Source organism: Microcella sp. (assembly GCF_046296455.1).
Classification (GTDB): domain Bacteria; phylum Actinomycetota; class Actinomycetes; order Actinomycetales; family Microbacteriaceae; genus Microcella.
The window spans coordinates 54,778-109,437 of sequence record NZ_JBKBLF010000005.1 but is presented as its reverse complement, the minus strand read 5'-3'; the positions used below and the strand labels follow the sequence as shown (position 1 = coordinate 109,437).

The window sequence follows — 54,660 nt, the reverse complement described above, 5'->3', positions numbered from 1 at the left end:
GTCGTCTTCGTGACGCACGACATCAACCCCGTGCTGGGCATGGTCGACCGGGTGCTGTATCTCGCGCAGGGCCGGTTCACGGTGGGCACGCCCGACGAGGTGCTGCGCAGCGACGTGCTCACCCGGTTGTACGGCACCCCGGTCGAGGTGTTCCGGTCGCACGGGCGCGTCGTCGTCGTGGGCGTTCCCGAGCTCGAGCACCACCACGAGGTGACGGCATGATCACCGTCGACCCCGGTACCTACGTGCAGCTGCTCGCCCTCGTGCAGAACTCGATCATCGCCGCGGCCGTGCTCGGCGTCGTCGGCGGGCTCATCGGCGTCTTCGTCATGCAGCGCGACATGGCCTTCGCCGTGCACGGCATCAGCGAGCTCTCGTTCGCGGGCGCCGCCGCGGCGCTGCTGCTCGGCCTCAACGTCGTGGCCGGCTCGATCGTCGGCTCGCTCATCGCCGCGGGGCTCATCGGCGTGCTCGGCGCGAAGGCGCGCGACCGCAACTCGATCATCGGCGTGCTCATGCCCTTCGGCCTCGGCCTGGGCATCCTCTTTCTCGCCCTCTACCCCGGCCGCAGCGGCAACAAGTTCGGCCTGCTCACGGGCCAGATCATCAGCGTCGACCTGCCGCAGCTCGGGCTGCTCATCGGCATCAGCGTCGTCGTGCTCGTCGCGCTGCTCATCGTCTGGCGCCCCCTGACCTTCGACAGCCTCGACGCCGAGGTGGCGAGCGCTCGGGGCGTGCCGAGCCGGGCCTTGAGCATCCTGTTCATGACGCTCTTGGGTCTGACCGTCGCGGTATCGGTGCAGGTGATCGGCGCGCTGCTCGTCATGGCGCTGCTCGTGACCCCGGCGGCCGCGGCGCTGCGCGTCTCGAGCTCGCCCGTCATGGTGCCCGTGCTCAGCATGGTCTTCGGGCTCGTCTCGGCCGTCGGCGGCATTCTGCTGGCCATCGGCGGCTCGCTGCCCATCAGCCCCTACATCACGACCATCTCGTTCGCGATCTACGTGGTGTGCCGCATCATCGGCGCGCGCGCGGGCGCGCGGGCCGGAGCGCTGCGATGAAGCGCAACACGTGGCAGCGCGAGGCCGTTCGCACGGCTCTCGCCGAGCGCGAGGGCTTCGTGAGCGCGCAGGCCCTGCACGGGGCATTGAAGGATGCGGGCTCGAGCATTGCGCTCGCCACGGTCTACCGGGCCCTCGCCGACCTGGCCGACGAGGGTGAGGCCGACTCGCTGCAGCAGGAGGGCGAGGCGCTCTACCGCGCCTGCACGCCCGGCAGCCACCACCACCACCTCATCTGCCGCAACTGCGGGCTCACGGTCGAGATCGAGGCCCGCGCGGTCGAGGAGTGGGCCCGTCAGATCGCGGGCGAGCACGGGTTCACGCGGGCCGAGCACGTCGTCGACGTCTTCGGGCTGTGCGAGGCCTGCTCGAGATTGCAGGCCGACCCCCTTTCGTCGTAGGCTAGGGGTTTGTGTCGGGCGGCCATCCGCCCGTCTTGTACGCGCTCTCGTCTCGCCAGCGTCATTCGGCGGGAAGCACGGGTGTCTGCGTGCCGACAAGTGACCTTGGGTACGGCGCTCGCCGTACGGTAGCCACATATTGGAGGAACCATGGCAGCCGTCTGCCAGGTGACCGGAGCCGTTCCCGGCTTTGGCCACAACATCTCGCACTCGCACCGGCGCACCAAGCGCCGTTTCGACCCGAACATCCAGAAGAAGACGTACTTCGTGCCGTCGCTTCGCCGTAACGTCACGCTGACGCTCTCGGCCAAGGGCATCAAGACGATCGATGCCCGTGGCATCGAAGCCGTCGTGAAAGACCTGCTCGCTCGTGGGGAGAAGATCTAGTGGCCAAGCAGCAGGACGTCCGTCCGATCATCAAGCTCAAGTCGACCGCCGGTACCGGGTACACCTACGTGACCCGCAAGAACCGTCGCAACGACCCCGACCGCCTCGTGCTGAAGAAGTACGACCCGGTCGTCCGCAAGCACGTCGAATTCCGCGAGGAGCGCTAAGTCATGGCCAAGAAGAGCAAGATCGCGCGCAACGAGCAGCGCAAGGTCGTCGTCGAGCGGTACGCCGCGAAGCGACTCGAGCTGAAGAAGGCGCTCGTCGACCCGAACGGCACCGACGAGTCGCGCGAGGCCGCGCGCAAGGGCCTGCAGAAGCTGCCCCGCAACGCCTCGCCCGTGCGCGTTCGTTCGCGCGACGCCGTCGACGGCCGCCCGCGCGGTGTGCTGACGAAGTTCGGCATCTCGCGTGTGCGGTTCCGCGACATGGCGCACCGCGGCGAGCTGCCCGGCATCACCAAGTCGAGCTGGTAGCACCCGCTCGCACCACGCACTGCCTCGAGGAGGGGGCGCCCGGATCGGGCGCCCCCTCCTCCTGTGTGCGCCGACCATCACGGGTTGCCGCGCCTCGCGCGCAAATGCCCGGAAACTCGCGGGAGTGCTGGTACCGTCGAGGCGGTTCGCGGTCAGATCACGACCGAGAGCCATCTCCACCAAACTGTTGAGGTCCGAGGAGGACACCATGAACCGTTCCGAGCTTGTCGCGGCCATCGCCGCTGAGTCGGGCCTGAGCCAGGCTGATGTGAACCGCGCGATCGACGGCCTCTTCTCGGTCGTCTCCGGCGCCGTCAAGGGCGGCACCAAGGTCGCCATCCCCGGCTGGATCGCCTTCGAGCGCACCCACCGCGACGCCCGCACGGGTCGCAACCCCCAGACCGGCGAGGCCATCCAGATCGCCGCGTCGTACGGCGTGAAGGTCAGCGCCGGCAGCAAGCTGAAGGCCGCCGCCAAGTAGGCAGCAGCTCCACGAACGCCCGCGCTCGCGCGCGGTGAGGGCGGTTCCCCGATGACGGGGGCCGCCCTCCGTGCGTTCGCGGGGGTGCTCGTTCAGCGTCGCCACTCAGCACGGTCGCCTAGCCTGGAGGGGTGACGATCACCGCCCCCGCGCCTCCCCGCGCCGCCCTCCTCCCGTGGGGGCTCGTGGGCGGTGTCGCGCTCGGCGCCGGTGCGCTCATCGCGCTGCTCGTGGGCCTCGTCGTGGGTGGCGGGGCCGAGGCGCCTCTGCTCGCGGATCCGGGAGCCGTCGTGCGCTACGGCCTGCCCGTCGCCAAGCTCGCGGCCACCCTCGGCGCCGCCGGCGCGATCGGCGGGCTGCTGCTGGCCGTGCTGGCCCTCGCCCCCGAGCGCGCCGAGCACGGGCGCGCGCTCGACGTGGCCGCCGCTTCCGCTGCCCTCTGGACGGTCGCGTCGGCGGCCTCCGGGTTCTTGACCTTCCTCGCCATCTACGCCCAGCCGGTGACGCTTGATCCGCAGTTCGGCGCGTTGCTTTCGAACTTCTTGAGTACGCGCGAACTGGGGCAGGCCTGGCTCGCCACGACGCTCATGGCCGCCGTCGTCACCGTGCTGTGCTTCGCCGTGCGCAGCCCCGCCGTACTCGTCGCCGTGCTCGTCGTCGCGGTCGCGGCGCTCTGGCCCGTGGCCCAGACCGGGCACGCGGGCGGCACGGCCGACCACGACGCCGCCGTCACGGCCGTCTACCTGCACAGCGTGTTCGCCGCGATGTGGGTCGGCGGGCTGCTCACGATCGTGCTCGCCCGTCGCGCCCTCGCCGACCGCCTGCCCGTCGTGCTCGCGCGCTACTCGACGATCGCGCTCGTCGCGTTCATCGTCGTCGCGAGCTCGGGACTCGTGAGCGCCCAGCTGCGCATGGGGGGGCTCGATGCCCTTGCGACGCCCTACGGCGCCCTCGTCGCGGCGAAGGTCGCGGCGCTCATCGGGCTCGGGGCCTTCGGTGCGGCCTATCGGCGGCGCCTCATCGGGCGCCTCGAGCGCGAGCAGCGGCCGCGCTCGACCTTTTGGGTCATCGTGAGCGCCGAGCTCGCCCTCATGGGTGCGGCGTCGGGCCTTGCGACCGCGCTCGCCCGCACGGCGACGCCCGTGCCCCAGGTGCCCGTCGACGAGCTCGCCGACCCGAGCCCCGCCGAGATCCTCACGGGCTCGCCGTTGCCGCCCGCCTTCGAGGCGTGGCGCCTCGCGACCGAGTGGGATCTCAACCTGCTGTGGGCGCTGCTCGCCGGCTTCGGCGCCTTCTTCTACCTCGCCGGGGTCGTTCGCCTGCACCGCCGCGGCGACGCGTGGCCGGTGCACCGCACGATCCTGTGGACGCTCGGCATGATCACGCTCGTCGTCGTGACGAGCAGCGGGCTCGCGGTGTACGAAAAGTTCCTGTTCAGCGTCCACATGCTCGGCCACATGGTGCTCAGCATGGGCATTCCCGTGATGCTCGTGCTCGGGGCGCCCGTGACGCTCGCGGCACGGGCCATCCACGCCCGCAAAGACGGATCGAGCGGCCCGCGCGAATGGATTCTCGCGATCGTGCACTCGCGCTTCGCCGGCATCGTGGGGCACCCGCTCGTCGCCTCGGTCGTGTTCGCGGTCTCGCTGCTCGTGTTCTACTACTCGCCGCTGTTCTCGTGGGCCGTGAGCGACCACCTCGGCCACCAGTGGATGGTGCTGCACTTCCTGCTCAGCGGCTACCTCTTCGTGAACGCCCTCATCGGCGTCGACCCCGCGCCGTATCGGCCGCCCTACCCGATCCGACTCATCATCTTGCTCGCCACGATGGCGTTCCACGCCTTCTTCGGGCTCTCGCTCATCACCGGCACCGGCCTGCTGCTGCCCGAGTGGTTCGGGGCGATGGGGCGCGAGTGGGGCCAGCCGCCGCTCGCCGACCAGCAGACCGGCGGTGGCATCGCCTGGAGCGTCGGCGAGATTCCCACCCTCGTGCTCGCGATGCTCGTGGTGTGGAGCTGGAGCCGCGCCGACAAGCGCGAGAGCACGCGCCTCGACCGCAAGGCCGACCGCGACGGCGATGCCGAGCTCGAGGCCTGGAACGCGATGCTCGCCGACCGCGCGCGGGCGACGCAGCGGCACGCCCAACGGGCGACGACCGGCGCCTCGCGCGGCGATCAGTCGGGCGGGTAGACCGTCAGCACCGGGCCGTCGGGGCCGAGCACGACCTCGCCGCTCACGATGAACTCGACCTCGTCGTCGCGCTCGCTCGTGCGACCGTCGAAGAGCCGTTGCACCGTGACCGTGATCGCGGCGGTGCCGGTTCCGCGCCACCGCCAGACACCGGGCCGCTCGCTCGTGCCGAGGGTGAGCGCCGGCGAATCGATGACGCGCCAGCTCGGCCGGCCGATCACGCGATCGTCGATCTCGATGCCGAACGGGCAGCCCGACGGCTGCAGCACCTGCTGCTCGGCGCACGTGCTCATGAGCGCCTCGACCTGCTCGGTGACCGCGCGCTCGAACCGCTCGGTCGCCTCGACCACGAGCACGGCGGGCGGGGCGTCGACAACCGCGCGCAGGCTCGACGGCGCGGCCCGCAGCAGCGGCTCGTCGAGGCGCACCGTCACGCGCGCGGGCACGAAGGCACTCACGAGCACGGGTTCTGCTGACGACTCGGCCTGCACGCGGCGATCGCCGACGACGAGCACGTCGTGCTGATCGGCTGCGACCGAGAGCGCGACCACGGGGGGCTGCGCGAACACCCAGGCCGGAACGAGCCCGAGGGTCGGCGGCGCGGCCACGAGCATGAAGGGCACGCGCACGGCATCCGTGTCATCGCCGTACTCGGCGACGACGGTGACGGTGCCGTCGGGCCCGGGGGTGCTGCTGACGATGCGGTGGATGCTCGGCGCACCCTCATCGCCGAGCGGCATGGCGGTCGGCGGCTCGAGGCCGGCGAGCCGCGCGGCCCCGACGAGGTCGTCGGTCGCGAGCGCGTCGAGGTAGCGCTGCACGTGCGCGGCGGGGGTGGCGGTCGCCACGACGGCACCGAACGCGAGGGCACCGAGACCGAGGATGGCGGCCGCGGCTCCTCCCCAGACGAGCACTGCCCGAGACATGCGACCAGCCTAGGCGCGCGCCCCGTGCGTGCGGCGGCGGCGCGTGCGACCCTTGCCGCGCGCCGCGGTTACAGTGGAACGCCGCCCTTCGGTGGCGGCCAGCGGTCGGCGGCACGGAGGGCGGGGCAGATGGCGCAGACCACGGGCACCGCGCTCAGCCCCGAGCAGTTGGCGGTGCTCGAGCTCATCGCGTCGACGCGCGAGCACGTCTTCGTCACGGGGCGCGCGGGCACCGGCAAGTCGACCCTGCTCGACGCCTTCGTGGCCTCGACCGATCGCACGGTCGTCGTGTGCGCGCCCACGGGTGTCGCCGCCCTCAACGTGGGTGGGCAGACCATCCACTCGCTCTTCCGCCTGCCGATCGGGCTCATCGCCGACCACGACTTCGACGACCCGCCCGAGCTGCGCCGGCTGCTGGCCTCGGTCGACACCGTCGTCATCGACGAGGTGTCGATGGTCAGCGCCGACCTCATGGACGCGATCGACCGCCGCCTGCGCCAGGCGCGGGCTCGCCGGCACGAGCCCTTCGGCGGGGTGCAGGTCGTGCTGTTCGGCGACCCGTACCAGCTCGCCCCCGTGCCGGGCCGCGACGAGGGTGAGCGCGCCTACTACGCAGACCACTACCGCTCGATGTGGTTCTTCGACGCGCGCGTGTGGGCTGAGGCCGAACTGCGCATCGTCGAGCTGCAGACGATCCACCGCCAGCAGGACGCCGACTTCCGGGCCATGCTCACGGCGGTGCGCCACGGCACCGTGACCCCCGAGATCGGGCGCGCCCTCAATGAGGCCGGCGCGCGCCCGGCGCCCGACGACGGCGTGCTGACCCTCGCGACGACGAACGCGACGGTGACGCGCATCAACATGGATGCCCTGCGCCGCCTGCCCGGAGACCCCAAGACCGCCCGCGCCGACGTCGTCGGCGAGTTCGGACCGAAGGGCGGCTACCCCGCCGACGAAGAGCTGCAGCTCAAGGTCGGAGCGCAGGTGATGTTCTTACGCAACGACACGGGAGGAGACGGCCACCCCCGCTGGGTCAACGGCACCCTCGGCACCGTCGAGCGCATCGGCCGCACCGTGTTCATCGAGGTCGACGGCGAGAGCCACGAAGTCGTGCCGGCCACGTGGGAGAAGTACCGGTACACCTACTCGGCGGCCACGAAGCGCGTCTCGAAAGACGTCGTGGCCGAGTTCACCCAGTTCCCCCTGCGGTTGGCCTGGGCGGTCACGATCCACAAGTCGCAGGGCTCCACCTACGACCACGCGATCGTCGATCTGGGCCCGCGCGCCTTCGCGCCGGGGCAGACCTACGTGGCCCTCAGCCGCATCCGCTCGCTCGACGGCCTGCATCTTGCGCGCCCGCTGCGCCCGAGCGACATCATCGTCGACGACGACGTGCGCCGGTTCATGGCCGATGCCGAGCCGGGCATCGGGCGCGCGATCGCGCCGAGCGCGTAGCGCCCGAGGCCGCTACTCGTCGTAGCCGACGTGCCCCGAGTGGTCGCCGAACACGATCGTCGGAGCCGCGTCTTGCGGCGCGTCGAACGGGCTCGGCAGGGTCGCGGCGACCGAGGGCGTCACGACGAGCGCGGTCAGCAGACCGGCGGTCGCCAGAACGATGCCGGCCCGGAGCGGGCGCACGCGGGCCCCCACCCGCGTGCGCCGAGCATCCGCCCCCGCGAATGCAGCACCGGTCAGTCCCAGCAGCGACGCTCCCGCCAGCGGCGCGGTCGCGAGCGAGCTCGCGAGGGCCGGCGAATCGGCGGTGACGGCGACCAGCAGCAACGTCGCCCAGAGCAGCACGGGCGTCGCAAGAATCAGTGCGACCGTGCGGGCGGCGGGGAGCCACCGAGCTGAGATCGCGGCCCCCACCGCGATCACGAGCTCGGCGGCTCCCGCCAGCGCGAGTGCAGTGCCGACGCCCCCGTCGGCAGCCGTGAGAGCCGCGGCACCATGGATGACCGCGGCCCCCGCCGCCGTCACCGCCACGAACCCTCGAGCCATTGCTGTTCCTCGCTTCTTCCCCTTGCCTGTACCTGGTGTTCGGCACCCTCGCGAAACCGGTTTGGTCGTCATCGCCACTGCCCTGGCCCGCGCCGTGGCCCGCGTCGTCGAGCGGGTCGTAGGCTGACGGCATGACGGCCCGGCGCTCGTGGCACCTCGATCCCGGCGGCGTGCTCGTGGGTCTCGTGCTCGTGGCGCTCTCGCTCACGCCGTCGCTGCTGCCGCGGCCGGCGCTGCTGCAGGGCGTGCTCAGCGGCACCGCGTTCGCGCTCGGCTACGCGCTCGGCGCCCTCGTGTGGTGGGTGGTGCGGTCGCGCGTCGTGCGCTCGCCCTCGCCCTGCGCCCGACGTGTCTTCTGGGTCGGGATGCTCGTGCTCACGCTCGCCGTCATCGTGATCGTCGGGCTCGCGGCGGTGGGCTGGCAGAACGAGGTGCGCGCTCTCGTCGAGGTCGCACCCATCGATGCGGTGGCGGTCGGCGCCTTCTTGGTCGGTGCGCTCGTCACGGCCGCGCTGCTCGTGGCGATCGGGCGCGGCGTCGCGCGCATGACCCGGCACCTCGTGCGGCTCGTCGGCCCCGCCGTCGGGGGGCTCGGCGCTGCAGCGGTGGTTGCGGCGGGCATCCTGCTGCTCGGGATCGTGGTCGTGGCGGCGATCGACACGGTCTACGCGTCGCGCAACGGCCAGCCCGACGCGGCGCTCGCCGAACCGGGCAGCGCGACGCGGTCGGCGGGGCCGCAGTCGGCGGTCGACTGGCAGGGTCTGGGTCGGCACGGCGGCGCGTTCATCGCCGGGGGTGCGAGCGCGGCCGAGATCTCGGCCCTCACGGGCGTCGACGCGATCGAGCCCATTCGCGTGTACGTGGGGCTCGAGAACGCGAGCACTGTCGACGAGCGCGTAGCCGTCGCCGTCGACGAGCTTCGGCGCACGGGCGCTTTCGAGCGCGACTTGCTCGTGGTCGCGACGACCACGGGCTCGGGGTGGCTCGAAGACCAGGCGGTCGACGCCGTCGAGTACCTGCACGCGGGCGACACCGCGATCGTCGCGGTGCAGTACGCCTACACCCCCAGCTGGGTGTCGTTCCTGTTCGACCCCGACGCGCCCGTCGCCGCGGCGCGCGCGACCTTCGAGGCCGTGCACGCCGAGTGGTCGCGGCTGCCGGCCGACGACCGCCCGCGTCTCGTGACGTACGGGCTCAGCCTCGGGGCGCATGGTGCTCAGGAGGTCTTCGCCGATCTCGACGAGCTGCGCGAGCGCACCGACGGCGCGCTCTTCGTCGGCAGCCCGCCGAGTGCCGACCTCTGGCGCGAGCTGCAGTCGGCGCGCGATGCCGGATCGCCCGCCTGGCAGCCGGTGCTCGATGGCGGCGAGCGCGTGCGCTGGATCTCGCGCCCGGGCGACCTCAAGCGCCTCACCGGCCCCTGGGAGGAACCGCGCGTGCTCTACCTGCAGCACGCGACCGACCCCATCACGTGGCTCACCGCCGATCTGCTGTGGTCAGAGCCCGAGTGGCTGCGCGACGATCAGCGCGGGCCCGACGTGAGCCCCTCGATGCTCTGGATCCCCGTCGTCACGGGCCTGCAGGTCACGATCGACATGCTCATGGGGCAGAGCGTGCCCGCTCGGCACGGCCACAACTTCGGTGATGTCGTCGTCGACGGCTGGCGTGCCGTGACGGGGGATGCGGGCCTCACGCCCGCCGCCCTCGACCGCCTGCGCGCCGAGATCGAGAGCTACGCCCTCACCGACGAAGACTGAGCGCGCTGCGCCGCAGGAGTGGCAGTTCGATCAACGAGAGCCGAGTCGCGGAGCGCGGCGACCGCGCTCGTCGCGCGGAAGCGCCGCGACGCCGCAGGAGCGGCGGCGTCGCCATCAACACCGAGGGGATGACGGGAATCGAACCCCGCAGACGCGTCAGCGTCTGCGCGTCGAGCATCGTGCCCGGAAACTTTCGGTGGGCCGAGGGGATGACGGGAATCGAACCCGCGCTATCAGCTTGGGAAGCTGAAGTTCTGCCATTGAACTACATCCCCGCGCGCTGGAGCTTGGATCAATGGCCATTTCTGGCCATTGCCGCGACGCCAGCGCCGACGCCCGTCTCGGGCGTCGGTTTCGCGCACCCTCAGTGTAGCGAACCCCGCCCCCTCGCTAGGCTGACCGCATGCTGCTGAGCGACCGCGACATCCGGGCCGAACTGACGTCGGGCCGCATCGGACTCGACCCGCTCGACCTGGGCATGGTGCAGCCCTCGAGCGTCGATGTGCGACTCGATGGGTTCTTCCGGCTGTTCGACAACCACAAGTACCCCTTCATCGATCCGGCCGAGGAGCAGCCCGAGCTGACCCGTCTGGTCGAGGCGAAGCCCGATGAGCCGTTCATCCTGCACCCCGGCGAGTTCGTGCTCGGGGCCACGTACGAGCAGGTGTCGCTGCCCGACGACGTGGCGGCGCGGCTCGAGGGCAAGAGCTCGCTTGGCCGGCTCGGCCTGCTCACGCACTCGACGGCGGGGTTCATCGACCCGGGCTTCACCGGTCACGTCACGCTCGAGCTCAGCAATGTGGCGACGCTGCCCATCAAGCTCTGGCCGGGCATGAAGATCGGCCAGTTGTGCTTCTTCCGGCTGTCGTCGCCCGCTGAGAACCCCTACGGCACGGGGCAGTACCTCAACCGCTATCAGGGCCAGCGTGGCCCGACGGCCTCGCGGTCGTGGCAGAACTTTCACCGCACCGCGATCGCGCCCGCGGGCGAGTAGTCCGACCGGCGAACAGCGCGGTCGCTCAGGTGCCGGCGAGGGCCGCGACGCGGTCGATCAAGTCGCGCGAGCTGAACGGCTTGACGATGTAGTCGTCGGCGCCGGCGGCGTAGGCGCGGTCGATGTCGTGCTGCTGCGACTTGGCGGTGAGCATGAGCACTTTCACCCGGCGCTCGGCGTCGGTCGAGCGCAAGCGCTCGAGCACGGCGAGCCCGTCGAGCTTGGGCATCATCCAGTCGAGGATGATCACGGCGGGTTCGCGCTGCGCGACGGCGTCGAGCGCCTGCTCGCCGTCGGTCACGCTCTCGACCTCGTGGCCGGCACCGCGCATGCGATTCTCGAGGAGCAGTAGCACGTCGGGTTCATCCTCGACGATCAGCACGTGCGCCATGCGATTCCCTCCCCGGCATCTGGTGCGTAGTCTCTCACGAAAGAACCGACGCGGGGCAGACGTTCAGGAGGGCTTTCCGCATGGGTCACGAAGGCTTCGCTTCGGCGCTCTGGCGCGCTCAGGCCGGGGTGCGCCGTCCCGGTGTGGTGGCCCTCGTGCTCATCGCCGGCGTCGTGAGCTACCTCTCGGTGACGTTCAGTCCCGATAACGCGACGATCGCCGCGTGGTGGCCCGCGGCGGGCCTCAGCGTCATCGCGCTGCTCGCCTCGCGCGGCACGCGCGTCGCGGCGGCGACCGGCATCGCGGCGATCACGGCCGCGGGCAACGTGCTCGGCGGCCGCGAGCTGCTCGTCGCCGCCCTCTTCGGCATCGCGAACGCGACCGAGGCCTGGATCGTCGCCCGCGTCATCTCGGGCGGAGCGCCCGAGTCGCGCCTCGACACGCCCCGAGACGTCGGCCGCCTCATCATCGCCTCACTGCTGGGCTCCCTCGCGATCGGCGTGCTCGCGGGGGCCACGGCGGCGCTGCTGCGCGGGCAGGACTTTGTGCCGACGGCGTTCTCGCTCGTCTCCTCGCACTTCTCGGCCCTGCTCATCGTCGTCCCGCTCGGGCTCGTCAGTCGCCGGCTCGGGCGTCTCGCGAGCACCGCAGAAGCGGTCGTTCAGGCGGCCGTGCTCGCCGCATCCATCGCCATCGTCTTCTGGCCGGGCAATACCCTGCCGATCGCCTTCCTGCCGTTCATCGCGCTGCTGTGGGCGGCCTTCCGGCTCTCGACCCTGCTGCTGTCGGTCGAGCTCATCGGCGTCGCCGTCGCGGTCACGGTGCTCACGTCGATCGGGGGCGGCCCGTTCGCGATCTACACCGACGACGGCACGCGCACGACCGTCGAGCTCATCCAGCTGTTCTTCATCGTCAACGCCACGGCCGCGCTCTTCGTCTCGGCCGCGCGCAACGAGTGGGCGAACGTGGTCACGCAGCTCGAAGCGCGACAGTCGCTGCTGCGCAGCAGCATCGTCAGCGCCGACACCGGCATCTTCATCGGCGAGCGGCTTGACTCGGGGCGGCTGCGCATTGTGGGCGTCAATGCCGTCGCGCTCGAGGCGCTGGGCTGGGACGACCTTCCGGTCGACTGGGAGAACCGCCTGCTGTCGTCGCGCGCCGATCAGCCCCTGCTCGGCTTCTCGGCGATCGACGAGCTGGTGCGGGGTGAGCGCTCGGGGCGCGTCGAGCTCGTGCGGGGCCCGCGCCGCTACGACGTCGACGTCGCGACGCATTCGCAGGCGGGCGGCCGCCCGATCGTGACGATTATCTTCACGGATGTCACCGCGCGCGATCGCCGCGAGCGGGCCGCGCTCGAGACCGCCGACGAGCTGCGCGAGCTCAACCAGCAGAAAGACGACTTCATCGCCTCGGTCAGCCACGAGCTGCGTACGCCCGTGACGAGCATCCTCGGCTTCGCCGAGCAGCTCGCCGAGGCCGAGCTCGAGGGCGAGAACCGGATCGCCGGCCGCATCATCCACCGCAACGCGCGGAGGCTCGCCGACGTCATCGAAGACGTGCTCGAACTCAGCAGCCTCTCGACCGTCGAGGCGAGCATGCGGCCCCCCGTCGAGGTGGATGCTGGGCGGTTGCTCACCGAATGCGTCGAAGACGCGACGGGCCTCGTCTCACCCGAGCGGGGCGTGCGCGTCGAGGTGAGCGTGCCCGACCATCCCGTGACGATCGTCGGTGTCGAGCAAGACCTCGCGCGCGTCTGCGCCAACCTGCTCTCGAACGCCATCAAGTTCAGCCCGCCCGGCGGCACGGTCTCGGTCGAGCTGCTCGACGACGGCGAGTGGCTCGAGCTGAGCATTGCCGACGAGGGCCCCGGAATTCCGCTCGCCGAGCAGGAGGCGGTGTGGGAGCGCTTCTACCGCGTGCACTCCGAGCGGCACAGCGATGTTCCGGGCACGGGGCTGGGCCTGCCGATCGTGCGCGCCCTCGTGCGGCAGCGGCTCGGCGGCGACGTGCACCTGCTCTCGGACGGCGAGCACGGCACGACCGCGACCGTGCGGGTGCCGCGCCGGTTCGATCGCGCGGCGCGCGACGCGAGTGATGCGGCTCAGACCGAGGGCGCGTAGTCGCCCGGCCAGGCGGCCAGCTGCCAGCCGAGCCAGGGGCTGAAGGCGAACGGCGCGGCGGCCACGGCGGCGCGCAGCTCGGCGGGATCGAGCCAGGCCCATTCGGCCACCTCGTCGGCGGCCGGGGCGAGCTCGCCCTCGGCGAGCGCCGTATACACGGGGCAGATCTCGTTCTCGACGATGCCCGAGGCGTCGACCGCGCGGTAGCGAAAGTCGGGCAGAGCGATGCGCACATCGGTCAGGCGTAGTCCGAGCTCGCGTTCGGCGCGGCGCGCGATCGCCTGCGCGGTGTCTTCGCCCGGCGCGGGATGCCCGCAGAACGCGTTCGTCCAGACACCCGGCCACGTGCGCTTGTCGAGGGCTCGGCGCGTGACGAGCACGCGCCCGTGCTCGTCGAAGACGTGGCACGAGAAGGCGAGGTGCAGCGGGGTGTCGGTCGTGTGCACGGTGGCCTTCGGCGCGGTGCCGACGACGGAGCCGTCGTCGGCGAGGAGCACGACGGTTTCAGGGATTTCGCTCATGGGCCGGGGTAGTCTGCTCGGGTGAAGAGGAACGACCAGCAGGCGATCGCGGAGTCGCGAGCGGCTATGGTCGACGCTGTGCTGGAGCGCTTCTTCAGCCTATCCAAGAAGCGTGCGGTACCCCTGGGTAGCCACTACGAGCACCTCTGGGGCCTGCTCGAGCGCAACACGCAGGGCGGCAAGCGTTTTCGGCCGCGCATGGTCATGGCCGCCTACGCGGGCCTGGGCGGTTCTGACATGGATGCCGCGGCCTACGTGGGCGCGAGCTTCGAGCTGCTGCACACCGCCCTCATCGTGCACGACGACGTGATCGATCGCGATTTCGTGCGCCGCGGCATCCCGAACATCTCGGGCGCGTACCGCGACCACGCGGTGGATCGCGGGGTGAGCGTCGAGATCGCCGAGCACCGCGGGGTCTCGGCCGCGGTCATTGCGGGCGACCTGGCGCTCTTCAACGCCTACCGGCTCATCGACAAGAGCGGCGTGGGCTCGCCGCTGCGCGAGCGCCTGCTCGATGTGCTCGACGAGGCGATGTTCGCGAGCGCCGCGGGCGAGCTCATCGACGTGGACTTCTCGATCGACCCCGACATGCCGCTCGTCGACGACATCCTCACCATGGAGCGCCTCAAGACGGCCGTCTACTCGTTCGAGACGCCGCTGCAGGCGGGCGCGATCCTCGCCGGGGCGAGCGAGCAGACCGTCGAGACCCTCGGCGACTTCGGGCGCGACATCGGCATCGCCTACCAGATCGTCGATGACGTGCTCGGCGTCTTCGGCGAGGAGGAGGCGACGGGCAAGACGACGATCGGCGACTTGCGCGAGGGCAAGCGCACGGTCATGATCGCCTTCGCCTGCTCGACGCCCGCGTGGGCGCGCCTGTGCGACCTCATCGGCAAGGCCGATCTCAGCCTCGACGAGGCGGACGAGGCCCGCCTGCTGCTTATCGAGTGCGGTGCGCGAGCTTTCGCCGAAGACCTCGCGCGCGGCTACGCCAACCGCGCGCTCGCCCGCCTGGCCGAGCCCCACATCCCCTCCGCCCTGCGCGACGAGCTGCATCCCGTCGCCGAGACCGTGCTGAAACGGGTGCGATGAACCGCTTGAGCCTCTACGACCAGGTCGCCGACGAGACGGCGGGGGTCGTCATCCGGCGGTACTCCACATCGTTCGGCCTCGCGTCGCGCCTGCTCGACGCGCGCGTGCGCCAGCACGTCGAGAACATCTACGCGCTCGTGCGCGTGGCCGACGAGATCGTCGACGGCGGCGTGGCCGAGGCGGGTCTCGACGCCGTGCACGCCGCGCGGTACCTCAACGAGTTCGAGGCCGAGACGAACGCGGCCATGCAGTCGGGCTACTCGACGAACCTCGTCGTGCACGCCTTCGCCCGCACGGCGCGCGAGGGGGGCTTCGGTGAAGAGCTCACCGAGCCGTTCTTCCACTCGATGCGCATGGACCTCACCGACACCGAGCACGACCCCGAGAGCTTCGACCGGTACGTCTACGGTTCGGCCGAGGTCGTCGGTCTCATGTGCCTGCGAGCGTTCGTTCAGGGTCTGGACATGAGCGCCGAGCAGAATGACCGCATGGTCGCCGGAGCGCGCGCCCTCGGAGCGGCCTTCCAGAAGGTCAACTTCTTGCGCGATCTCTCGGCCGACTTCGAGACGCTCGGTCGCAGCTACTTTCCGGGCGTGCGCGTCGACAACTTCACGGAGGAGGACAAGGTGCGGTTGCTCGACGACATCGACGCCGACCTGCGCACCTCGGCCGCGGTGATCCCCGACCTGCCGAAGGGCAGCCGTCGCGCCGTCGCCCTGGCACAGGGCCTCTTCGCCGAGCTCTCGGTGCGCCTGCGCCGCACCCCCGCCGACCAGCTCATCCGGGCCCGCGTGCGCGTTCCCGACCCCGTCAAGGCCCGCATCGCGCTCGGCGCGCTCGCCGGCCGCACCCCCCGCACGTGGTCGCGCGCCGCGGCCCCCTCGAACGGAGCAGCATCATGAGTCGCGTCGTCGTCATTGGTGGAGGGATCGCGGGGCTCGCGAGCGCCGCGCTGCTCGCGCGCGACGGTCACGAGGTGACCCTGGTCGAGAAGCAGCCCGAGGTGGGCGGTCGCGCCGGGTCGTGGGAGAAAGACGGCTTCCGCTTCGACATGGGCCCCTCGTGGTACCTCATGCCCGAGGTGTTCGACCACTTCTTCAAGCTCTGCGGCACGAGCGCGGCCGAGCAGCTGCAGCTCGTGCAACTCGACCCCGGCTACCGCGTCATCACGCAGGGCTTCGACACCCCCACCGACATCGCGGCGTCGCGCGACGAGAACATCGCGCTCTTCGAGTCGATCGAGCCCGGTGCCGGCGCCAAGCTCGAGCGCTACCTCGACTCGGCACTCGACACCTACGAGATGGCCAAGAAGCGGTTTCTCTACACGAGCTTCGCCTCGTTCGGCCCGCTGCTGCGCGGCGACGTGCTCGCCCGCACGGGCAAGCTCGTGAAGATGCTGCTGCAGAACCTCGACGACTACGTGGCCCGGCGGTTCCGCGACCTGCGCCTGCGGCAGATCCTCGGCTACCCCGCGGTGTTCCTGGGCTCGTCGCCCTTCCTGACCCCGAGCATGTACCACCTCATGTCGCACCTCGACCTGACCGACGGCGTGCTCTACCCGATGGGCGGCTTCACCCGCCTCATCGAGCGCATCGCCGTGGTGACCGAGCAGCAGGGTGTGAGCATCCGCACCTCGTCCCCCGTCGCGCGCATCATCGTCGACCCGACCACGAAGCGCACCACCGGGGTCGAGCTCGAGGGCGGCGAGGTGCTCGAGGCCGACATCGTCGTCTCGGCCGCCGACCTGCACCACAGCGAGACCCAGCTGCTGCCCGCCGAGCTGCAGACCTACCCGCAGTCGTACTGGGACAAGAAGACGGCGGGGCCGAGCGCGCTGCTCATGTACCTGGGCATCAGGGGCGAGCTGCCGCAGCTCGAGCACCACACACTGCTGTTCACCGCGAACTGGCGCGAGAACTTCGAGTCGATCTTCGGTGCGCAGCCCACGCTGCCCGACCCGGCCTCGCTCTACATCTGCAAGCCGAGCGGCGTCGACCCCTCGGTCGCTCCCGAGGGCCACGAGAACGTCTTCGTGCTCGTGCCGGCGCCCGCCGACCTCTCGTTCGGCCGCGGCGATGTCGACGGCGACGGCGACACCCCGCTCGAGGTCTACGCCGACCGCATCGTGGCGCAGATCGCCGAGTGGGCGAAGATTCCCGACCTCGCCGAGCGCATCGTCGTGCGGCGCACCTATGGGCCCGGCAACTTCAACGACGACCTCAACGCCTGGCGTGGCACGGCGCTCGGGCCGGCGCACATCCTCTCGCAGAGCGCATTCTTTCGGGCGGGCAACGTCTCGAAGAAGGTCACGGGCCTCTACTACGCGGGCGGCTCGACGATCCCCGGCATCGGCCTGCCGATGTGCCTCATCAGCGCCGAGATCCTGGTCAAGCGCCTGCGCGGCGACACCTCGACGGGCCCGCTGCCCGAGCCGCTCGAGCGCACGGTGCACGCCGACCCCGCCGCGGCCACCGCCTGAGGGCGCTGACGAGCGATGTCCCTCGTGAACTTCGCGTACCTCGCGGCGCTCGCCGTGTCGATCACGGGAATGGTGCTGCTCGACCGCCGCTTCGGCCTGTTCTTCTGGCGCGACGCGCGCCGGGCCGCGATCGTGATGCCGCTCGGCGTCGCCTTCTTCCTCGTGTGGGATCTCGGCGGCATTCTGCTCGGCATCTTCTTTCGCGGGCAGACCGAGTTCATGACGGGTCTGCTCATCGGGCCCGAGCTGCCGATCGAAGAGGTCTTCTTCTTGACGCTGCTCTGCTACAACACGATGAACGCCTATACGGCGGCGGGCGACTGGCTCGACGGCCGGTGGTCGCGCCGGGCATCCACCGCCGCGATCGATGAGGGGGCGGCCGGATGACCTACACCCTTCTCAACGTCGTCTTCTTGGGCATCGTGGCGCTCGTCGCGATCGCGGCCATGGTCGTTCGCCGGGCCCCGCGCTGGCGCGCGGTGGGGCTCGCCGCCGTGCTGCTGCTCGCCCTCACGGCGATCTTCGACAACGTCATCATCGGCACGGGACTCGTGGCCTACGACGACAGCCTCATCAGCGGGGTGCGCATCGGGCTGGCCCCGATCGAGGACTTCGCCTACACGGTCGCGGCGCTCGTGCTGCTGCCCGCGGTGTGGGAGCTGCTGCGCCGCGCGCCCAGCCGCCATGATGGTCAACCGTGAGGACCATCGGTCAGCTGCTCGTCAGCTCGCGCCCCCTGAGCTGGATCAACACCGCATTCCCCTTCGCGGCCGCGTACCTGCTGACGACGGGCCGCATCGACGCGGCGTTCCTCATCGGCACGATCTACTTCCTCATCCCCTACAACCTCGCGATGTACGGCATCAACGACGTCTTCGACTACGAGAGCGACCTGCGCAACCCGCGCAAGGGCGGCGTGGAGGGGGCACTGCTCGACCCGAGCATCCACCGAACGACGCTGTGGGCCGCGGTGATCACGAACGTGCCGTTCCTCGTGGCCCTCGTGGCCCTCGGGTCGCCACTGTCGTGGCTCGTGCTCGCCGTGAGCGTCTTCGCGGTGATCGCCTATTCGGCGAAGGGGCTGCGCTTCAAAGAGAAGCCCGTGCTCGACTCGATCACCTCGTCGACGCACTTCGTGAGCCCCGCGGTCTACGGCCTCGTGCTCGCGGGCGCAGCGTTCACGCCCGCCCTGTGGCTCATCCTCGTCTCGTTCTTCTTGTGGGGCATGGCCTCGCACGCCTTCGGCGCGGTGCAAGACGTCATCGCCGACCGCGAGGGTGGCTTGGCCTCGATCGCGACCGTCATCGGCGCGCGGGCGACGACTCGTCTCGCGGTCGTGGCCTACGCGCTCGCGGGGCTGCTGCTGCTCGGCACCGAGTGGCCGGGGCCGCTCGCGCTGCTCGCGGCCGTGCCCTACGTCGTCATCGTGGCGCAGTTCTGGATGATCACCGACGAGACCGCCGAGACCGCCAATCGGGGCTGGAGGCGCTTCTTGCTGCTCAACTTCATCGCCGGCGCGATCGTGACGATGCTCATGATCTACTGGGCGATCAACCGCTGAGCCCGACCACTACAGTCCGCCGGCGAGCCCGATCGCGACGAGCAGCAGCACCGGCGCGAGGCCGAGAACGACGCTGACGCCGAGCGCGAGCGTTGCGATCGCGCGGCCCCCGAGCCGCGGGGCGGCGCGCAGCGCGAGAAGGGCGGCGAGGGCCGTGAGCGCGGCGATGACGGCCGCGAGGGCGAGCGAGCCGAGCGTGAGCGCGGTCGCATCGATGCCGGGGATGCTCACCGCGCCGGTCGCGACGACCGTCTGCACCACGAAGCCGGCCAGGGTGAATCCGGTTCCTGCGCACGCGAAGGCGGCGGCGCGGTTCGGCCCGGGGCGCATGCTGCGGGCGAGCTCGGGTCCGAAGGCCGAGAAGGGGTCGGGCTCGCGGTGCGGGCGACCCTGCCATGCGGCGCCGTCCCACCACTGCTCGTAGCCGGGGCGCTCGAGCAGCGGCTGCCAGCCGGGTGCCGAGCGGTCGGGATCGAGGTCGTCGTCGCCGATGTCAGAGGGGCCGAGGCTCACAGCTCGTACCGGTAGCCGAGCTCGGCGGGGTACTCGCCGCGTGCGGTCAGCTGCGCGGTGGCCTCGGCGAGGTGGTGCAGCGTGAGGCCGAGGATCTGGGGGCCGAACGAGATGCGGCCGACGCCGAGCTCGGCAAGCCGGGCGAGGGAAATGTACCCGGGATGCGCGAAGACCGCGATCGGCGCCCGAACGGCGGCCACAGCATCCGCCACCATCTGATCGGTGCGCAGGCCGAGCATGAAGATGCTCGTGGCGCCCGCGTCGGCGTAGGCGTTCGCGCGGTCGATCGCCTCGCTCCAGTTGTCGGGCGAGCCGGCGAGCGTGTCGGTGCGCGCGTTGATCGCGAGTGGAACCCCGGCTGCATCGGCCGCGGCCCGCACGGCGGCGACGCGCTCGGCGGCCTCGGCGAGGGGGCGGCGCGCGCTCGTCGCACCCGCGAGGGAGTCCTCAATGTTGAGACCGGCTGCGCCCGCCTCGATGAGGCGTGCGACGTTCTGGCGCACCCCCGCCGCGTCGGGCGCGTAGCCGCGCTCGAAGTCGACGCTCACGGGCAGCTCGGTCGAGGCGGTGATGCGCGCGGCGGCGGCGAGGGCCATGTCGACCGACATGCCCTCGCCGTCGTCGACGCCGAGCGAGAAGGCCACCGAGTGGCTCGCGGTCGCGAGCGCGCGCACCCCGGGGGTGCGGGCGACGATGCGGGCCGTCATGGCGTCCCACACGTTCACGACGACCAGGGGATCGCCCGCGACGTGCAGGGCGGAGAGCGCGGCGGCCTTCTCGGCGGTAGAGGTCATGCCTCTACGGTCTCACGATCGCTGTGGCGTTCGCCGCATCGGCCGTGGTGTCCGTGGTGTCCGTGGTGACCGCGGTGGTGCCCGCGGCCGGGCCAGCGACCGTGACCCGGGCTCCCACCGGGCATGCCCTGGCTCTCGTTCCAGCCCAGGTTGCGGGCCATGCGCTCGAGCGTCGCCATGGTCGTGGCGTAGTCCTCGTCGCTGATGCCCTCGCGGGCGGCGTCGTCGAGGCCGCGGTAGTACTCGTGCGCCAGGGCGCGCTTGCGCCAGGCGGCGATGCGCATCCAGCGACGAGGGTTCATCGATTCAGCGTCGAACGCCGGCCGGCCGGTCGGTTCTGAGGGGTTCTTCATGGGTTTTCTCCTTCGGGAAATGTCTATGTCATGTGACAACGAATGTCACCATACATATATTCCCAACCCCGCACAACCGGCGGCTGACCGCTCACGGCGAACACGATGGTTGTACCGTGACATCTGTGGATGCCCAGCCCGACGACCTCGACCCCATCGCGGCGATCGAGCGCGCCGTGAGCGAGCTGCGCCGATCGAACGGGCGCCCCGGCACGGCCAGCCACCAGCCCGGTCAGCACGGGCCCTTCGGGTGGAAGGGCGGCCGGCACGAGCATCCCTTCGCCAACATGGCCCGCTACCGCCTGCTCTCGACCCTCGACCGCCTCGGCGACGGAGCGAGCGTGAGCGAGCTCGCGGCCGGTATCGGCGTCGACCAGCCGCGCGCGAGCCGCGTCGTCGCCGACTGCGTCGAGCGGGGCCTCGTGACGCGATCGACCGATGCGGCGGATGCCCGGCGCAGCGTCATCGCCCTCACCGACGCCGGGCGCGCTGTACTCGACGAGCGGCGCCGCGAGCGCCGCGCGGCGGTCGAGCGTGCGCTCGACGGCTTCACCCCCGACGAGCGGGCGCAGTTCGCGGCGCTGCTCGCGCGCTTCGTCGCGGGCGGCCGCGCGAGCTGACCCGCCGCGGGCAAACGCTCGGCGCGACCGGTCCGAATACCGTGCAGACCCCGCCCGCCGAACCGGAGAGCCCGCGATGACCGCTCTGACCCTGCTGACGACCATGACCGCCGAGACCTCGGCGGCGATGGCCGACATGATGCCCGTCGGGGGAGACCTCACGGCCCACGCGCTCGGTCTCGTGCTGGCGCTCAGCGCCTTGGCGGCCGGCGCCGTCGTCGCGGTCGGTCCCGGCCGTCGCCCGGCGGCCGCTGCTCGAGGGCGCCGCGCCGCGCGCTGAGGCGCATCCCGACCCCGTCGCCCCGCGTGCGGCAGAGTCCCAGCCGGGGCGCGCCGTTCTCCCGGCCGCGCTTGCGACGATGCCGCATGAGCACCCTGCGCCTGCGCGACTACCAGCCCTCTGACATGGATGCGATCCTGCGCCTGTGGGACGAAGTGCGCCACGAGGGCGTCGAGCCCGTCTACGCGCTCGCCGAGGTTCTCGCCTCGTGCGAGAAGGATCACGCGGTCGTCGCGGTGCACGACGACGCCGTGCTTGGCATCGTCGTGGCCCGTGCCGCCCACGACCAGGGCTGGATCGTCTTTCTCGCCGTCACCGCCGCAGCGCGCGGCGCGGGCATCGCGGGCTCGCTGCTCGCCGCGCTCGAGCAGCGCATGGCGCCGCAGGGCCTGACGCGCCTGTCGATCCTCGTGCCCGACGCGCAGCAGCAGCACGGCGCGCTCACGAAAGCCGGCTTCGCCGACCGCGCGCACCTCAGCTACTTCGAGCGCGAGATCCCCGTGAAGCAGCGCGAGCTGACGGCGCTGCGCGAGCTCGGCGGGCGCATCCTGCCCCGCGACCTGTGGGGATCGATCGCGGGTATGCAGGCCGAGAAAGAGCTGCTCGAGCGGCGCCTCGTGCTGCCGCTCGCCGACCCGGCGCTCGCCGAGCAGTTCGGCGTCGAGCCGCCGCGCTCGATCGTGCTCTTCGGCCCGCCGGGCACGGGCAAGACGACCTTCGCGAAGGCCGTGGCCTCGCGCCTGCAGTGGCCCTTCGTCGAGGTGTTCCCCTCGCGGCTCGCGCACGGGCCGCAGGGCCTCGCGGGCGGGCTGCGCGAGACCTTCGCGACGATCGCCGAGCTCGACCACGTCATCGTCTTCATCGACGAGGTCGAAGAGATCGCGGCGCAGCGCGGCGGCGAACCGCCCTCGGCCATGCAGGGCGTCACGAACGAGCTGCTCAAGATCATCCCCGCGTTCCGGGATGCTCCGGGCCGGCTCCTCATCTGCGCGACGAACTTCATCCGCGCCCTCGACGACGCCTTCTTGCGCCACGGCCGCTTCGACTACGTCATCCCCATCGGGCTGCCGGATGCCGCGGCGCGCGCCGCGATCTGGTCGCGCTACGTGCCCGATTCGGTCGAGGGCGAGGTCGACCTCGAGCGGCTCGTCGCCGCGAGCGACGGCTACTCACCCGCCGACATCGAGTTCGCGGCGCGCTCGGCGTCGCAGGCGGCACTCGAGCAGTCGGTGTTCGGGGCAACGGGTGCAGGCATCCGCGGCCCCTCGACCGACGACTACCTCACGGCGATCGCCCGCACGCGCGCAACGGTGTCGGCCGAGGTCGCGGGCGAGTTTCGCGAGGACATCGCGGCCCTCGCCCGCACCTAGCGGGCTAGGAGGCCGTGGCCGGCGGTGCCTTCACGAACAGCAGCATGATGCCGCCCGCGAGCAGCACGAGCGTGATGCCGAGGATTCCGAAGAGCGTCTGGTTCGCGGCGACGGCGATGAAGACGCCCCACAGCAGCGAGGCCATCCAGCCGGCCGCGCGGCCCGTGGTCGCGTAGAGGCCGAAGACCTCGCCCTCGCGACCCGCGGGCGTCACGCGCGCGAGGAACGACCGCGAGGCGGCCTGCGCGGGCCCGACGAAGGCGGCGAGCACGATGCCGACCGCCCAGAAGAGCCCCGCGCCGAGGTCGGCGAAGAAGAAGACGATGAGCGTGCAGATGACGAGCCCGAACACCGAGACGAGGATCACGCGCTTGGGTCCGAACCGGTCGTCGAGGCGCCCGGCGAGGATCGTCGAGATGCCCGCGACGATGTTGAGCGCGATGCCGAAGATGACGAGGTCGGTGAAGCCGAAGCCGAAGACGATGCCGGCGATGACCGAGCCGAAGGTGAAGACCGCCGAGAGGCCATCGCGGTAGACGGCGCTCGCGAGCAAGAACCAGAAGGTCGGGCGGGTCTCGCGGTAGAGGCGCACGACGCCGCGCACGAGCTCGACGTAGCTGCGGAAGAAGCCGACCTTCTCTGCCGTGACGAGCTTGGGCGGCTCGGGAACGCTGAGGAAGATGGGGATGACGAAGATGATCGTCCAGATCGTGGCGCCGAGGGCGATGAGCTGGAAAGTCGAGCCCGACTCGCCGTCGAGCACGCCGCCGAGGATGAGCCCGACGACGATCGTCAGGGCGACGATGCCGCCGAGGTAGCCGAAGCCCCAGCCGAGGCCCGAGACCTTGCCGATGGTCTTCGGGGTCGAGACCGATATGAGCAAGGCGTTGTAGTTGACGCCCGCGATCTCGCCGAAGACGCTGCCGACGGCGATGAGCGCGACGCCCATCCAGAACCATTCGGCGCCGGGCTGCACGACCACGAGCCCGAGCTGGGCGACGACGAGCAGCGCCGTGAAGATGAAGAGCTGCAGCTTCTGCCGCCCGGCGCGGTCGGCGCGCTGGCCCATGACAGGGGCGAGCAGCGCGATGAGCAAGCCGGCGATCGTGATGCCGTAGCCGAGGTTGCTCGCGAGCTGACCGAGCGCGGCTTCTTCGCCGTCGGTGCCGACGATCGACGGATCGACGAAGAAGGTGCTCGTGAGAAAGCTCGGCACCCACACGAAGGTCAGCAGCACGGTGTTGAACGGCTGCGTGGCCCAGTCCCAGAAGGCCCACGCGAAGACCCGCTTGCGGGGCACCTCGATGCCCTCTTGCAGGTCGAGCCCCATGACCCCCACGGCCCCCGTGTTGGCGGTGACCGGGATCGACTTATCGGTGGACTTCTCTGTCATGCGCTCACGCTACCCCGCGGGGGTAAACGGCAGGTAGCGCGAAACGGCGTCGGTTTCGTGCGGCCGCCGGGCGGGCGAGGCTGAGAGTTGAGCCAGAGCGACGCAGGTTTGCGCCGCTCGACTTGACAGCGGGCATCCCGAATCTCAAACTTGATACATCGCGACTCAACCTTTCGCGGCTGCAGACTTCGCAGTACTGATCCAGAAGGAGCACCACCATGGCTCGTGCCGTCGGCATCGACCTCGGAACCACCAACTCCGTCGTCTCTGTTCTCGAGGGTGGAGAACCCACCGTCATCGCCAACGCGGAGGGCTTCCGCACGACCCCGTCGGTCGTGGCCTTCACGAAAGACGGTGAAGTGCTCGTCGGCGAGACCGCGAAGCGCCAGGCCGTCACCAACGTCGACCGCACCATCGCGAGCGTCAAGCGCCACATGGGCACCGACTGGAAGCAGGAGATCGACGACAAGAAGTACACCCCGCAAGAGATCAGCGCGCGCATTCTCGCCAAGCTGAAGCGGGATGCTGAGCAGTACCTGGGCGAGAGCGTCACCGACGCCGTCATCACGGTGCCCGCCTACTTCAACGACGCCGAGCGCCAGGCCACGAAGGAGGCCGGCGAGATCGCGGGCCTCAACGTGCTGCGCATCATCAACGAGCCCACCGCGGCCGCCCTGGCCTACGGCCTCGACAAGGGCAAGGAGGACGAGCTCATCCTCGTCTTCGACCTCGGTGGCGGTACCTTCGACGTCAGCCTGCTCGAAGTAGGCAAAGACGACGACTTCAGCACCATCCAGGTGCGCTCGACGGCGGGCGACAACCGCCTCGGCGGCGACGACTGGGACGGCCGTGTCGTCAGCTACCTCATCCAGCGCTTCAAAGAGACCACGGGCGTCGACGTCAGCAACGACAAGATCGCCAAGCAGCGCCTCAAGGAGGCCGCGGAGCAAGCGAAGAAAGAGCTCTCGAGCTCGACGAGCACCAACATCCAGCTGCCGTACCTCTCGCTCACCGAGAACGGCCCCGCCAACCTCGACGAGACCCTCACGCGCGCCAAGTTCGAAGAGCTCACGAGCGACCTGCTCGACCGCACGAAGAAGCCCTTCGAAGACGTGATCCGCGAGGCCGGCGTCAAGGTGGGCGACATCGCGCACGTCGTGCTCGTCGGCGGCTCGACCCGCATGCCTGCGGTGACCGAGCTCGTCAAGAAGCTCACGGGTGGCCAGGAGCCCAACAAGGGCGTCAACCCGGACGAGGTCGTCGCCGTCGGCGCGGCCCTGCAGGCCGGCGTGCTGAAGGGCGAGCGCAAAGACGTTCTGCTCATCGACGTGACCCCCCTGAGCCTCGGCATCGAGACCAAGGGCGGCATCATGACGAAGCTCATCGAGCGCAACACGGCGATCCCCACCAAGCGCAGCGAGACCTTCACGACGGCCGACGACAACCAGCCTTCGGTCGCGATCCAGGTCTTCCAGGGCGAGCGCGAGTTCACGCGCGACAACAAGAACCTCGGCACGTTCGAGCTGACGGGCATCGCTCCCGCTCCGCGGGGCATCCCGCAGATCGAGGTCACCTTCGACATCGACGCCAACGGCATCGTGCACGTGAGCGCGAAAGACAAGGGCACCGGCAAGGAGCAGTCGATGACCATCACGGGTGGCTCGTCGCTCGCGAAGGAGGACATCGAGCGCATGGTGCGCGAGGCCGAAGAGCACGCTGCCGAAGACAAGGAGCGTCGCGAGAAGGCCGAGGTGCGCAACAACTCCGAGCAGCTCGTCTACTCGATTGAGAAGCTCATCAAGGAGAACGACGACAAGCTGCCCGACGACGTCAAGGGCGAGGTGCAGGCCGATGTGGATGCGCTCAAGACCGCGCTCGCCGGTGACGACGACGCGGCCGTGAAGACGGCGTTCGACACCCTCAACGCCTCGCAGTCGAAGCTCGGTGAGGCCATCTACGCGGCCTCGCAGATGGAGCCGACGCCCTCGGAGGACCAGGAGACCCCCGTCGCCAACGACGAGGACGTGGTCGACGCCGAGATCGTCGACGATGAGGATGACAAGCCGGCCGACGGCAAGGACGCGAAGTAGTCATGGCGGCCAAGAAGCGCGACGGCGACGAGCCGTACGAGCCCGATGAGCCGCTCGCCGAAGACGGTGCGCCGACCGACGCGGAGTCGGTCGACGACCTGATCGCGGCCGAGGACGCCGATGTCGAGGTGTCAGAGAGCGGCAACTCGCTCGACGCCGACATCGACCACATCCTCAGCGAGGCCGGGCAGCGCGAGATCGAGGAGTACCGCGATCGCGCCGCCCGCGCCGAGGCCGAGTTGGCGAACTTTCGCACGCGCGTCGAGCGCGACCGCGCCGCGAACCGCGAGGCGGTCATCGCCGAGGTCATCCGCTCGCTGCTGCCCGCCATCGACGACCTCGATCGGGCGGCGGCGCACGGCGACCTCGAGGGCAGCCCCCTCGAGCTCGTCGCGCAGAAGCTGCGGCAGGCCTTCGAGCGCTACGGCCTGCGGGCCGTCGGCGTGGTCGGCGAGCCCTTCGACCCGGCGGTGCACGAGGCGATCGTGCAGCTGCCGAGCGCCGAGGCGACCACGCAGACCGTGGCCGACGTCATCGAAGGCGGCTACGCCCTCGGCGACCGACTCGTGCGGCCGGCGAAGGTGGCCGTCTCCGTTCCTCAGGGCTAGGTGATCCATGGCCAGCCAGGACTGGTTCGATAAGGACTTCTACGCCGTCCTCGGCGTGACGAAGACGGTGACGGATGCTGAGCTCAAGAAGGCGTACCGCAAACTCGCTCGGCAGTACCACCCCGACTCGAACCCGGGCAACGCGGCGGCCGAGGCGCGCTTCAAAGAGATCAGCGAAGCGCACTCGGTGCTGAGCGACCCCGCGCAGCGGGCCGAGTACGACCAGATCCGCGCGATGGGATCGGGCGCGCGGTTCACCGCGGGCGGTGCTCCAGGCGGCTTCGACGACGTCTTCGGCGGCATGTTCGGCGGCGGTGCGGGCGGCAGGCGCACCGCTCCGGGCGGCTTCGACGACATCTTCGGCGGGCTCTTCGGCAACGGCGCGCCCGGCCAGGCGCCCGGCGGGCGCCGATACGGCGGCCCCACAAAGGGCCGCGATCACGCCGCCTCGGTCGGCCTCGAGTTCACGACGGCCGTGCACGGCGACACCGTGACCCTCGAGCGTCCTGGCGGGGGAAAACCCATCCAGGTGAAGATCCCGGCCGGGGTCGCCGACGGTCAGAAGATCCGCTTGCGCGGCAAGGGCGAGCCGAGTCGCGACGGCGGCGAGGCCGGCGATCTGGTGCTGACGGTGCAGGTGCGCCCGCATCCGGTGTTCAGTCGCGACGGGCTCAATCTGCGAGTGGATGTTCCCGTCACGTTCGTCGAGGCGGCCCTCGGTGCCACGATCGAGGTGCCGACGCTCGGCGGCGAGCCCGTCAAGCTGCGGGTTGCAGCCGGCACGCCGAGCGGGCGCGTGCTGCGCGTCAAGGGGCGCGGACTCACGACTCCGAAGGGCACGGGCGACCTGCTCGCGACCGTGCAGGTGGCCGTGCCCTCGCACCTCTCGGCCGAGGCGGTGAAGCGCCTCGAGCAGTTTGCCGCGGCGCTGCCGCCCGAGAACCCGCGCGACGAGCTCATCGCTCGGGCGCGCGCGTGACGAAGACACGGTGATCGGGGCACAATGACGGTCATGGACGAGCACAGCCCGATCTTCGCGATCGCCGTGGCCGCCGAACTCGCGGGCATGCACCCGCAGACCCTGCGGCAGTACGACCGGCTGGGGCTCGTCTCGCCCACGCGCACGGCGGGCCAGAGCCGCCGCTACTCGATGCGCGACGTCGTGCAGCTGCGCGAGATCGCGCGGCTGAGCGCCGAGGGGCTCAACCTCGAGGGCATCCGCCGCATTCTCGAGCTCGAGAACGAGGTGGTCGCGCTGCGGGCCCGCGTGCACGAGCTCGAAGCGGCGCTCGCCGACGAGCTACTCGCGCGCCCCGGTCGACGGGTATTCGCCGCGGGCGTCGAGGGCGAGGTCGTGTCGATCAAGGCTGGGACGCGCGCGCAGAAGTCGAACCAGCTCGTCGTCTGGCGACCGCTGCGCCGCGGCTAGCCCGCGGTCGTCGCGACGACGGCGTCGGCCGCGCGCGGCAGCGTGACTGTCAGCCGGGCCCCGCCGAGCGGTGAGCGCTCGATCACGATTTGCCCCTCGAGCAGCTCGACGAGCGATTTGACGATCGAGAGCCCGAGCCCCGTGCCGGGTGTCTGGCGCTTCGAGGCGTCGGCGCTGCGAAAGAAGCGCTCGAAGACCCGCGGGTGGTCTTCGTCGCTGATGCCGGGGCCCGAGTCGTCGATCACGAGCCGCACCGTGCCGCCCTCGCACATCGTCGTCACCCGCACGAGCCCCTCGGCAGGCGTGAACTTGATCGCGTTGGCGAGCAGGTTGGTGGCGATGCGGCCGAGCGCGTTGGCGTTGCCCATGACGGGGGTCGGTGTGGGGCACAGCTCGGTCTCGACGGTGACCCTGCCATCGCGCGCGGTGGCCGCCTGATCGGCGACGGCATCGCCGACGATCGTCGTGAGGTCGATGGCGCTCGACTCGCGCACGGGGTTGGGCGCGGTCATGCGGCCGAGCTCGAGCAGCTCTTCGACCATCTCGGTGAGGCGCATTGCGTTGCGCAGAATGATCTCAGAGGCCTGGCGCTGCTCGTGGGCCGCGGTCTCGTGCAATTCTTCGGCGAAGCCGACGATGCTCGTGATGGGCGTGCGCAGCTCGTGGCTCACGGCCGAGACGAAATCGTCTTTCTGCTGCGAGAGCGCCCGCATCTCGTCGGCGACCGTGCGCTCGCGCTCGACCGCGTCGGCCATCGCGCGCTGCGCGGCCACGAAGTTGCTGATGTCGACGAGCTGCAGGCCGAGCACCGAGTCGCCGTCGGCCGTCGGCACGCGCCGGCCGTGCACCTGCACCGTGCGGTCGTCGCCGACGAGCACCTCGGTCGTGAGATCGTCGACGCCGCTTGCGACCCAGGCCTCGATGAGCGGGTCGAACCACGAGGCGTCGACGAGCTCGGCCGCGACGTCGTTGATCTCGAGGATGCTCGGGCTCGCGCCGGGCACCGCGCGAACGAACATCGAGCCCACCTGCGAGCCGACGAACCCGCCCCTCAGCATCGTGGCGCGTCGCTCGTTCTCGGCCCGCAGTTCGGCCCGCTCGCTGCGCACGACGGTGAGAAACTGCACGGTGAGGGCGATCGAGAGCAGGTACACCTGCACGAGCAGGGTGGGTGAGACGCCCGGATCGGGCGTGGCGTAGGGCCCGCCGCCGAGCACCGTCAGCACCGAGCCGATGGCCCCGAGCAGCACGAGCTCGATCGTGGCGACGATCGGCACGAATCGTACGGCGGCCCAGCCGAAGAAGGGGAACAGCAGGGCGCCGATCGCCTCGTTCTGGAACGGCGCGAACACCGTGAGCGTCACGAGGGTCGTCAACACGAGCTGCACAACGAGCTCGACCTGCTGCCCGCGCGGCGGCTTCGGCAGCGGCACGAGCGCGAGGGGCACGATCAGCAGCAGCGCCGAGAGGTGCGAGGGCACGAGCGCCGCGAAGCTCGCGAGCGGGTCGGCACCGACGAGCAGGGCGAACGAGGCCATGCCGATGAGGCCGACGACGCTCGCCGCGGCAGCGCTCGCCGCGATGAACCGCACGAGCCCGCGCGTGGTCGAAAGCATCGCCGATCGCCCTTGCGGCCCGAGCACCGTGAGGAAGACGACGAGCTCGAAGACGACGACGACCACGGCCCACCCGGCGAACTCGAGCGGTCGACCGATCACGAGGTTCGAGAGCGCGGCCATCGCCCCGACGATCACGAGCACCTGCCAGCGGGGTCCGCGGTAGACGAGGGCGAGCAGGGCGCTCGAGCCCGCGGCGGGCCACCAGATGGCGGCCGTACCGCCCGTCGGGGTCAGGTACAGCGCGACGAAGCCCAGCGCGAAGGTGAGCAGCGCGAGTCCCCCGATAAGGGCGAGGTAGGCGGGCCGCCCGAGCTCGCGCGAGCGCTGCACGAGGCCGACGGCGCCGAGCAGCGCGGCGTCCTCCTGCTGCAGGTCGCGTTGACGAAGGGGCCTCACACGGCCGACAATAACCCTCGCAAGGGGAAATTGGGGTTGCCGACATGGCACGGATTCTGATCGCTGAGGATGAGCCAGACATCCTGCTGCTCGTCGAGCGCCGACTCGCCCGCGACGGGCACGAGATCGTCACCGCCGACAACGGCACCGATGCTCTGCGCCTCGCCCTTGATGAGCGCCCCGACCTGCTCGTGGTCGACTGGATGATGCCCGGATTGAGCGGGGTCGAGGTGTGCGCGGCGCTGCGCGCGCATCCTGATGCGGGCACGACGCGCGTGCTCATGCTGACGGCGCGGGCGCAGGAATCGGACCTCGCTGCCGCTTACGAGGCGGGGGTTGACGAGTTCGTGATCAAGCCGTTCCGACCCGGCGAGCTGCAGCAGCGAGTCGCAGAACTGCTCGACCGCGCCTGATCAACCACCCCGGCCGCACTAGGGTGACGGGCGTGACCGCTGTCGAGAACGCCGCGCTCGATGCGCTGCTGGCGGGCCTGCGCCGCCGCCCCGACCTCGAGGCGCCCGAGCTGCGCGCGTGGGACGCCGCCGATCGATACCTGCTCGACTCCGCGGCCCCGTTTCTGGCCGCGGCGCCGTCCGTTGTCGTCATCGACGACACGCACGGCGCCCTCGCGCTCGGTGCGCTCGCGCTCGGGGTGGGGGGCGTGCGGGTGCACCAGGATTCGCTCGTCGCGCAGCGCGCGCTCGAGGCGAACGCCGTCGACGCGGGCCTCGCCGCGGTCGAGCAGCACCCCCTCGAGACCGTGATGACGCCGGATGCTGCGCTCGCGCTGCTGCGCCTGCCGCGCTCGCTCGACCGGCTCGATGCGGTGGCGCGGCACCTCGCCGCGCACGCGCATCCTGACGCCGTGCTCATCGCGGGCAACATGCTCAAGCACATGACGCCCGCCCAGAACGATGTGTTGCGCGCGAGCTGGCAGCAGGTCGACGTCTCGCTCGCGCGCGGCAAAGCGCGCCTGCTCACGGCGCGGGGGCCGCGCCGACTCGCGCCCGCGGCGCCTGCCCGCGGGTACGACCCCCAGCACGAGCTGCACATCGTGGCCGTGCCGGGGGTGTTCGCCGGCGCATCCCTCGATATCGGCACGCGCGCCCTGCTCGACGCCGCCGAGGATATGCCCGCCTTCGCGACCGCGATCGATCTGGCGTGCGGCTCGGGCGTGCTCGCGGCGTACCTGGCCCGGCGCGAGCCCGGCGCCCGCGTGATCGCGAGCGATGTCTCGGCCGTGGCGGTTCAGAGCGCGGCGCTCACGGCGGCCGCGAACGGCGTGCACGTCGAGACCGTGCACGACGACGGCCTCGCGCGCCAGCAGGCGGCCAGCGCCGATCTCATCGTGCTCAACCCGCCGTTCCACGTGGGGGCCGCCGTGCACACGGGCATCGCCCGGCGGCTGTTCAACGAGGCCGGTCGCGTGCTGCGGCCCGGCGGCGAACTGTGGGCGGTGTGGAACAGCCACCTCGCCTACGCGCCCGCGCTCGAGCGCGCCGTGGGGCCCACCCGCCAGGTCGCGCGCACGGCGAAGTTCACGGTCACGGCATCGCGCCGACGCTGAGCACGCTGCGTCTCGCTACTGGTCGCGGTATCGCACGGCCTGCGCGAGCTTCGCGACGAGCTCGCTCGCGGTGAAGCGCGGGCCGTAGCCGGGGGTGTCGCGCTGGATGCGCCAGCTCTCGGCGAGTGCGCCGCCGGCGACCGCGTCGAAGCCGATCTCGTCGATGAGCGCGCTCACGCGCTCGGCGGCCGCCGCGTCGTCGCTGTAGACCATGAGCGCGCGGCGATCGGGTGTGCTCGCCGCCTGCGCGTGCTCGGCGATGTGCAGCGCGGGAATGTGGGTGAAGGCCTTCACAACCGTGGCGCCGGCGAGATGCCGCGCGACGTACTCGGCCGTCGTGAGGCTCTCGTCGTCGAGCTCGGCGATGTGCCCATCGCGCGCGGGGTAGTAGTTGTTCGTGTCGATGACGATGCGCCCGTCGAGCAGCGTGCTCGGGATGCTCGTGACGGCACCGAGGGGAATCGTCACGACGACGAGGTCGCCGGCCTGCGCCGCCTGCTCGACGGTGCCCGCGGTGGCGAGCTCGCCGAGCTCGGCCGCAAGCGCGGCGAGCGAGGCCGGGCCGCGCGAGTTGGCGATGACGACGGGGTGCCCCGCCGCCGTGAACGCGCGCGCGAGCGCGCTGCCGATGTTGCCCGAGCCGATGATGCCGATCGCAGAGGTCATGCCCGTCTCAAGCGGCCCCGTTCGCTCGGTATTCCCCCGAGAACGTGCGGGTAGCGTTCGCCACGAGCGCAGGCGTTCGCGCCTGCTCATCTGGCGCGACGGCGCGCCGCGTCGTAAACTTGAGTCGTCACGACTCAGGTTTGTCGTCACTCACGTCTCAGGAGAGCACACGATGGCCAACATGCAGGGCGCCCCCTCCAGTCAGGAGCAGCAGAAGTCTGCCCTCGAGCAGTACGGCGTCAACCTCACCGAGATCGCCCGCTCGGGCAAGCTCGACCCCGTCATCGGCCGCGACGCCGAGATCCGCCGCGTCAGCCAGGTGCTCAGCCGCCGCACGAAGAACAACCCCGTGCTCATCGGCGAGCCCGGCGTCGGCAAGACCGCCGTCGTCGAGGGTCTCGCGCAGCGCATCGTCGCGGGCGATGTGCCCGACTCGCTCAAGGACAAGCAGCTCGTCGGCCTCGACCTGGCCGCACTCGTGGCGGGCGCGAAGTACCGGGGCGAGTTCGAAGAGCGGCTCAAGGCCGTGCTGAAAGAGATCGACGAGTCGAACGGCCAGGTCATCACCTTCATCGACGAGCTGCACACGCTCATGGGCGCGGGCGGCGGCGATGGCTCGGTCGCGGCCGCCAACATGCTCAAGCCCATGCTGGCCCGCGGCGAGCTGCGCATGATCGGGGCCACGACCCTCAACGAGTACCGCGAGTACATCGAGAAAGACGCCGCGCTCGAGCGCCGATTCCAGCAGGTCTTCGTGGGCGAGCCGACGGTCGAAGACACCGTCGCCATCTTGCGCGGCCTGAAAGAGCGCTACGAGGCGCACCACAAGGTCGCGATCGCCGACAGCGCTCTCGTGGCCGCGGCATCCCTCAGCAATCGCTACATCACTAGCCGGCAGCTGCCCGACAAGGCCATCGACCTCGTCGACGAGGCCGCGAGCCGCCTCAAGATGGAGATCGAGTCGAGCCCCGTCGAGCTCGACGAGCTCAAGCGCGCCGTGACCCGGCTCGAGATCGAAGAGCTCGCGCTCAAGAAGGAGAAAGACGAGGCCTCGAAGGCGCGACTCGCGAAACTGCGCGATGAGCTGAAAGAGAAGACCGCGCAGCGGGATGCCCTGCAGCAGCGCTGGAGCATCGAGAAGTCGGGGCTGACCGCCGTCGGCGAGCTCAAGACGCGCCTCAACGACGCGCGCATCGCGCTCGACCGCGCCATGCGCGAGGGCGCGTACCAGCAGGCCTCGAAGCTCAACTACGAGATCATCCCGGGCATCGAACGCCAGCTCGCCGAGGCCGAGAGCGTCGAGAGCGGCCCGCGCATGGTCAACGACCAGGTGACCGACGACGACATCGCGGCGGTCGTCGCGGCGTGGACGGGCATCCCCGTCGACAAGCTCACGCAGGGCGAGACCGAGAAGCTGCTGACGCTCGAGGCCGAGCTGGGCAAGCGCATCATCGGCCAGAAAGACGCGGTCGCCGCGGTGAGCGAGGCGGTGCGGCGCACGCGCGCGGGCATCAGCGACCCCGATCGCCCGACCGGCTCGTTCCTCTTCCTCGGCCCGACCGGCGTCGGCAAGACCGAGCTCGCGAAGGCCCTCGCCGACTACCTCTTCGACGACGAGAAGTCGATGGTGCGCATCGACATGAGCGAGTACGGCGAGAAGTTCAGCGTCTCGCGGCTCATCGGCGCCCCTCCCGGCTACGTCGGCTACGAGCAGGGCGGGCAGCTGACCGAGGCCGTGCGTCGCCGCCCCTACTCGGTGATCCTGCTCGACGAGGTCGAGAAGGCGCACCCCGAGGTCTTCGACCTGCTGCTGCAGGTGCTCGACGACGGTCGCCTCACCGACGGCCAAGGCCGCACGGTCGACTTTCGCAACACGATCCTCATTCTCACCTCGAACCTCGGCTCGCAGCTGCTCATTGACCCGGCCCTCGACTGGGCGGCCAAGGTCGCGGGCGTCAACGACATCGTGCGCCAGGCCTTCAAGCCCGAGTTCGTCAACCGGCTCGACGACATCGTCGTGTTCTCGCCATTGTCGACCGACGACCTCGGCCAGATCGTCTCGCTGCAGATCGACCGCCTCGAGCGCCGCCTCGCCGAGCGACGCCTGCAGCTGGCGGTGACGCCGGATGCCCGCACCTGGCTCGCCGAGCGCGGCTACGACCCCGTGTACGGCGCGCGGCCGCTGCGCCGGCTCATGCAGCACGAGATCGACGACGCGCTCGCCCGCGCCATCCTCTCGGGCGCGATCAGCGACGGCGACGTCGTGCGGGTCGACGTGTCGCCGGGGCGCGACGACCTCGTCGTCGAGCGCATGGCGGTCGACTAGCGGCGCGCCGGGCACTTAGCCGAGAGCCGCGCTCACCGCGAGCCCGATCACGAGCGCGCCGCCGACGAGCGCGGTGACGCGCGCCCCCGTCGGGCCAGTGAGCACCCGCCCGACGAGCGAGCCCGCTGTCGTCAGAAGCAGCTGCCAGCTGAGCGAGGCGGCGAAGGCCGCGAGCACGAAGACCGTGCGCGCCGCGGCGCCGGCGTCGACCGCGAGGGTCGAGCTGCCGACGAGCGCCGCGAAGTAGACGACCGTCACGGGGTTGACGAGCGTGAGCGCGCCGACCGTCACGAACAGGCGGCGGAAGGTCGTGGTGCGCACGCGCGGCGCAGGCGCAGCATCCGCCCCGCCCGAATCGCCGTCGAGAGAGGCCGCCTCGACGGGCGCGGTGCGCGGGCGCAGGCCCGGCAGGGCGAGCACGACGCCGAGCACGAGCAGCACGGCGACCGAGATCCAGCGCAGGGGTTCTTCGACCTGCGCGATGAGCGGCGCGATGACGGCGCCGGCGGTGACGGCGATCGTCGCGTAGAGGCCGTCGACCGTCGCGGCGCCGAACGCCCCGCCCGCCGCGATGCGCGCCCCGTGCTGGGCACCGAGCGTGATGAGCAGGGCGGCGATCGCGCCCACGGGCACGGCGATGGCGTAGCCGGCGATGACGCCCGCGACGAGTGCGTCGAGCACGGTGCTCCTCTCGATCGGCGGCCCGCAGGCCGGACCGACGAGACTACAACAGCGCCGGCATGACCTCGTTCTCGAACAGCTCGATGCCGCTCGTGTCGTAGGCGGCCTCGGCGAAGTAAGTGATCGCGTAGGTCATGCCGAGCGACTGCATGCCCTGCAGCCGCTCGATGATCTGCTCGGGCGTGCCCGCGAGCCCCGCGCCGTTGCGCAGGTCGGCGACGGCCTTCGTCGCGCGCTCGGCGCCGATGAACCGCGTCAGCCGCGCCTCGATCGCGGCGATGCGGTCGGCCACCTCGGACTCGTCGCGGCCGATGACCGTGTTGTAGTTCGACGAGCGCGTGATCGCCTCGAAGCTCGTGCCGAGCCGCTCGCAGTGCCCGCGCAGGATCTCGCTCTTGGCCGCGAACTCTTCGGGGCTGCCGCCGAAGTTCGTGTACTGGCCGTACTGCGCGGCGATGCGCAGCGTTACCTTCTCGCCGCCGCCGGCGATCCAGAGCGGGATGCCCGCCGTCTGCACGGGCAGCGGTCGAACGATCGCGCCGTCGACCTGAAAGTAGCGGCCGTCGAGGGTCGCCGTGCCCTGCGACCAGGCCTGCCGCATGATCTGCACGCCCTCGTCGAGCGCGCGCAGGCGGTCGCCGATCTCGGGGAACCCGTAGCCGTAGGCGCGCCACTCGTGCTCGTACCAGCCTCCGCCGATGCCCATCTCGACGCGGCCGCCCGACACGTGGTCGACGGTGGCGGCGACCTTCGCGAGGTAGGCAGGGTTGCGGTAGCCCATGCACGTGCACATCTGGCCGAGCCGCACGCGCTCGGTGACGGCGCCGAAGGCCGACATGAGACTCCAGGCCTCGTGCGTCGCCTCGTCGCTCGGCACCGGCACGGTGTGGAAGTGGTCGTAGACCCAGATCGACTCCCACCGGCCGGCGTCGGCGTGCAGCGCGAGGCGCTTCATCACCGCCCACTGCTCGGTCGGCTCGATGTCGACGAGGTCGTGGCGCCAGCCCTGGGGAATGAAGAGTCCGAATCGCATGGACTCCACGCTACGCCTGCGGACCGGCCTTCCGGGCGTCGTGCTTTGCCTTCGCCGCCTTCGCGGCGGCGCCGGCGCGCTTGGCGAGCTCGACCCCCTGCCGGTTGAGCCGCTTCGCCCGCTCGCTCTCGGTGCCGAGAATGGCGAGGCCCCCGAGCGCGATGAGGGTGCCCGGCCCGGGCAGCGGCATGAGCACGACGCCGAGGCCGACGGTCGTGCCGCCGACGACCTTCACGCCTGTGCGGTAGGCCTTCTCGAGCGTCGGCCGGCGGCGGATCGCCTCGCGGGCCGAGGCCGCCGCCGAGCGCGGCTTCGTGATGCGCGGTGCGGCGCCCGCGGCCTCGTACCCGGGGTCGCCGGGCTGCAGGATGCGCGGGTCGGGGCTGCTCACCCCTCCAGCCTGATCGTCGCAGCTTGGAGGCGACTCAGAACCCGCTACCGGGTGAGCTCTTCGCGCACGACCTGCAGAAAGGCGTCGATGTCGGCCTCGGTCGTGTCGAAGGCGCACATCCAGCGCACCTCGCCGCGGGCGCGGTCCCAGTCGTAGAACCGCACGCGCTCGCGGATCCTGTCGGCGGCGTCGTTCGCCAGGAGTGCGAACACGGCGTTGGCCTGCGTGGTCTGGCTGAAGCCGAGCGACCCGGCGGGCACCGAGCCGTCGGCGAGCATCCCCTCGAGGCCCGCGCGCAGGCGCGCCGCCATGGCGTTGGCGTGGGCGGCCGAGCGGATGCCGAGCCCCTCGTCGAAGAGCGTCAGCAGCTGCGCCGAGATGAAGCGCATCTTGCTCGCGAGCTGCATGTTCATCTTGCGCAGATAGACGAGGCCGTCGACGCGCGTGGGGTCGAGCACGACGATCGCCTCGGCGCCCATCAGGCCGTTCTTGGTGCCGCCGAGCGAGAGGATGTCGACGCCGGCGTCGGCCGTGAAGGCGCGCAGGCTCGTGCCGAGCGCGGCGGCGGCGTTCCAGACCCGGGCGCCGTCGAGGTGAAGGGCCATGCCGCGCGCGTGCGCGTGGTCGGCGAGGGCGCGCACCTCGTCGGGCGTGTAGACCGTGCCGACCTCGGTGGTGTTCGTGATGCTCACGGCGAGCGGCTGCGCGCGGTGCTCGTCGCCCCAGCCGAAGGCCTCGGTGTCGACGAGCTCGGGGGTGAGCTTGCCGTCGGGGGTCGGCACGGTGAAGAGCTTGAGGCCGCTCACACGCTCGGGCGCGCCGCCCTCGTCGGTGTGGATGTGCGCCGTGCCGCTCGCGATGACGGCGCCCCAGCGCGGCATGAGCGCCGTGAGCGCGAGCACGTTGGCGCCCGTGCCGTTGAAGACGGGGAAGACCTCGGCCTGCTGGCCGAACTCGGCCTTCACGACCTCGGCGAGGCGGGCCGTGTACTGGTCTTCGCCGTAGGCGATCTGGTGGCCGCCGTTGGCCTCGGCGAGGGCGGCGAGCACTTCGGGGTGCACGCCGGCGTAGTTGTCGCTCGCGAAGCCGCGGCGGGTGGTGTCGTGGATTCGGGTCACGTGCTCATTCTCCTGTGCCGGCGTCGTCGTCGCGGCGCAGTTCGACGAGCGCGCCGTTGAGCTGCTCGTGGTCGACCGACCACAGGGCGGCGCACGCGGCCGCGAGGTCGTCGACGGCGCCGGGCTCGTCGAGCGCTCCGACCACGAAGGTCACGGCCGCCGACGGGGTGCCTTTCGTGCGCCAGCCGCTCGCGAGCGCCTGCACCCAGGTCTCGGCCGCCGATTTGAGGGTCACGTAGTTGGCCATGCCCCACGTCGGCTGGGCGACGGATGCGGAGCTCACGATCGCCAGGCGCCCCGCGCTCGACGCGCCGAGGTCGTCGCGCAGCTCGCGGCTGGCGACTCGCAGGGTCGTGAGCACGCGGCGCTCGAGCCAGTCGAAGTCGTCGGGGGCTGAGCCGCCGCGCCACCCGCCCACCAGGTGCAGCAGGCCGTCGATGCTCGGCCGGCGGTCGCGCAGCGAGGCCGCCCACGTGCCGACCGCGGCCGGGTCGGCGAGGTCGACGACCGCCGTCTCGGCCGCATCCACGTCGGTCAGCGACTCGGCGCGCGAGCCCACGGCGACGACGTGCGCACCGGCGGCCGTGAGGGCCGCGCACACGGCGCGGCCGCCCACGCCGCCCGCGCCCGCCACGACGACGGTGCGGTCGGTCACCCCGCTCACGCCGAGGCGCCCGTGATGCCCGCGGTCGACTCGATGACCTGCGTCATCTTCTTGCTGAGGGCCTCGTAGAACATCGAGAGCGGAAACTCGTCGTCGAGCACGAGATCGGTGTAGCCCTTGAGCGGGCCCGCGAGCACCTCGTCGCTCAGGCCGCGCGCCCACACCGAGGCGGGGTGCGGGGTGAGCGTGCTCGAGACGAGCTCGTAGGCCCTGAGCCAGTGCACCGCCTTGGGCCGGTCGATCGAGGCCCAGTAGAGCTCGTTGATGGCATCAGAGAGCGCCACGACGACGTCGGGCACGGCATCCCAGTCGATCGTGAGCTGGGTGTCGGTCCAGTGCAGCACGCCCCTCTGGTGCATCCACGCGAAGAGCAGCTGGCCGCCGACGCCGTCGTAGTTGCGCACGCGCGTGCCCGTGATGGCGAAGCGGAAGATGCGGTCGAAGATGACGGCGTACTGCACGAGGCGCGCGTGGCGGCGCGTCACCTCGTCGGTGCCCTCGGCGCGCCAGAGCGCGACCGCCTCGCGGAAGGCCGTGAGGTCGCAGCGCAGCTCTTCGAGCGTGTAGAGGAAGAACGGCATGCGCTGCTTGATCATGAACGGGTCGAACGGCAGGTCGCCGCGCATGTGCGCCCGGTCGTGGATCATGTCCCACATCACGAAGGTGCGCTCGGCGAGCTGCTGGTCGTCGAGCAGCTCGAGGGCGTCGGCGGGAAGGTCGAGCTTCGTGATCTCGGCGGCGGCGCGCACGACCCGGCGGTAGCGCGCGGCTTCGCGGTCGGCGAAGATCGCGCCCCACGTGAACACCGGCAGCTGCGCCGCGGTGCCCTCGGGCGCCCCCGCGGGCACGCGGGGGGTGACGGCCACCGATTCAGGAAAGAGCACGGCCGAGTTGGTGTCGTAGCCGGGCGTGAAGTCGACGAAGCGCAGGCCGAGGTACAGGGCGTTGCCGTAGGCGCTCGCCTCGAGCTCGGCGATGAAGTCGGGCCAGATGACGTCGAACACGACAGCCTCGAGAAGGCGGTCGGCCGAGCCGTTCTGCGTGTACATCGGGAAGACGACGAGGTGGGCCACGCCGTCGCGGCGCTGATCGGCCGGGCGGAAGGCGTCGAGCGCGTCGTAGAAGTCGGGCACGGCGAAACCGCCGGCAGCCCAGCGCTCGAAATCGGCCGCGCAGGCCTCGAGGTACGCGGTGTCGTGGGGGATCAGCGGGGCGAAGTGCCGCAGCGCGCTCGCGATCTCGGCGATGTGGCGTGCGGCCTCGGCGTGGTGATCCGACTCGGGGATGCTGCCGTCGTGCACCTGCAGCGGGCGCACGGCCTCGGCGGCGCGCTTGAGGCGCGACCAGGCGGGGTCGGCGACGATCTGCGCGCTCGTGAGTGCGGCATCCGGTCGCCCCGCGGCGCGGACGTCTTCGACGACCTCGGGCTCTCCGATGATGGTGCTGCTGCGCGTGGCAGTGGTGTCGGTCATGGGGTTCCCTCCTTCGTCGTGCTCGAGCGGGCGCGTTCTCTGTCGAGCCTAGGCACGAGATCGCCGCACGTGGTTGTGATTGACGCACGAAACGTGCGCAGACGCCCGAAATCGCGCGCGCATTCGGTGCCGCGACCCCGATGGGGCGCAGGATGCCCGCCTGAGGCCGCGTGCGGCGGCGCGTGTTAGCGTGACCGAGCGGGAGCCGGGCACTGCTCGCCCCGCCTCGACGACGGTGCGCACGCGAGGAGACGCGGGATGGGGACGTGGCCGATCGTGGCGCGCGCGGCCGTGCTCGACGCGCTCGTCGAGGGGCTCACCCGCACCCCCGCGCGATCGCAGCTGCTGCGAGGCCCGAGCGGCGTCGGCAAGACCACCCTCGCCGCGGGCGTCTCGGCGGCGCTCGCCGCGCGAGGCCGCACGATCGTGCCCGTCGTGGCCCTTGACGAGCTGCGCGATGTGCCGCTCGGAGCCCTCGCGCCGCTGCTCGCCTCATCGAGCATCGGCGAGCACGACGATGTGGCGACGCGCCTGAGCGAGCTCGTGGCGCTCGTGGGCCGGCACGCTGACGCGTACCTGCTTGTCATCGACGACGCCCCGCTGCTTGACCCCGCCTCGGCCGCCGCGCTCTACCAGCTCGTGCGCGTGTTCGCCGTGCCCACGCTGCTGACGGCGCGAGACGAGCACCCGCTGACGGGCGCGGTCGCGCGGCTGCTGCACGAAGACCTGCTCACGGTTACCGAGCTGCCCGGCCTCTCGCTCGACGAGACCCGCACGGTGCTGCGGCGACACCTCGGGGCCGACCCGCGGCCGGAGTCGCTGCAGCGCCTGCACGGCGTCACCGCGGGCAACCCCCTCTTCTTGCGCGAGCTCACGCTCGCGGCCCAGCGCGGCGACCGTGTGCGCCCCGGCCCCTACGGCATCGAGATCGACGCGGTGCGGCTGCCCGCCCAGGTGCTCGAGACCGTCGCGGGGCGACTGGCCGACCTGCGGCCCGACGAGCGCCGGGTGGCCGAACTCGTCGCGGTGGCGCAGCCGTGGCCCCTCGCCGCGACGCGGCCCGCCGAGAGCGCGATCGTGAGCGACCTGATCGACGCGGGCGTGCTCGTGCCCGCCGAGCCGGTCGACGCCGGGTACCTGCACCTGGCCCACCCCGTCTACGCCGAGGCGCTGCTCGCCGGATTGCGCGCCGACGAGCGCGCCGAGCGCCGTCGATCGGCCGCCGAGCGGCTGCTGGCCCTCGGCGACGAGCCGCTGCGCTTCACCGCCCTGTGCCTGCTGAGCGACGGCGGGGGCGAGCTCACGACGGCCGATCTCGTGTGGGCGGCCGAGTACGCGCACCGCGCGGGCGACCACGAGCGCGCCGTGCAGGCCGCCGAGCGCGCGCTCGCCGAGGCACCGGATGCTCACGCCGCGCTCGTGCGCGCGAGCGCCTTGAGCGCTCTGGGTGGTGACCCCGTCGGCGTCGACGAGGCGTTCGCCCACGCCGCCGCGCTCGCGCCCGATGCCGAATCGCGCGCTCGCGTCGAGGTGCGCTGGGGGCAGCACACCGCCCTGCGCGAGCACGACCCCGCACGCGCCGCGCAGCGCGCCCTCGCGCTGCTGCCCGAGCTCGGTGACGCGAGCCGCCTGCTCGCGCCCGACCTCGCCAAGTGGCGGCTCATGGCCGGTGACGCGAGCGCGCTCGACACCCCCCTCGTCGCGCAGGCCGAGGCCGACTCGGCCGCCGCCCTCAACGCGGCGATCGGCATGGCCATGATGGCGACGATGGCCGGCCGTGTCGACGAGGCGCGGCAAGCCGTCGAGGCCGGCCGACCGCTCGCCGACCGCTTCGCGGCCGTGCAACCGTTCGCGGGCGGACTGCTCGACCTCTCGGCGTTTCTCGTGCTCGTCGCCGAGGGCCGCATCGCCGAGGCGCGTGAGCACGCCGAGCAGCGCCGACTGCAGCCGTTCGCCGACTCGGCGGGCGTCTGGTCGTACGCCCTCGCACTCGTGCACCTGCACGCGGGCCGCTCGCGCGACGCCCTGCCGCTGGCCCTGCTCGCGATCGAGCAGCTGCGCTGGCGCGACTTCACGGGCCTCGTCGGCCCGGCGATCGCCCTCGCAGCGACCGTGCACGCCCAGCTCGGCGACGTCGAGGCCGCGCGCGCCCTGCTCGACGCGCTGCAGCCCGCCCACCGCGACGACGTGAAGGTCGTGCTGCAGGCGGCCGAGGCCGAGGCGTGGCTCGCCGTCGTCGCCGACGAGCCCGAGCGGGCCGCCGGCATCCTGGCTCCCGCGGTCGCGCGCGGCGTCGAGCTCGGTCACCTGCTGCTCGCCGCCCTCACGGCATCGGTGGCGGTGCGGCTCGAGGCGACGGCCGAGGTGCGCGGGCCGCTCGCGGCGGCGGCCTCCGCATCCGGATCGCCTCTCGTCACGGCCGTGGCGGCGCTCGCCGATGCCGCGACCGAGCGCGACGCGAGCGCGATCGTCGCCCTCGCGCCCGACCTCGAGCGTGCGGGCCTGGTGGCGACCGCGCACGCGGTGCTCGAGCGCGCCGCGGCGTGGGCGGGCGATGATCGCATGCTCGAGCGCCGGGCGCGCGTGCGCGCCGCCGAACTGGGGCTCACGATCGTTCCCGTGCGCACCGCGCGGTCGGCGCGCGTCGAGACGGGACTCACCGAGCGCGAGTGGGTCATCGCCCAGGCGGCCGCACGGCGCGAGCGCAGCCGCGAGATCGCCGATCGGCTCGGGGTCTCGGTGCGCACCGTCGACAACCACCTCGCGAGCGTCTACCGCAAGCTCGGCATCAGCGGCCGGGCCGAGCTCGAGAACGAGCTGCGCGGGCGACTCTGACGGGTGTCGTCGTCGCCCGCGCCCCCGGGTCGGTGGAGCGCTCGGCGCTCGTGAGTGGAGCGACCGGCGCTACTGCGTGATCGGCGTGATCGTGTACTGCACCTGGCCCGTGCCGTCGGCATTCGCGGCGACGACGACGTTCACCGTCCAGGTGGCGTTCTCGAACGTTCGCGACGAGGCGTCATCGCTCACCTGGAACTCGGCGACCTGCGTGAATCCCGCGTCGAGCAGGTCGGTGTACGCGGCCTCTCCGGCTGCGACGCTCGGGGTCTCGATCGCGGCGGTGTAGATGTCCGCCGTGGCGGCGGAGAACTGCACGGTGCCGCCGACCGTCGGCACGTCGGCGGGCCAGCTGTCGGGCAGGCTCGCGCCCGTGCCGTCGACATCGACGTCGACCCCGGTCTGGTCCTCGATGATCTGCTCGACGCCGCCCTCGACGAGGCCTTCGGTGAGCTGGTCGAGCGGGTTGGCGAAGCAGCCGCTCAGGGTCAGGGCGAGGCCCAGGCTCAGAACGGTGATGGCGGGAACGGTGCGGCGCATGGCGAACTCCAGTCGTCGGGATGCTGTGCCTCCAGTGTGCTCCTGTCGCGCGCGCGATTCCATGAGTAGTCACTACTTGCGAGACACTGTCCCTATGGCTGGCGTGCTCATCGGATTCGCGATCATCGGTGCGGTGATCGCCGTGGGCTACCTCGTGGGCCGCCTCGGCATCCTCGGCCCGCACGCCGAGTTCGTGCTCGGCCGCTTCGCCTTCTTCGTGCTCTCGCCCGCGCTGCTCTTCACGGTGCTCGCCGAGGCCGACGCGCGGCAGCTGTTTTCGGCGCTGCTGCCCGTCTCGGCCGTGGCCGCGCTCAGCTGCATGCTCGTCTTCGTGCTCGTCGCCCGGTTCGTGTGGCGGCGGGCTGTTCCCGAGACGACGATCGGCGCGCTCGCCTCGGGCTACGCCAACGCCAACAACATCGGCCTGCCGATCGCCGCCTACGTGCTGGGTGATCCGGCCTTCGCGGCGCCGATCATCCTGTTGCAGCTCGTGATCCTCACGCCTATCGCGCTCACGATCCTCGACGTCTCGACGAGCGGCACGCTCTCGGTCGGCCGCGTGCTGAGCCAGCCCATCCGCAACCCGCTCATCATCGGCTCGGCGCTCGGCCTGCTGCTCTCGGTCACCGGGGTCGAGCTGCCCGAGGCGGTCATGGAGCCCTTCCACCTCATCGGCGCCGCGGCCGTGCCGACCGTGCTGCTGCTGTTCGGCATGTCGCTGCACGGCCGGCGCATCCTCGAACCGGGCTCGGGGCGCCGTGACATCGTGCTCGCCGTCGGGCTCAAGATCGTCGCGATGCCGACGATCGCGTGGATCGTGGGCGCCTTCGTGCTCGGGCTCACGGGCCTGCCGCTCTTCGCGGTCGTCGTGCTCGCGGCGCTGCCGACCGCGCAGAACGTCTTCAACTACGCGGTGCGGTTCGAGCGGGCGGTGCCGGTGGCTCGGGATGCTGTGCTCATCACGACCGTGCTCTCGGTGCCGGCGCTCATCGTGATCGCCGCACTGCTCGCGCCGCGCTAGGCCTCAGGGGTGGCGGAGTCTGTGCTCGCGGAATCCCGCTCGGCACGCCGCCGCCGCACGACGAGCACGATGCGCCAGGCGATGAGCGCCACGACGACGACGATCGCGATGACGAGCACCGCCCGGCTGTACCGCGAGGCGATGTCTTCGACCACGACCCAGTTCTCGCCGAGCACGAAGCCGAGCACGACGAAGAGCGTGTTCCAGATGCCGCTGCCGATCGTCGTCAGCAGCAGGAAGAGCCACAGCCGCATGCGGTCGACCCCGGCGGGGATCGAGATGAGGCTGCGCACGATCGGCACGAAGCGGCCGAGCAGCACCGCGATCGGCCCGAAGCGGTGGAACCACGCCATCGCCTTCTCGACATCGGTGCCGCTCATGAGCGGGATGCGATCGGCGATGCGCGCGAGACGCTCGGCGCCGATCCAGCGGCCGAGGCCGTAAAGCAGCAGGGCGCCGACAACCGACCCGATCGTCGTGGCGACGATGACGCTCACCAGGTCGAACGAGCCGCGGCTCGCGGTGAAGCCCGCGAGGGGCAGGATGAGCTCGCTCGGGATCGGCGGGAACAGGCTCTCGATGGCGACGAGCAGCGCGGCACCCACGACGCCGAGGGTCTCCATGACGCTGATGGCCCACTGGTCGATGCTCACGGGGTTCGACCCTACCGGGCGCTCCTCACCACGGGGTGCGTCAGAAGATCATCGGGCGGTCGTCGTCGTCACCGTCGACCTGCAGCTCCACCACGACGGGCACATGATCGCTCGGGGCGTCGCCCTTGCGCTGCTCTCGCTCGATGCGCGCATCCACGACCCGATCGGCGAAGCCGGGCGAGCCGAGGATGAAGTCGATGCGCATGCCCTCGTTTCGAGGGAACCGGAGCTGCTTGTAGTCCCAGAAGGTGAAGCCGGTGGGCACGAGCGGCCGCACGACGTCGCTCAGGCCTGCCTGCTCGAGAGCCGCGAAGGCCGCGCGCTCGGCGGGCGAGATGTGGGTCGAGAGGCCCGGGATGAAGCTCGGGTCGCCCATGTCGTCGTCAGTGGGGGCGACGTTGAAGTCGCCGGTGAGAACGAGGGCGCCGCCCGGGTTCGCGGACATCCAGCGGGAGCTGTCGTCGGCAAGCGCGCGCAAGAACCGCAGCTTGTAGTCCATATGCGGGTCGTCGAGCGCGCGGCCGTTGGGCACGTAGAGGCTCCACACCCGCACGTCGTCGACCGTCGCGCCGATCGCGCGGGCCTCGAGGGGAGCATCCTGGCCCGAATCAGGATCGTGCCCCTTCGCGAAGCCGGGCTGCCCCGCGAAGCCGATCTCAATGTCGGTCATCGGCAGGCGGCTCGCGATCGCGACGCCGTTCCATTGGTTGAGGCCGTGCAGCACGACCTCGTATCCGGCCGCCTCGAAGGGCTCGAGGGGAAACTGCGCGGGGGTGCACTTGATCTCTTGCATCGCGAGCACGTCGACATCGGCGTTCACGAGCCAGTCGACGACGCGGCCGTGGCGGGTGCGGATGGAGTTGACGTTCCAGGTGGCGATGCGCATGGGCCCAGCCTACGAACTACAGTGAACGGTGTGACCGAGGCCCGCGATCAGCTCATCCAGTACATCCGTGATGAGGCCGTGTTCCACGGCGAGTTCACGCTCACGAGCGGCGCGACCGCCTCGTACTACATCGACCTGCGCAAGGTCAGCCTCGACCACCGGGTGGCGCCGCTTATCGGGCAGGTCATGGTCGACCTCATCGCCGACATCCCCGACATCGCGGCCGTCGGCGGGCTCACTATGGGTGCCGACCCCGTCGCGTCGGCCGTGCTGCACCAGGCCGCCGCGCGCGGGCTCGACTACGACGCCTTCGTCGTGCGCAAGGCGCCCAAAGACCACGGCCGCGGCAAGCAGGTCGAGGGTCCGGATGTCGCGGGCAAGCGCGTCGTCGTGCTCGAAGACACCTCGACCACGGGGGGCTCGCCGCTCACCGCCGCGCGCGCCCTCGAGGCCGCCGGCGCGACCGTCGTCGCGGTGGCCGTCGTCGTCGACCGGGCCACGGATGCTCGGCGCGTGATCGAGCAGGCGGGGTACGAGTACCGCGCCGCGATCGGCCTGACCGACCTGGGGCTCGCATGACCGACGAGCGCGATCGCGACGACGAGACCGGCGCCTTCGACGCTGACGAGTGGTTCCGCACGCAGTTCGGGGGCGAGGCGGAGGAGAAGCCGGCGCCGGAGCCGGTGGCGCCTCCCGTGCTGCCGCCCGTGCCGCCTGCTGCGCAGCCGCCGGTCGCGCCGCCGGTCCTGCCTCCCGCGCAGCCGCCGGTCGAGCCGTCGGCCTTCCCGGCCCTTCCCGCGCAGCCGCCTGTGGTGCCGCCGCCCGTCGCGCCGTCGGCTTTCCCGCCCCCACCCCCACCCCCGCCGCTCGTCGAGCCCGTCGCGTTTCCTGCGCCGGCCGCTGGCCAGCCCTCGTTCCCCGACCCCGGTGCGACGCAGCCCATCATCGAGCCCGAGCCGACCCAGCCGGCCGAGGTCGTGCCGCCCGTCGGCGATGCCGCGACCGAGCTGCTGCGCGAGCCCGAGCAAGGCGGAGCCCTCGACGAGCTCTTCGGCGACACGAGCTTTCAGGAGTACGACGAGACCCTGATCCCCGCCGCACCGCGCGCCTCGCGTCGCGCCGACGGTGAACCGACGGCGGATGCCGCGCGCGCGCCGATCGGTCGCACCCAGAAGATCCTGCTGTGGGTCGCGGGGTCGCTCGTGGCGGTGCTCGCCCTCGTCGCGATCTTCGCGCTCGGCACGCGCATCCCGCTGCTGCTCGGCCCCGCGCCCGGCGCCCTGCCGTCGCCCACGCCGAGCCCGACCCCGGTCGAGACCGATGTGGCCGCGCCCGTCGGGCCCGTTGCGCCGGGGGAGTACCGCTGGGACGAGCTGCTCGGCGGCGAGTGCCTCGAGCCCTTCATCGACGCGTGGCAAGAGACCTACACGGTCGTCGACTGCACGGTGCTGCACACGGCGCAACTGGTCTTCCGCGGCACCTTCCCGCTGCCCGAGGGGTCTGAGGTGCAGGGCCCGTTCCCGGGCGAGGAGGCCTTGGCCGCCCAGATTCCCGTGCTGTGCAGCGCGCCCGGCGTCATCGACCTCGACATCGCGGGCGCCGTCGACGACCTGCAGGTGCAGGGCTCGTTCCCCGTCACCGCAGAGGAGTGGGATGCGGGGCAGAACGACTACTTCTGCTTCGCGAGTCGCGCCTCGGGCGAGCTGCTGCGCCGGTCGATCGCGGTGGCGCCGAGCAGCTAGCGCGCCCCTCGCGCGACTAGAGCTCGGTCTCGATCGGCCGCGGGTCGACGAGCTCGTGCACGCCCTGCAGGATCTCGTCGGGGCGGAACGGGTATCGCGCGATCTCGGCCTCGTCGCTGATGCCCGTGAGCACGAGCACGGTGTGCAGGCCGGCCTCGATGCCCGCGACGATGTCGGTGTCCATGCGGTCGCCGATCATCGCGGTGTTCTCGCTGTGCGCGCCGATGCGGTTCATCGCCGAACGGAACATCATGGGGTTCGGCTTGCCGACGACATAGGGGTCTTTGCCCGTCGCCTTGGTGATGAGCGCCGAGATGGCGCCGGTCGCGGGCATTGGCCCGTCGGCGCTCGGGCCCGTCGCATCGGGGTTGGTCGCGATGAAGCGGGCGCCCTGCCCGATGAGCCGGATCGCCTTCGTGATGGCGTCGAACGAGTAGTTGCGGGTCTCGCCGACCACGACGTAGTCGGGGTCGGTCTCGGTCATGATGAACCCGGCCTCGTGCAGGGCCGTCGTCAGGCCCGCCTCGCCGATGACGTAGGCCCGCCCGCCCGGGATCTGGCTCGCGCAGAAGTCGGCCGTCGCGAGGGCGCTCGTCCAGATCGACTCTTCCGGCACGTCGAGCCCGCTCGCGCGCAGCCGCGCCGCGAGGTCGCGCGGCGTGAAGATCGAGTTGTTCGTCAGCACGAGAAAGGGCGTGCCCGTGTCGCGCCACTGCGCGATGAGCTCGACCGCCCCCGGCAGCGGGGTGTTCTCGTGCACGAGCACGCCGTCCATGTCGGTCAGCCAGCACTCGATCTCTCGACGGTCGCTCATGGGCGCCAGCCTACTGCGAGCCCATAGGTATGATCATTGTTGTGGATGCTGAGCGCACCGTCAGCACGCAGCGCGCGATCGATCTCGTCGCGATGGCGCACGACGCGAGCCACTACCTGCTGCGCCCGCACACGGTCGCGACCCCGACCTCGATCGAGGGCGTCGCCCGGTTGCTCGCGGAGGCGACGCGCACGGGCAACCCGCTGACCTTCCGCTCGGGCGGCACGAGCCTCTCGGGGCAGGGCGTCACCGACCAGCTGCTCGTCGACACGCGCGCCGGCTTTCGCGGCATCGAGGTGCTCGACGACGGCGAGCGCGTGCGGGTGCAGCCCGGCGCGACCGTGCGGCAGGTCAACGCCCGACTCACGCGCCACGGCCGTCGGCTCGGCCCTGACCCGGCGAGCGAGATCGCCTGCACCATCGGCGGCGTCATCGCCAACAACTCGAGCGGCATGGCGTGCGGCACCGAGCAGAACACCTACCGCACGCTCGAGTCGATGACCGTCGTGCTCGCGAGCGGGGCCGTGATCGACTCCGCGTCCGTCGATCCTGAGGGACGCGATGCGGATGAGCAGTTGCGGCTCGCCACGCCCGAGCTCTGGGCCGGGCTGTCGGCCCTGCGGGCGCGGGTGCTGGCCGACGAGCAGTCGGTGGCGAGCATCCGGCGCCTGTTCGCCATGAAGAACACGATGGGCTACGGCCTCAACGCCCTGCTCGACCACGAGCGGCCCATCGACCTGCTCGTGCGGCTCATGATCGGCAGCGAGGGCACGCTCGGCTGGGTGGGCGAGGCGGTGTTCCGCACGGTGCCGGTCGCGCCGCTCGTGGCGACGGGGCTGCTCGTGTTTCCGACCCTCGCCGCCGCGACGGCCGCGCTGCCCGCGCTCGTCGACGCCGGCCTCGCGACGATCGAACTCATGGACGCCACCTCGCTGCGCGTCGCGCAGACCCTCTCCGACGCGCCCGCGGCGATCACCGGGCTGACGGTCGAGCGGCACGCGGCGCTGCTCGTCGAGGTGCACGCGGCGACGGATGCGGAGCTCGCGCTCGGCCTCGCCGCCGCCGACCGCGCCATCGCCGGGTTGCCGCTCGCCGCCGAGTTCGCGTTCTCGCGCGAGCCCGCCGAGCGGGCCGCCCTGTGGCACGTGCGCAAGGGCCTCTACCCCGCCGTGGCCGGAGCGCGCCCGAGCGGCACCACGGCGCTTCTCGAAGACGTGGCCGTTCCCGTGGCGAACCTGCTGCCGACGTGCGAGGCGCTCGAGGCGCTGTTCGCCCGGCATGGCTACGAGAGCGCGGTGATCTTCGGGCACGCGAAAGACGGCAACATCCACTTCTTGCTCACCGAGCGCTTCGACACCCTCGAGGGCGTCGCGCGCTACGCCGCGGTGACGGAGGAGATCGTCGAGCTCGTGCTCGCCCAGGGCGGCACGCTCAAGGCCGAGCACGGCACGGGCCGCATCATGGCGCCGTTCGTCGAGCGGCAGTACGGCGCCGAGCTCACCGCGGTCATGCGCGAGCTCAAGCGGTTGTGCGACCCGGCGGGCGTGCTCAACCCGGGCGTCATCATCACCGACGACGCGCAGGCGCACCTCAAGCACCTCAAGACCACGCCGACCGTCGAGGCCGAGGTCGACCGCTGCGTCGAGTGCGGCTACTGCGAGCCGACGTGCCCGAGCCGCACGCTCACCCTGACGCCGCGGCAGCGCATCGTCGTGCGGCGTGAGCTCGCCGCGGCCGAGGCGCGCGGCGACACGGCGCTCGCCGCGGCCCTGCGGGCCGATGAGGGCTACGAGAGCGTGCAGACGTGCGCGGTCGACGGGATGTGCGGCATCGCCTGCCCCGTCTCGATCAACACCGGCGACCTCGTGCGGCGCCTGCGCTCCGAGACCCGCACGCCCGGCCGCGGGGTGTGGAACGCCGCCGCCGATCGCTGGGATGCGACGACCCGCACGGCCTCCCTTGCGCTCACCGTGGCGGATGCCCTGCCGACCCCGCTCGTGCGCGCGGCCAGCTCGGCAGCCCGCGCGGTGCTCGGGGCCGATGTCGTGCCGCGCTACGAGGCCGGCCTGCCCCGCGGCGGAGCCCGTCGGTCGCGCGCGCTCGAGGCCTCACCCGTCGTGCGCTTCGCCTCGCCCGTGTCGGCGACGCAGTATTCGGCGGTCTACCTGCCGGCCTGCGTCGGCACGATGTTCGGGCCGGAGGGTGATGGCTCCGACGCCGCGGGCGACGCCGCCGCCTCCGCCGCTGCTGGCGCGACTGCTGCGCTGCTGGCCCTGTGCGAGCGCGCGGGTGTGACGCTGCTCGTGCCCGAGGGCATCGACGGCCTGTGCTGCGGCACCCCCTGGAAGTCGAAGGGCCACACCGCCGGCCACGCCTCGATGCGCGACCGCGTGCGCGACGCCGTCGAGGCGCTCGGCCCCGCGGCGGCCGGGCTGCCGATCATCAGCGACGCGGCCTCGTGCACCGAGGGCTTCGCCGGGCTGCTCGGCTCGCCCGGGCACGGCGCTCGCGGCGACGGCTCGGGGTCGTCTCGCGTGATCGACGCCGTGACCTTCGCCGCCGAGACCCTGCTGCCGCGGCTGACGGTGCTGGCGCGACAGGGGCGGGTAGCCGTGCACCCCACGTGCTCGACGCAGGCGCTCGGCGCGACCGACGCGCTCGTCACGATCGCGCGCGCGGTCGCCGACGAGGCGGTGGTGCCCGAGGCCTGGGGATGCTGCGCCTTCGCGGGCGATCGTGGCATGCTGCACCCCGAGCTCACGGCGTCGGCCACGGCCGACGAAGTGCGTGACCTCGATCGGCTGCAGCGCGAGGGCGGAGCCTTCGACCACGCCGTCAGCGCCAACCGCACATGCGAGCTCGGCATGAGCCGCGCCACCGGCCTGCCTTACGTGCACGTGCTCGAACTGCTTGAGCGCGCGACGCGACCCTGACGACGCGGTCACCCTGTGCGCGGGCGCCCGACCGCTCCGCCGCGTCCGCGTTCTGCCGCGCGACGCCCGTCTCCTGCCGTGCGACGCCCGTCTCCTGCCGTGCGACGCCCGTCTCCTGCCGTGCGACGCCCGTCTCCTGCCGTGCGACGCCCGTCTCCTGCCGTGCGACGCCCGTCTCCTGCCGTGCGACGCCCTAGAGCCCTCGCGCCACCAGGCCGAGGCGGCGCTCGATGACGGCCACAGCATCCGGGCTCTCGTCGATGCTGATGCTGCGGCGCCCCAGTGCGCGGGCGGCCGCCGCCGTCGTGCCGCTGCCCGCGAAGGCGTCGAGCACCCAGTCGCCCTCGCGGCTCGAGGCCTGCACGATGCGGCGCAGCACGCCGAGCGGCTTCTGGGTGGGGTAGCCGGTCTTCTCGGCTCCGCTCGTGGGAACGATCGTGTGCCACCACACGTCGGTGGGCAGCTTGCCGCGCGCAGCCTTCTCGGGCGTCACGAGGCCCGGAGCCATGTACGGCTCGCGATCGACCGCCTCGCTGTCGAACCAATAGGTCTCGGGGTTCTTGACGTAGACGAGGATCGTGTCGTGCTTCGTCGGCCATCGCCGGCGCGACTTGGCGCCGTAGTCGTAGGCCCAGATGAGCTCGTTGAGGAAGCACTCGCGGCCGAACAGCGCATCGAGCGCGACCTTGGCGTAGTGGGCCTCGCGCCAGTCGAGGTGCAAGTAGAGGGTTCCGTCGTCGCGCAGCAAGCGGTGGGCCTCGATGAGGCGCGGCGCGAGGAAGCCCCAGTAGTCGCCGAAGGTGTCGTCATAGCTGCTGAGCGCCTCGACCGTGCGGGAGTAGTTCGTGCCCGTGAAGCCAAGATGAGAACCCTCGGGGTCACGCACGCTGCGCGTCGTGCGGCGCAGCTGGGTGCGTCCGGTGTTGAACGGCGGGTCGAGGTAGACGAGCTGCATGCTCGCGTCGGGCAGGGCGCGCATCGCCGTGAGGTTGTCGCCGTGGATGAGCAAGTCGGGGCCCGCTGGGGTCCACAGCGGTGCGCTCATGCTCTGACGTTAACAGGGTGGTAGCCCGCCAGCCCCTTGCTCACCCGGCCAGGGCGACCGCGGGTTCGGTGCGGTAGGTGCGCCCGCTCGGCGCGCGCCACTCCAGAGCACCCCCACCGGCCTGGTCGACGCGCCAGGCGGTGCGGTGCTTGAGCTGGTGGTGGGCCTCGCACAGGTGCGCGAGGTTGTCATGTCGCGTCGCACCCTCGTGCTGCCAGTCGACCGTGTGATCGATGTCAGAGTTCGCCGCCGCTCGACCGCACCCCGGGAATCGGCAGGTCTCGTCGCGGATGCGCAGCCACAGCCGCAGATCGCGCGGCACAGCGTACCGCTCGCGGCCGACCGAGAGCACCGTGCCCGTCTCGGGGTGGGTCAGCAGCCGCACGAAGCTCGGCGCGTGCGCCGCGAGGCGGCGGGCGACCTCGGCGGAGATCGGCCCGTAGCCCTCGAGCGTGCCCGTGCCCGTGCCCGTGCCCGAACCCGAGGCCAAGCCGGAGCTGCACCCCGAGGCCGGATGCTCGCCGTCGAGCAGGGTCAGCACGGGAACGCTGACGAGCACGGTCGCCCGCACGCCGCGCCCGAGGCCGGTGTCGGGCATGATGCCGTCGATCAGGAGGTCGGCGAGCACGTCGGCGCGGCGCTGGGTGAGGGTGCGCGGCTCGTCGGGACCGGCCAGGCCGGAGGCGATCTCGGTGAGCCGGCGATACGCTCCGACCGCCTGCTCAGCCGGCAGGTGGGCGGTCAACCAGGCCATGCCGTCGCGCCCGGGCTCGAGCCGCACCGAACGGGAGTCTTCGGCAGAGCGGCGACGGGCGTCGATCGAATCGGGGTGCACCCGCTCGCGGATGGCGCGCGCCTTCTGCCGGAACCCGTTTGCGGTGCGCGCCTCTGCCGCCGGCAGCGCCTCGGCCTCGAACGCAGACCAGGAATCGGCGGGCAGGGACCGCGCCTCGTCGACGAGCACGCTTGCGTGCCGGTAGCTGATGCTGCCCGACCGCAGCGCTGCCAGCGTCGGCTGCAGGTCGTGCACGAGCGCGGCGCTGTCGACCACGAGCTGCTCGGCCTCTCGCTCGCCGATGCGCAGGGCGGCGCTGAGCTCGGTGGTCGCGACCCGGCGCGCGGTCATCTCGCGCGACCACCCGCGGCCGCCCGAGGGCAGATGGGCCTCGGCCGCCAGCGCGATGCGCCGCACCTCGTCGATCGCGACGGCACGGTAGGCGTTGAGCGCCGCGACGAGCCGATCGACCTCGACGATCGAGTCGAGCACGACCCCGAGCCCGCTGTCGACCGCGGCGGCAGGCGTCGCCGGCAGCAGCGCGCCGGTCGGCGCGGCGAGGGGATTCGGGGTGGGCATGAGGGCAGTCAAGCAGCGACCTCTGACATCGGAGCGGCTCGCCCCGTGCCCAACCCGAGTCGGTGGAATGGAGTCTGATCAGGACTTTTGGGGAGGAGAAGTGGTCGACGCGCGGCCCGCGTCACTGATCGCATCCGTGCCCGCACCAGCGCCCGCATCACCGGCGACAACGCCGCCTGCAGCGCCGCCAGCGCCGCCGCCAACGCCGCCGCCCGCGCTGCCAACCCCGTTGCCCACTCCGCCGCCCGCAGCATCCACCACCCCACGCCGCCGCGGCGACCGCAGCAGCACCGCGATGAGCATGAGCGTCACGCCGATCGCCGCACCGTAGGCGGGCGTGAACCCGGCCACGAGCAGCGTCACGACCCCGGCGATGCCGAGCACGACCTTGAGCGCCGCCATCCACGGGCCGACGGGCGCCGGGGCGGGGCGGCCGCGCGCGTCGCTGCGGCGCTCAAGCCAGCTGACCCCGATGACGATCGGGATGAGCAGCAACGCGACGGCGACGAGGAACGGCGGCCGGCTCTGCCACCACCCCGCGCTGAGCGGCTCGGGGAACGGCGCCCCCGAGACCACCAGCACGACCGCGATGAGCACGATCACCGGCACGTGCCAGAGGT

Annotated in this window: 56 protein-coding genes, 1 tRNA gene and 1 pseudogene (2 of these 58 cut by a window edge); 33 read left to right on the top strand and 25 right to left on the bottom strand. The window is 71.5% G+C overall.

Annotated features, from left to right (window positions below; translation table 11 throughout):
• The 8 genes from ACK4HH_RS04405 to ACK4HH_RS04370 all read left to right on the top strand — a co-directional run.
• On the top strand, nt 1-222 hold the end of the coding sequence (locus ACK4HH_RS04405; protein WP_409648650.1) for a metal ABC transporter ATP-binding protein. Its footprint begins 609 nt before the window's first position; only the last 222 of its 831 coding nucleotides appear in the window; its start codon lies beyond the left edge, outside the window; the stop codon is at nt 220-222.
• Nucleotides 219-1,058, top strand: a complete 840-nt coding sequence (locus ACK4HH_RS04400) for a metal ABC transporter permease (RefSeq protein ID WP_409648648.1) — start codon at nt 219-221, stop codon at nt 1,056-1,058. Before ACK4HH_RS04405 ends, ACK4HH_RS04400 begins: the two co-directional genes overlap by 4 nt.
• Nucleotides 1,055-1,459: a Fur family transcriptional regulator gene (locus ACK4HH_RS04395; protein ID WP_409648646.1), complete on the top strand. Its 405-nt coding sequence runs from the start codon at nt 1,055-1,057 to the stop codon at nt 1,457-1,459. Before ACK4HH_RS04400 ends, ACK4HH_RS04395 begins: the two co-directional genes overlap by 4 nt.
• 150 nt (nt 1,460-1,609) lie before the next feature.
• A complete protein-coding gene (gene rpmB / locus ACK4HH_RS04390) occupies nt 1,610-1,846 on the top strand; it encodes a 50S ribosomal protein L28 (RefSeq protein ID WP_255160589.1) in 237 nt (78 codons plus the stop codon).
• On the top strand, nt 1,846-2,013 hold the full coding sequence (gene rpmG / locus ACK4HH_RS04385) for a 50S ribosomal protein L33 (protein WP_100823747.1): 168 nt from the start codon (nt 1,846-1,848) through the stop codon (nt 2,011-2,013). The genes rpmB and rpmG overlap by 1 nt, the downstream gene beginning before the upstream one ends.
• Before the next feature lie 3 nt (nt 2,014-2,016).
• On the top strand, nt 2,017-2,322 hold the full coding sequence (gene rpsN, locus ACK4HH_RS04380) for a 30S ribosomal protein S14 (RefSeq protein WP_255160588.1): 306 nt from the start codon (nt 2,017-2,019) through the stop codon (nt 2,320-2,322).
• A 208-nt stretch (nt 2,323-2,530) separates the two neighbouring features.
• Nucleotides 2,531-2,803 carry an HU family DNA-binding protein gene (locus tag ACK4HH_RS04375; protein ID WP_409648643.1) on the top strand — a complete coding sequence of 91 codons (273 nt, stop codon included), beginning with the start codon at nt 2,531-2,533 and terminating at the stop codon, nt 2,801-2,803.
• Nucleotides 2,804-2,934: 131 nt separating this feature from the next.
• Complete coding sequence (locus ACK4HH_RS04370) at nt 2,935-4,992, top strand: cytochrome c oxidase assembly protein (protein WP_409648641.1); 2,058 nt, start codon at nt 2,935-2,937, stop codon at nt 4,990-4,992.
• Here ACK4HH_RS04370 and ACK4HH_RS04365 read toward each other — a convergent pair.
• Entirely contained in the window at nt 4,977-5,918 is a 942-nt protein-coding gene (locus ACK4HH_RS04365; RefSeq protein WP_409648639.1) for a hypothetical protein, read from the bottom strand. The two genes, ACK4HH_RS04370 and ACK4HH_RS04365, sit on opposite strands and share 16 nt — an antisense overlap.
• Before the next feature lie 129 nt (nt 5,919-6,047).
• Between ACK4HH_RS04365 and ACK4HH_RS04360 the strand changes: the two genes are divergently transcribed.
• Complete coding sequence (locus tag ACK4HH_RS04360; RefSeq protein WP_409648637.1) at nt 6,048-7,373, top strand: ATP-dependent RecD-like DNA helicase; 1,326 nt, start codon at nt 6,048-6,050, stop codon at nt 7,371-7,373.
• A 12-nt stretch (nt 7,374-7,385) separates the two neighbouring features.
• Here ACK4HH_RS04360 and ACK4HH_RS04355 read toward each other — a convergent pair whose 3' ends face one another.
• Entirely contained in the window at nt 7,386-7,919 is a 534-nt protein-coding gene (locus ACK4HH_RS04355; RefSeq protein WP_409648635.1) for a hypothetical protein, read from the bottom strand.
• Between the two features lie 131 nt (nt 7,920-8,050).
• Here ACK4HH_RS04355 and ACK4HH_RS04350 point away from each other — a divergent pair, with 131 nt between their 5' ends.
• Complete coding sequence (locus ACK4HH_RS04350; protein WP_409648634.1) at nt 8,051-9,676, top strand: alpha/beta hydrolase; 1,626 nt, start codon at nt 8,051-8,053, stop codon at nt 9,674-9,676.
• Nucleotides 9,677-9,880: 204 nt separating this feature from the next.
• Here ACK4HH_RS04350 and ACK4HH_RS04345 read toward each other — a convergent pair.
• Nucleotides 9,881-9,951 (bottom strand) — tRNA-Gly (locus ACK4HH_RS04345).
• 128 nt (nt 9,952-10,079) lie between these two features.
• Between ACK4HH_RS04345 and dcd the strand changes: the two genes are divergently transcribed.
• On the top strand, nt 10,080-10,670 hold the full coding sequence (dcd, locus tag ACK4HH_RS04340; protein ID WP_409648632.1) for a dCTP deaminase: 591 nt from the start codon (nt 10,080-10,082) through the stop codon (nt 10,668-10,670).
• A 25-nt stretch (nt 10,671-10,695) separates the two neighbouring features.
• Here the strand turns inward: dcd and ACK4HH_RS04335 are convergent, their stop codons facing one another.
• A complete protein-coding gene (locus tag ACK4HH_RS04335) occupies nt 10,696-11,061 on the bottom strand; it encodes a response regulator transcription factor (RefSeq protein WP_409648630.1) in 366 nt (121 codons plus the stop codon).
• 80 nt (nt 11,062-11,141) lie between these two features.
• Between ACK4HH_RS04335 and ACK4HH_RS04330 the strand changes: the two genes are divergently transcribed.
• Complete coding sequence (locus ACK4HH_RS04330) at nt 11,142-13,181, top strand: ATP-binding protein (protein WP_409648628.1); 2,040 nt, start codon at nt 11,142-11,144, stop codon at nt 13,179-13,181.
• Here the strand turns inward: ACK4HH_RS04330 and idi are convergent.
• Nucleotides 13,163-13,702 (bottom strand): isopentenyl-diphosphate Delta-isomerase, encoded by a 540-nt coding sequence (gene idi / locus ACK4HH_RS04325; RefSeq protein WP_409648626.1) that lies wholly within the window; start codon nt 13,700-13,702, stop codon nt 13,163-13,165. The genes ACK4HH_RS04330 and idi overlap by 19 nt on opposite strands.
• Nucleotides 13,703-13,723: 21 nt before the next feature.
• On the opposite strand from idi, the gene ACK4HH_RS04320 reads away from it, so the two are divergent.
• Genes ACK4HH_RS04320 through ACK4HH_RS04295 form a run of 6 tightly spaced genes read left to right on the top strand, consistent with a single transcriptional unit; the run spans nt 13,724 to nt 18,834 of the window.
• Nucleotides 13,724-14,794, top strand: a complete 1,071-nt coding sequence (locus ACK4HH_RS04320) for a polyprenyl synthetase family protein (RefSeq protein WP_409648624.1) — start codon at nt 13,724-13,726, stop codon at nt 14,792-14,794.
• A complete protein-coding gene (locus ACK4HH_RS04315) occupies nt 14,791-15,696 on the top strand; it encodes a phytoene/squalene synthase family protein (RefSeq protein ID WP_409648622.1) in 906 nt (301 codons plus the stop codon). The genes ACK4HH_RS04320 and ACK4HH_RS04315 overlap by 4 nt, the downstream gene beginning before the upstream one ends.
• Nucleotides 15,693-17,273, top strand: a complete 1,581-nt coding sequence (gene crtI, locus ACK4HH_RS04310; RefSeq protein WP_409648620.1) for a phytoene desaturase family protein — start codon at nt 15,693-15,695, stop codon at nt 17,271-17,273. Before ACK4HH_RS04315 ends, crtI begins: the two co-directional genes overlap by 4 nt.
• 15 nt (nt 17,274-17,288) lie before the next feature.
• Nucleotides 17,289-17,660: a lycopene cyclase domain-containing protein gene (locus ACK4HH_RS04305; RefSeq protein WP_409648618.1), complete on the top strand. Its 372-nt coding sequence runs from the start codon at nt 17,289-17,291 to the stop codon at nt 17,658-17,660.
• Nucleotides 17,657-17,974 (top strand): lycopene cyclase domain-containing protein, encoded by a 318-nt coding sequence (locus ACK4HH_RS04300; protein WP_409648616.1) that lies wholly within the window; start codon nt 17,657-17,659, stop codon nt 17,972-17,974. Before ACK4HH_RS04305 ends, ACK4HH_RS04300 begins: the two co-directional genes overlap by 4 nt.
• A complete protein-coding gene (locus ACK4HH_RS04295) occupies nt 17,971-18,834 on the top strand; it encodes a prenyltransferase (RefSeq protein ID WP_409648614.1) in 864 nt (287 codons plus the stop codon). The genes ACK4HH_RS04300 and ACK4HH_RS04295 overlap by 4 nt, the downstream gene beginning before the upstream one ends.
• Before the next feature lie 9 nt (nt 18,835-18,843).
• Here the strand turns inward: ACK4HH_RS04295 and ACK4HH_RS04290 are convergent, their stop codons facing one another.
• Genes ACK4HH_RS04290 through ACK4HH_RS04280 form a run of 3 tightly spaced genes read right to left on the bottom strand, consistent with a single transcriptional unit; the run spans nt 18,844 to nt 20,494 of the window.
• Nucleotides 18,844-19,347 carry a hypothetical protein gene (locus tag ACK4HH_RS04290; protein ID WP_409648612.1) on the bottom strand — a complete coding sequence of 168 codons (504 nt, stop codon included), beginning with the start codon at nt 19,345-19,347 and terminating at the stop codon, nt 18,844-18,846.
• Nucleotides 19,344-20,141, bottom strand: a complete 798-nt coding sequence (locus ACK4HH_RS04285) for an isocitrate lyase/phosphoenolpyruvate mutase family protein (protein ID WP_409648611.1) — start codon at nt 20,139-20,141, stop codon at nt 19,344-19,346. Before ACK4HH_RS04285 ends, ACK4HH_RS04290 begins: the two co-directional genes overlap by 4 nt.
• Nucleotides 20,138-20,494: a hypothetical protein gene (locus tag ACK4HH_RS04280; RefSeq protein WP_409648609.1), complete on the bottom strand. Its 357-nt coding sequence runs from the start codon at nt 20,492-20,494 to the stop codon at nt 20,138-20,140. The genes ACK4HH_RS04285 and ACK4HH_RS04280 overlap by 4 nt, the downstream gene beginning before the upstream one ends.
• 125 nt (nt 20,495-20,619) lie before the next feature.
• On the opposite strand from ACK4HH_RS04280, the gene ACK4HH_RS04275 reads away from it, so the two are divergent.
• The 3 genes from ACK4HH_RS04275 (at nt 20,620) to ACK4HH_RS04265 (ending at nt 22,764) form a co-directional block, all read left to right on the top strand.
• Complete coding sequence (locus ACK4HH_RS04275; protein WP_409648607.1) at nt 20,620-21,114, top strand: MarR family winged helix-turn-helix transcriptional regulator; 495 nt, start codon at nt 20,620-20,622, stop codon at nt 21,112-21,114.
• A gap of 76 nt (nt 21,115-21,190) precedes the next feature.
• Nucleotides 21,191-21,394, top strand: coding sequence for a hypothetical protein (locus ACK4HH_RS04270; protein ID WP_409648605.1), 204 nt, complete (start codon nt 21,191-21,193; stop codon nt 21,392-21,394).
• Between the two features lie 86 nt (nt 21,395-21,480).
• Nucleotides 21,481-22,764 (top strand): ATP-binding protein, encoded by a 1,284-nt coding sequence (locus tag ACK4HH_RS04265; RefSeq protein WP_409648603.1) that lies wholly within the window; start codon nt 21,481-21,483, stop codon nt 22,762-22,764.
• Nucleotides 22,765-22,768: 4 nt separating this feature from the next.
• Here ACK4HH_RS04265 and ACK4HH_RS04260 read toward each other — a convergent pair whose 3' ends face one another.
• The gene (locus tag ACK4HH_RS04260) at nt 22,769-24,157 is read right to left on the bottom strand and encodes an MFS transporter (RefSeq protein WP_409648601.1); all 1,389 of its coding nucleotides are present in this window, start codon (nt 24,155-24,157) and stop codon (nt 22,769-22,771) included.
• Between the two features lie 218 nt (nt 24,158-24,375).
• Between ACK4HH_RS04260 and dnaK the strand changes: the two genes are divergently transcribed.
• Genes dnaK through ACK4HH_RS04240 form a run of 4 tightly spaced genes read left to right on the top strand, consistent with a single transcriptional unit; the run spans nt 24,376 to nt 28,284 of the window.
• The gene (gene dnaK, locus ACK4HH_RS04255) at nt 24,376-26,247 is read left to right on the top strand and encodes a molecular chaperone DnaK (RefSeq protein WP_409648599.1); all 1,872 of its coding nucleotides are present in this window, start codon (nt 24,376-24,378) and stop codon (nt 26,245-26,247) included.
• Nucleotides 26,248-26,249: 2 nt separating this feature from the next.
• Nucleotides 26,250-26,855, top strand: coding sequence for a nucleotide exchange factor GrpE (locus tag ACK4HH_RS04250; RefSeq protein WP_409648597.1), 606 nt, complete (start codon nt 26,250-26,252; stop codon nt 26,853-26,855).
• A 7-nt stretch (nt 26,856-26,862) separates the two neighbouring features.
• Nucleotides 26,863-27,834 carry a DnaJ C-terminal domain-containing protein gene (locus ACK4HH_RS04245; RefSeq protein WP_409648595.1) on the top strand — a complete coding sequence of 324 codons (972 nt, stop codon included), beginning with the start codon at nt 26,863-26,865 and terminating at the stop codon, nt 27,832-27,834.
• A 33-nt stretch (nt 27,835-27,867) separates the two neighbouring features.
• On the top strand, nt 27,868-28,284 hold the full coding sequence (locus ACK4HH_RS04240) for a heat shock protein transcriptional repressor HspR (protein ID WP_409648593.1): 417 nt from the start codon (nt 27,868-27,870) through the stop codon (nt 28,282-28,284).
• Here ACK4HH_RS04240 and ACK4HH_RS04235 read toward each other — a convergent pair.
• Nucleotides 28,281-30,299, bottom strand: coding sequence for an ATP-binding protein (locus tag ACK4HH_RS04235; RefSeq protein WP_409648591.1), 2,019 nt, complete (start codon nt 30,297-30,299; stop codon nt 28,281-28,283). The genes ACK4HH_RS04240 and ACK4HH_RS04235 overlap by 4 nt on opposite strands.
• 44 nt (nt 30,300-30,343) lie before the next feature.
• Between ACK4HH_RS04235 and ACK4HH_RS04230 the strand changes: the two genes are divergently transcribed.
• On the top strand, nt 30,344-30,712 hold the full coding sequence (locus ACK4HH_RS04230; protein ID WP_409648589.1) for a response regulator transcription factor: 369 nt from the start codon (nt 30,344-30,346) through the stop codon (nt 30,710-30,712).
• A 32-nt stretch (nt 30,713-30,744) separates the two neighbouring features.
• Entirely contained in the window at nt 30,745-31,866 is a 1,122-nt protein-coding gene (locus ACK4HH_RS04225) for a class I SAM-dependent methyltransferase (protein ID WP_409648587.1), read from the top strand.
• A 15-nt stretch (nt 31,867-31,881) separates the two neighbouring features.
• On the opposite strand, the gene ACK4HH_RS04220 is transcribed toward ACK4HH_RS04225, so the two are convergent.
• Nucleotides 31,882-32,532 carry an NADPH-dependent F420 reductase gene (locus tag ACK4HH_RS04220; RefSeq protein ID WP_409648585.1) on the bottom strand — a complete coding sequence of 217 codons (651 nt, stop codon included), beginning with the start codon at nt 32,530-32,532 and terminating at the stop codon, nt 31,882-31,884.
• Between the two features lie 172 nt (nt 32,533-32,704).
• Between ACK4HH_RS04220 and ACK4HH_RS04215 the strand changes: the two genes are divergently transcribed.
• Nucleotides 32,705-34,858 carry an ATP-dependent Clp protease ATP-binding subunit gene (locus tag ACK4HH_RS04215; RefSeq protein ID WP_409648583.1) on the top strand — a complete coding sequence of 718 codons (2,154 nt, stop codon included), beginning with the start codon at nt 32,705-32,707 and terminating at the stop codon, nt 34,856-34,858.
• A gap of 15 nt (nt 34,859-34,873) precedes the next feature.
• Here ACK4HH_RS04215 and ACK4HH_RS04210 read toward each other — a convergent pair whose 3' ends face one another.
• Genes ACK4HH_RS04210 through ACK4HH_RS04185 form a run of 6 tightly spaced genes read right to left on the bottom strand, consistent with a single transcriptional unit; the run spans nt 34,874 to nt 40,217 of the window.
• Complete coding sequence (locus ACK4HH_RS04210) at nt 34,874-35,539, bottom strand: LysE family transporter (protein WP_409648581.1); 666 nt, start codon at nt 35,537-35,539, stop codon at nt 34,874-34,876.
• Between the two features lie 43 nt (nt 35,540-35,582).
• Nucleotides 35,583-36,572 carry an LLM class F420-dependent oxidoreductase gene (locus ACK4HH_RS04205; RefSeq protein WP_409648579.1) on the bottom strand — a complete coding sequence of 330 codons (990 nt, stop codon included), beginning with the start codon at nt 36,570-36,572 and terminating at the stop codon, nt 35,583-35,585.
• A gap of 10 nt (nt 36,573-36,582) precedes the next feature.
• Nucleotides 36,583-36,963 (bottom strand): PGPGW domain-containing protein, encoded by a 381-nt coding sequence (locus ACK4HH_RS04200; RefSeq protein WP_409648577.1) that lies wholly within the window; start codon nt 36,961-36,963, stop codon nt 36,583-36,585.
• A gap of 44 nt (nt 36,964-37,007) precedes the next feature.
• The gene (locus ACK4HH_RS04195) at nt 37,008-38,081 is read right to left on the bottom strand and encodes a threonine aldolase family protein (RefSeq protein WP_409648575.1); all 1,074 of its coding nucleotides are present in this window, start codon (nt 38,079-38,081) and stop codon (nt 37,008-37,010) included.
• Nucleotides 38,082-38,085: 4 nt separating this feature from the next.
• Nucleotides 38,086-38,745 (bottom strand): SDR family NAD(P)-dependent oxidoreductase, encoded by a 660-nt coding sequence (locus tag ACK4HH_RS04190; protein ID WP_409648573.1) that lies wholly within the window; start codon nt 38,743-38,745, stop codon nt 38,086-38,088.
• A complete protein-coding gene (locus tag ACK4HH_RS04185; protein WP_409648571.1) occupies nt 38,742-40,217 on the bottom strand; it encodes a DUF6421 family protein in 1,476 nt (491 codons plus the stop codon). The genes ACK4HH_RS04190 and ACK4HH_RS04185 overlap by 4 nt, the downstream gene beginning before the upstream one ends.
• A 258-nt stretch (nt 40,218-40,475) precedes the next feature.
• On the opposite strand from ACK4HH_RS04185, the gene ACK4HH_RS04180 reads away from it, so the two are divergent.
• Nucleotides 40,476-43,052 carry a LuxR C-terminal-related transcriptional regulator gene (locus ACK4HH_RS04180; RefSeq protein WP_409648569.1) on the top strand — a complete coding sequence of 859 codons (2,577 nt, stop codon included), beginning with the start codon at nt 40,476-40,478 and terminating at the stop codon, nt 43,050-43,052.
• A gap of 69 nt (nt 43,053-43,121) precedes the next feature.
• On the opposite strand, the gene ACK4HH_RS04175 is transcribed toward ACK4HH_RS04180, so the two are convergent.
• On the bottom strand, nt 43,122-43,592 hold the full coding sequence (locus ACK4HH_RS04175) for a hypothetical protein (protein WP_409648567.1): 471 nt from the start codon (nt 43,590-43,592) through the stop codon (nt 43,122-43,124).
• Nucleotides 43,593-43,686: 94 nt separating this feature from the next.
• On the opposite strand from ACK4HH_RS04175, the gene ACK4HH_RS04170 reads away from it, so the two are divergent.
• Nucleotides 43,687-44,613, top strand: a complete 927-nt coding sequence (locus ACK4HH_RS04170) for an AEC family transporter (RefSeq protein WP_409648565.1) — start codon at nt 43,687-43,689, stop codon at nt 44,611-44,613.
• Here ACK4HH_RS04170 and ACK4HH_RS04165 read toward each other — a convergent pair.
• Nucleotides 44,610-45,266, bottom strand: coding sequence for a DedA family protein (locus ACK4HH_RS04165; protein WP_409648563.1), 657 nt, complete (start codon nt 45,264-45,266; stop codon nt 44,610-44,612). The two genes, ACK4HH_RS04170 and ACK4HH_RS04165, sit on opposite strands and share 4 nt — an antisense overlap.
• A 40-nt stretch (nt 45,267-45,306) precedes the next feature.
• The gene (locus ACK4HH_RS04160; RefSeq protein ID WP_409648561.1) at nt 45,307-46,152 is read right to left on the bottom strand and encodes an exodeoxyribonuclease III; all 846 of its coding nucleotides are present in this window, start codon (nt 46,150-46,152) and stop codon (nt 45,307-45,309) included.
• Nucleotides 46,153-46,182: 30 nt separating this feature from the next.
• On the opposite strand from ACK4HH_RS04160, the gene pyrE reads away from it, so the two are divergent.
• A complete protein-coding gene (pyrE, locus tag ACK4HH_RS04155; protein ID WP_409648559.1) occupies nt 46,183-46,731 on the top strand; it encodes an orotate phosphoribosyltransferase in 549 nt (182 codons plus the stop codon).
• Entirely contained in the window at nt 46,728-47,894 is a 1,167-nt protein-coding gene (locus ACK4HH_RS04150; RefSeq protein ID WP_409648557.1) for a hypothetical protein, read from the top strand. Before pyrE ends, ACK4HH_RS04150 begins: the two co-directional genes overlap by 4 nt.
• Before the next feature lie 16 nt (nt 47,895-47,910).
• On the opposite strand, the gene ACK4HH_RS04145 is transcribed toward ACK4HH_RS04150, so the two are convergent.
• The gene (locus tag ACK4HH_RS04145; protein WP_409648555.1) at nt 47,911-48,708 is read right to left on the bottom strand and encodes an HAD-IIA family hydrolase; all 798 of its coding nucleotides are present in this window, start codon (nt 48,706-48,708) and stop codon (nt 47,911-47,913) included.
• Nucleotides 48,709-48,749: 41 nt separating this feature from the next.
• Between ACK4HH_RS04145 and ACK4HH_RS04140 the strand changes: the two genes are divergently transcribed.
• A complete protein-coding gene (locus ACK4HH_RS04140) occupies nt 48,750-51,641 on the top strand; it encodes an FAD-binding and (Fe-S)-binding domain-containing protein (protein ID WP_409648553.1) in 2,892 nt (963 codons plus the stop codon).
• Here ACK4HH_RS04140 and ACK4HH_RS04135 read toward each other — a convergent pair.
• The 4 genes and pseudogenes from ACK4HH_RS04135 to ACK4HH_RS04120 form a co-directional block, all read right to left on the bottom strand.
• A pseudogene (locus ACK4HH_RS04135) lies at nt 51,544-51,813 on the bottom strand (hypothetical protein); the annotation flags it as partial. The gene ACK4HH_RS04140 and the pseudogene ACK4HH_RS04135 overlap by 98 nt on opposite strands.
• Nucleotides 51,814-51,834: 21 nt before the next feature.
• On the bottom strand, nt 51,835-52,686 hold the full coding sequence (locus ACK4HH_RS04130; protein WP_409648550.1) for a DNA-methyltransferase: 852 nt from the start codon (nt 52,684-52,686) through the stop codon (nt 51,835-51,837).
• 40 nt (nt 52,687-52,726) lie between these two features.
• Nucleotides 52,727-54,040, bottom strand: coding sequence for a DUF222 domain-containing protein (locus ACK4HH_RS04125; protein WP_409648549.1), 1,314 nt, complete (start codon nt 54,038-54,040; stop codon nt 52,727-52,729).
• Nucleotides 54,041-54,118: 78 nt separating this feature from the next.
• On the bottom strand, nt 54,119-54,660 hold the 3' portion of the coding sequence (locus ACK4HH_RS04120; protein WP_409648547.1) for an acyltransferase family protein. Its footprint extends 880 nt past the window's final position; the window shows 542 of its 1,422 coding nt (coding positions 881-1,422); its start codon lies off the right edge, out of view — the gene reads right to left on this strand; its stop codon occupies nt 54,119-54,121.

Bases quoted from the DNA above. Each gene is read 5' to 3' on its own strand.
- ACK4HH_RS04400 (WP_409648648.1), top strand. From the start codon at position 219: ATGATCACCGTCGACCCCGGTACCTACGTGCAGCTGCTCGCCCTCGTG.
- ACK4HH_RS04395 (WP_409648646.1), top strand. From the start codon at position 1,055: ATGAAGCGCAACACGTGGCAGCGCGAGGCCGTTCGCACGGCTCTCGCC.
- rpmB (WP_255160589.1), top strand. From the start codon at position 1,610: ATGGCAGCCGTCTGCCAGGTGACCGGAGCCGTTCCCGGCTTTGGCCAC.
- rpsN (WP_255160588.1), top strand. From the start codon at position 2,017: ATGGCCAAGAAGAGCAAGATCGCGCGCAACGAGCAGCGCAAGGTCGTC.
- ACK4HH_RS04375 (WP_409648643.1), top strand. From the start codon at position 2,531: ATGAACCGTTCCGAGCTTGTCGCGGCCATCGCCGCTGAGTCGGGCCTG.
- ACK4HH_RS04365 (WP_409648639.1), bottom strand. From the start codon at position 5,918: ATGTCTCGGGCAGTGCTCGTCTGGGGAGGAGCCGCGGCCGCCATCCTC.
- ACK4HH_RS04360 (WP_409648637.1), top strand. From the start codon at position 6,048: ATGGCGCAGACCACGGGCACCGCGCTCAGCCCCGAGCAGTTGGCGGTG.
- ACK4HH_RS04355 (WP_409648635.1), bottom strand. From the start codon at position 7,919: ATGGCTCGAGGGTTCGTGGCGGTGACGGCGGCGGGGGCCGCGGTCATC.
- ACK4HH_RS04350 (WP_409648634.1), top strand. From the start codon at position 8,051: ATGACGGCCCGGCGCTCGTGGCACCTCGATCCCGGCGGCGTGCTCGTG.
- dcd (WP_409648632.1), top strand. From the start codon at position 10,080: ATGCTGCTGAGCGACCGCGACATCCGGGCCGAACTGACGTCGGGCCGC.
- ACK4HH_RS04335 (WP_409648630.1), bottom strand. From the start codon at position 11,061: ATGGCGCACGTGCTGATCGTCGAGGATGAACCCGACGTGCTACTGCTC.
- ACK4HH_RS04330 (WP_409648628.1), top strand. From the start codon at position 11,142: ATGGGTCACGAAGGCTTCGCTTCGGCGCTCTGGCGCGCTCAGGCCGGG.
- idi (WP_409648626.1), bottom strand. From the start codon at position 13,702: ATGAGCGAAATCCCTGAAACCGTCGTGCTCCTCGCCGACGACGGCTCC.
- ACK4HH_RS04315 (WP_409648622.1), top strand. From the start codon at position 14,791: ATGAACCGCTTGAGCCTCTACGACCAGGTCGCCGACGAGACGGCGGGG.
- crtI (WP_409648620.1), top strand. From the start codon at position 15,693: ATGAGTCGCGTCGTCGTCATTGGTGGAGGGATCGCGGGGCTCGCGAGC.
- ACK4HH_RS04305 (WP_409648618.1), top strand. From the start codon at position 17,289: ATGTCCCTCGTGAACTTCGCGTACCTCGCGGCGCTCGCCGTGTCGATC.
- ACK4HH_RS04300 (WP_409648616.1), top strand. From the start codon at position 17,657: ATGACCTACACCCTTCTCAACGTCGTCTTCTTGGGCATCGTGGCGCTC.
- ACK4HH_RS04285 (WP_409648611.1), bottom strand. From the start codon at position 20,141: ATGACCTCTACCGCCGAGAAGGCCGCCGCGCTCTCCGCCCTGCACGTC.
- ACK4HH_RS04280 (WP_409648609.1), bottom strand. From the start codon at position 20,494: ATGAAGAACCCCTCAGAACCGACCGGCCGGCCGGCGTTCGACGCTGAA.
- ACK4HH_RS04270 (WP_409648605.1), top strand. From the start codon at position 21,191: ATGACCGCTCTGACCCTGCTGACGACCATGACCGCCGAGACCTCGGCG.
- ACK4HH_RS04265 (WP_409648603.1), top strand. From the start codon at position 21,481: ATGAGCACCCTGCGCCTGCGCGACTACCAGCCCTCTGACATGGATGCG.
- ACK4HH_RS04260 (WP_409648601.1), bottom strand. From the start codon at position 24,157: ATGACAGAGAAGTCCACCGATAAGTCGATCCCGGTCACCGCCAACACG.
- dnaK (WP_409648599.1), top strand. From the start codon at position 24,376: ATGGCTCGTGCCGTCGGCATCGACCTCGGAACCACCAACTCCGTCGTC.
- ACK4HH_RS04250 (WP_409648597.1), top strand. From the start codon at position 26,250: ATGGCGGCCAAGAAGCGCGACGGCGACGAGCCGTACGAGCCCGATGAG.
- ACK4HH_RS04245 (WP_409648595.1), top strand. From the start codon at position 26,863: ATGGCCAGCCAGGACTGGTTCGATAAGGACTTCTACGCCGTCCTCGGC.
- ACK4HH_RS04240 (WP_409648593.1), top strand. From the start codon at position 27,868: ATGGACGAGCACAGCCCGATCTTCGCGATCGCCGTGGCCGCCGAACTC.
- ACK4HH_RS04230 (WP_409648589.1), top strand. From the start codon at position 30,344: ATGGCACGGATTCTGATCGCTGAGGATGAGCCAGACATCCTGCTGCTC.
- ACK4HH_RS04220 (WP_409648585.1), bottom strand. From the start codon at position 32,532: ATGACCTCTGCGATCGGCATCATCGGCTCGGGCAACATCGGCAGCGCG.
- ACK4HH_RS04215 (WP_409648583.1), top strand. From the start codon at position 32,705: ATGGCCAACATGCAGGGCGCCCCCTCCAGTCAGGAGCAGCAGAAGTCT.
- ACK4HH_RS04205 (WP_409648579.1), bottom strand. From the start codon at position 36,572: ATGCGATTCGGACTCTTCATTCCCCAGGGCTGGCGCCACGACCTCGTC.
- ACK4HH_RS04185 (WP_409648571.1), bottom strand. From the start codon at position 40,217: ATGACCGACACCACTGCCACGCGCAGCAGCACCATCATCGGAGAGCCC.
- ACK4HH_RS04180 (WP_409648569.1), top strand. From the start codon at position 40,476: ATGGGGACGTGGCCGATCGTGGCGCGCGCGGCCGTGCTCGACGCGCTC.
- ACK4HH_RS04175 (WP_409648567.1), bottom strand. From the start codon at position 43,592: ATGCGCCGCACCGTTCCCGCCATCACCGTTCTGAGCCTGGGCCTCGCC.
- ACK4HH_RS04170 (WP_409648565.1), top strand. From the start codon at position 43,687: ATGGCTGGCGTGCTCATCGGATTCGCGATCATCGGTGCGGTGATCGCC.
- ACK4HH_RS04160 (WP_409648561.1), bottom strand. From the start codon at position 46,152: ATGCGCATCGCCACCTGGAACGTCAACTCCATCCGCACCCGCCACGGC.
- ACK4HH_RS04150 (WP_409648557.1), top strand. From the start codon at position 46,728: ATGACCGACGAGCGCGATCGCGACGACGAGACCGGCGCCTTCGACGCT.
- ACK4HH_RS04145 (WP_409648555.1), bottom strand. From the start codon at position 48,708: ATGAGCGACCGTCGAGAGATCGAGTGCTGGCTGACCGACATGGACGGC.
- ACK4HH_RS04130 (WP_409648550.1), bottom strand. From the start codon at position 52,686: ATGAGCGCACCGCTGTGGACCCCAGCGGGCCCCGACTTGCTCATCCAC.
- ACK4HH_RS04125 (WP_409648549.1), bottom strand. From the start codon at position 54,040: ATGCCCACCCCGAATCCCCTCGCCGCGCCGACCGGCGCGCTGCTGCCG.